The organism is Roseiflexus sp. (assembly GCF_057785375.1).
Genome location: NZ_JBYNRX010000024.1, coordinates 1 through 57,671, shown reverse-complemented (window position 1 = coordinate 57,671; position 57,671 = coordinate 1). Strand labels below are relative to the sequence as shown.

Genomic DNA, 57,671 nt, shown 5'->3' with positions numbered 1-57,671 from the left:
ATCGACCCCAGTACCAGCAGCGCAAACGCAACGGTTGGATCGGCAAGCGCCAGGCGCAGGCTCTCGAAAAGAGTCGGCTCGATCAGCGTCGGCGTGCGCCCGATCGACGAAATGCGCACCGTTCGGCCATCGTCGAGCGTCACAATCCGCCCATCGATCAATGTCAGCAATTCGCGCAGATCGGCGGCAACCAGATCGATGGCCGGCGGCTCGAGGCTAACCGCCTGCTGATTGTTGAGAATGACCCCTTCACGAACCGCACGATCGATCCATTCCGCATTCCGCCCGCGGGTTTCATTCCACTTGCGCATCTGCGCACTGACATTATCGAGGAGGAGGTCGCGTGTTTGCTGGCTGAGCGTTTCGTCCACCTGCGCCAGCGGGAACGGACTGCCAAAGCTGGTATCGGGTGCAAGGGCGCTGATATGCGCTGAAGTGACGAACAGGGCGCCTGCGGGGCCGGCCTGCGTACCGCGAGGGGTGATAAAGACCACCACCGGCACCCGCGCCTGAGCGATTTCCGCTGCGAAGACGCGCACCTCGCGAAGCACGCCGCCGGTGCTGCTATACGAAATAATCAAGGCATCGGCGCTCGACGCTTCCGCAATCTGCACTGCCCGCCGCAGATAATCAAGCGTTGGCGCGGTGACAATACCGCTGACTTCGACCAGATAGAGCGGTCCGCCGCTCTGTTGCGCTCGCGCGCCTCTGGCGGGCCAGATGAGAAGAAGCAGCACTATCGCCAGCGCCGCAATGAGTATGCTGCTGCGCTGATGAGAGGAGCAGTTTGCAGGCATCGTGGTGCGCCTCGTTTCCAGGCTGACAGTTGATACACAGCACGCATACACATGATACCGCGATCCGCCATTGCGTGCCAGTAGCGCCAACCGTCACGATGCACGCTCGACGATACGTTTGACGCGGCGCTCGAAATCGGCTCGCAACAGCATGATATTACGATTGCAGGTCAGGCAACGGATGCCGATCTCCGCGCCGATCCGCACGACTTGCCATGTATCTCCGCCACACGGGTGCGGCTTACGCATCTGAATGACATCGCCAACACGAATGTCGAGCGGTGGTTTCGACATGCTTGTCACCACCCAGGGTCAGCGCCATCGGTCATGTTACGCGCGCGCTCCCACAGAACCAGTTTTTCCTCGACGCTCAGCGTGTTAAGATCGCGCCCATCAAGCAGCGTTTCGAGCCGCGCGAAGCGTTGTCGAAAGCGCGCAACCGCCGCGCGCAGCGCACTCTCCGCATCCACATTGAGCCGCCATCCCAACCGGGCAACCGCCAGCAGCACATCGCCCAATTCCGACTCCGCCTGCGCCGGATCGGTTGCAGCGGCGCGCAATTCGGCGATTTCTTCCTCCAACGACTGCCAGGCGTGGTCAATCTCCAACGCATCGAACCCGGCTCTGGCCGCCTTCGACGTCACTTTCTGCGCCGCCGCCAGCGCGGGCAACGACGGCGGAACACCGTCGAGTGCGCTCTGGCGCGCCACTCCCTTGGCGACATGCTCGGCATGCTTGATCGTCTCCCAGTTGCGCAATACCTCATCGCTTGCCTGCACATCCAGAGCGCCAAAGACGTGGGGATGGCGGCGAATCAGTTTGCGTGCGACCGCACTGAACACGTCGCCAGCATCGAAACGCTCCGCCTGACGCGCCATTTCGCTCAGCATCAGCACGTTGAGCAGCAGATCGCCCAGTTCTTCGAGCAGCGCCTCGTCGTTGCCAGCATCGAGCGCTTCCAATGTCTCGTGCACCTCCTCAAGCAACGCTGCACGCAACGATTGCGGCGTCTGCTCGCGATCCCAGGGGCACCCGCCAGGTCCAAGCAACCGCGCGACGATACATGCCACGCCCTCCGCTCCACGCACGTCGGCGAGCGGCGTCAGCGGCGGAACGAAGAGACTCGTCAGATGGTCGAAGTCGCTGCGATGGTCGAGGGTGTGGAGCGGCAGTTCGACAACGGATTCTTCGCCAGCGACCCCGGCGGCATGCGTGAGCATTACCGGATGGTCAGCCGGATAACGTTCCATCAGCGACAGTTTGACGTGCGACGCAACCGACCGGCTGTAAACCTGGCAGATCAGCGCAGGGCGCGTTGGCGTCAGCGGAAATGGCAGCAGCGGCGGCGTGTAGGTCAAGCCGTGGAGCGACGCCCACGACGGCGTATCATCGGGAACCGCCGCTTCATCGACCACCAGATCGAACGCATCGAGCAGTTGCAGACCGTGTTCCAGCGGATCCACGCCGAGCAGTGCACAGACCGGCTCGACGAAACTGACGCCGGGGATGATCCGCACCGGCGCCCCCTGCGCGCGCGCGCGGCGCAGCAGATGGCGCGACGTGGCTTCCGCCGTCAGCGGGTCGCCCGGCGTTGCATACACCACCGGCTCACCGTCGCGCGCGCGCGCGAGCAGTTCTTCGGCGATCCGCTCATACACCTCGTCGAAACGTTCCGCCCGATCATACAGGTCGTCGAATGCGCGAATGACGACCGACGACGGCAGCGCAGCGACCGTCGGATGCACTGCGGTGCGCAGATAGAGCACGGGCGTTGTGGAAATGACCTCCCACGCCGCGCGCGTGATCATCCCCGGATCGCCGGGACCAAGACCCACAAGCGTGATCATGGCGCTGGAGTCGGCAACGGAGCAATCGTCGGCAACGGTTCAGGCGTCGGCGTCGGGAAGACCGGCTCGACCAGACGCTGCTCCTGGATCGCCTTCTGTTTTTCACTCTGCAACAGACTTTCGAGCGCACTCTGCTGCTCAAACGGCAGCTCCTGCGCCACCCGCTGCTCGATGACCGCCGACGCGTTGGCAGGATCGAGCGCCGGCGCCTCCCCGCGCGAAACCAGACGGATCACGTGCCAGCCAAACTGCGTCTGCACCGGTGTCTTTGTCGTCTCACCCGGTTGCAGGTCCTCGAACATAGCTTTGTCGAATTCGGGAACAAACTGCCCGCGCTGGATATTTTCGTAGACGCCGCCGTTACTCGCCGAACCGGGGTCCTGCGACAGTTCCTTTGCCAGATCGGCAAAATCCTCGCCCTTGTCGAGGCGCTCAATCACCTGCTTCGCCTCGTCTTCCGTTGCTACCAGAATATGCGCCACTGTCGCCACATCGACCATGCGCTGCGTATCTGCCATCACTTCGTCGGAGATGCGCTGGCGAACATCCGCTTCGGAGACCAGCGTCTCGCCAAGTTTCTGGCGCGCCAGAAAGTAGGTGACGAACAGACGAAACTCCGGCGACGACTCGCCTGGCAGTCCGAGTTGCTCCTGGATGGCCTGTTCGAGCGCCATGCCGCTTCCCATCTGGATCTGCTGGCGAAACCGCTCGATCTGCTCATTCACCTCGGCGTCGCTGACGGTAATGCCGCGCTGCCGCGCTAACCCGAGGGTCAACTGCTGATCGATGAATTGCGACACCAGTTCTTGCTCGATCTCAAGACGCGATGGTAACGGGAAACCCATCCCCGCTTGTTGTTGAAACCCTTTTTCGATGCGACTGATACGCTGGTCGAGGTCCTGGCGCGTAAGCGTCACATTATCGACCCTGGCGACAGTCTGCGTTCCGGCGCCGCATGCAACAAGCGCCAGCGCGACCAGGATTGCAGCAATGGCATGTTTGAGGTTCACAAAAGGTCCTTTCACCAATGGTTGCCCAACCGGAGAAAAACGGCTTACGTATCGGCATTCAACGAGAGCACCGCCATAAACGCTTCCTGCGGTATCTCGACGCTACCGACCATTTTCATGCGCTTTTTGCCTTCTTTTTGCTTTTCAAGCAGTTTACGCTTACGGGTTACATCGCCGCCGTAGCACTTGGCGAGCACATCTTTGCGCATTGCCCGAATGGTTTCACGGGCGATCACCTTGCTGCCAATCGCCGCCTGAATCGGCACCTCGAACATCTGGCGCGGGATCAGTTTGCGCAGCCGCTCGACCAGCGCACGCCCCTGTGCATAGGCAAAATCACGGTGGACGATAAGCGAAAGCGCATCAACCGGTTGACCGTTCACCAGAATGTCGAGTTTCACCAGATCGGCGGGCTGATACCCGGCAAGGGTGTAGTCGAGCGATGCATACCCCTGCGTGCGCGACTTGAGCTGGTCGTAGAAATCGACCACAATCTCGGAGAGCGGGATTTTGTACTTGAGCGCTACCCGCTGCGGATCGAGATGTTCCATCGTCTCGAAAACGCCGCGCTTGCCAGTGACCAGTTCCATGATCGCGCCGATATAGCGCGTTGGCGTGATGATCGTGATCAGCATGATCGGCTCTTCGATCGACTCGATCCGCCCGGCGTCCGGCATATCCGCCGGATTATCGACGGTGATCACGTCGCCGTTCGAGAGCAATACCTGATACTCGACGCTTGGCGCAGTAATCAGGAGATCAAGACCATATTCGCGCTCAAGACGTTCGCGCACAATCTCCATGTGGAGCAACCCCAGAAAGCCGCAGCGGAAGCCAAAACCGAGCGCCGCCGATTTTTCGGGCACGAACGACAGCGCCGCATCGTTGAGTTTCAATTTCTCGAGCGCGTCGCGCAAATCAGTGTAGGCATTCGTATCGACCGGATAGAGACCGGCGAAGACCATAGGCTTGGCGGGGCGGTAGCCGGGGAGCGCGATCTCGGCGGGCATGCTGGCAAGGGTGATGGTATCGCCCACCTGGCATTCGCCGATCTGCTTGAGTCCAGTGGCGACATACCCGACCTCGCCGGTGTCGAGGATGTCGAGCGGCGTCATCTGTGGACGAAACGCACCAACTTCGAGGGCGTCCGCCTCGGCGCCGGTGCCGAGCATGCGCACGCGCGCACCGGCGTGAAGCGCCCCATCGACGACGCGCACATAGGCAATGACACCTTTGTACGGATCATAGTGACTGTCGAAGATCAGCGCGCGCAGCGGACGGTCATGCTGGCCGTGCGGCGGCGGAATACGCTCGACAATCGCTTCGAGCAGTTCATCGATCCCGATCCCCTGCTTGGCGGAGACGCGCAGCACATCTTCAGCCGGCAGACCCAGCACCTGCTCGATCTCCATCGCCACGTGGTCGGGATCGGCGCCGGGCAGATCGATTTTGTTGAGCACCGGGATGATCGTCAGGTCATTCTCCAGCGCCAGATAGACGTTCGCCAGCGTTTGCGCCTCGATGCCCTGTGATGCGTCGACCACCAGAATGGCGCCTTCGCCAGCGGCGAGCGCGCGCCCGACTTCAAAACCAAAATCGACGTGACCGGGCGTGTCGATCAGATTGAACTGGTATGTCTGGCCGTCGCGCGCGACGTACTGCATGCGCACGGCTTTGCTCTTGATCGTGATGCCGCGTTCGCGCTCGAGGTCCATTGCATCGAGCAACTGTTCACGGCGCTCCCGTTCGCTGATCGTCCCCGTCATTTCGAGCAGACGGTCGGACAGGGTCGTTTTTCCGTGGTCGATATGGGCAATGATTGAGAAGTTTCGGATATGCTGCTGATCGGCCATGCTGAATTTCCAGGAGACGCTGCGCACTACTCCAACAGGATGGAAGTATAGCAGATGCAGTGGTGTGCCGCAACGAAAGTTGACAGGCGCCGTCATGATCGAGATAATCGGCGCCGATGCGGATTTCGACTCTTAGCGCACCTCCTGGCACGGATGCGACGTTGCTGCTGACAACGCTGCGCGATGGCGCACTCTGGCGCATGCTGGCGCTCTTCGCGCTGCTGCTGACGCTGGCGGCGCAACTGCCGCTGCACTACGCCATCGATGTGGGACGCGAGGACGGACCCGGCAGCGACCTGCCGCTGGTGCGCGGGATGTTCCCCGTCGAAGAGGCGCCCAATGGTCCGTTTCGCTGGACGACTGACCACGCAATCGTGCGGCTTCCCGGTATCGGGCAGCGTCCGCTGGCGCTAACCATGCGCGTGCTGGCAGTAAACGATGAAGTGGCAACCCGTGGTGCGCGCGAACTGGAACTCTGGTCGTCCGGTCAACGTCTGACCTCGCTGCCAGTGCGTCAATCCGGCGCGATCTATCGCCTGCTGATCCCGCCTCCTGCCGATCAGACCGGCGATTACCAGATTGCAATCCGCAGCGCCACTGTAATCCCAACCGGTGATGAGCGCGCCCTGGGCACGCCGCTAACGACCGTAACGCTCTTCGCGCAGGCAGGACCGGCGCTGCCGCCGTGGCGTTCGACCCTCGGCTGGCTCGGCGCGGCGTTGGTGCTGTGGGCAACGCTGCGCCGGGCTGGCTTTGAGCGGGGTGTCATCCAGGCAATCATGCTCCCGCTGCTGGCGCTGGCTGGGATTGGCGCGTGGCTCGATCCGCCGCGTTTCGCCTTCGGCGTGCTACCCGCCCTGATCGCCCTGATCATCGGATGGGCGCTGGTGATGCTGTTGTGCGCCGCGCCGGAGACGCTGCGGCTCGCCGGGCTGGCGCTGATGGTGATCATGGCGGCGTTGTGGTTGATTGACTGGCGCGGACCCGCGGTTGACCTCGGATGGGCAAGCGTCCATCTGCGCGCGGTCGCCGGACTGGCAGGGCTGGCGTTCCTGACTGCCGCTGCGATTCGCCCGGCGCTGGCACGAACCGCGGCGCGCCTGGGCATTGAGGTCCCGGCGGCGCACTGGCGCTGGCTGCTGCTGATCGTGATTATCGTTTTTGCAACTCGCTACGGCGGGAAAATCTACCCCGACTCGATGCCCGGCGATATTGGGTTCCACGCCAACCGCTTCGTCGATGCAACGTTCGGCAGGGTGCTGCTGGTATCGCGCAATCGCGGAGTCGATTTTCCCTATCCGCCTGCTTTCTATCTCGTTCTCGCACCGTTTACGCTGCTCGACATTGATCGGCGCGCGTTGCTCCACCTTGGCGCGGCGCTGCTCGACGCCTTCAGTCCGCTCCTGGTCTATGCGCTGGCGATGGCGCTGCGCCGGAATGCCGGCGCTTCATCACACCGCGCGGTAGACCGCTCGTTCCCGCTGCCGCTGGTCGCAGCGGCGCTCTATGGGCTGGTGCCCGCCGGTTACCTGACGACCTGGTGGAATTTCAGCACCCACATTTTTGCCCAGTTTGCGCATCTGCTGCTGATCACGATCCTGGTCGTCACCTGGAATCTCACTGCCTCCCCGCCAGAAGACGCCGTAGCAAAACCCTTTTCGCTGCAACCCTGGAAACGACGCGCTCTCCTGTTCGTGGCGCTGGTCATGGCACAACTCCTTGTGTACCTGGGGCACTTTGGGTTCTGGATGAACATGTCGCTGCTGGGAGGCTTTGCGCTTGCCACGTTAATCGTCCTGGCGCTGCGTCGACGACGTGCCGCCCTTCAGTCGCTCACGTTCTACGGCGTCGCATTCGTTACGGCGCAAATCGTTGCAGTGCTCTTCTTCTATAGCGCTTACGCGGGCATGTTTGTGCAACAACTGGCAGCGACGACGACCGGCGGATTGACCGGGCTGGCAGGGCGTGAGCCGGCGCCATTCGAGGCGCTATGGCGCACACTGTGGGACGCAGGGTTCCGGCAACACTACGGCTTTTTTCCGCTGGCGCCGCTCCTGGCAGGCATCGCCTGGCTGATGAACGGCGCAGCGGTGCAATCAGACCACTACCGCGCTCCTGCCATCATTCTGGCGGCGGGAACGGTCATCGTCGCCTGCGGGTTCGCGGCGTTGCCATTCTTCAGTGGTTCGACCCTCTCGACGCGCTGGTTGATGTTCTCCGCCTGGCTGGTCGCTGTCTGCGCAGCGGCGGGTGCAGCAGCGCTCTGGCGACAGGGATGGGCAGGGCGGCTCACAACACTGGCTGCGGGCGGCTATGTCGCCTGGGTGACCGCCAGTATGTGGCTGGCTGCGCTGCTGTGGCGCGTGCGCCCGCCGGAGCCGTTTTAGTGCCTATCCGTTGGGCAGGCGAAGGCAATGCCTTCGCCTGCCCGGTCGCACTTCAGTCAGCGATTTTTCGGATAGGCTCTTAGCGCCAATACCCTGTCCCGCTGTCCGGTTTTCCCCCATCCCCCTGCTCCCACCAGGGGAGCAGGGGGATGGGGGCGCAGCAGCGCTGCATTTCAACCGCGTCCCAACTCTTTGCACCCTGGCGTCCTGGCGTTGTTCCAAAAATGCGAAGGCGCAAAGGCGCAGCGGAGCGGGATGCTCGCCGTCAGTCTTCCCCCTCACCCCCCTCTCCCACGAGCAGTGCGTGGGGAGCAGGGGGCGTTGGGCGGGGCTTTCACTTACGGTGCGCACGGTCGAACCGCGTCCTCAGCAAGGGCTTCAGCCCGCCGCACTACGACGTTGCGTGAAGAAGAGCGTCGGCGTCGGAACACTGAAGTAGAAGTAGTGGTATACTGGATCGTACTACTCCGCCCGCTTTCCTGAACGCCGGAATGATCTTCAGCGACAAAGGGGACGCGCATGAAACGAATTGTGAGCATCAGTCTTGGTTCCGCGCGGCGCGATTATCAGTTCGTTGCAACCGTCCTGGGACAACCGATTGAAGTGCGGCGCATTGGCGCCAATGGCGATACGGCGCTTGCCGCATCGCTGGTGCGCGACTTTGATGGCAAAGTAGATGTCATTGGGCTGGGGGGATTGACGCCGGTGTTCCATGTGGGCGCGGCGCGCTACCCTCATCACGAAGCACTAACAATTGCGCGCCAGGCGCGTCGCACGCCGGTCGTCGCCGGCAACCTCATTAAGCAAACCCTCGACCGCTGGTGCGTCCAGCAGGCGAACCAGGCGCGACGCGGCATGTTCAACTACCGCCGCATCCTGGTGACGAGCGGTATCGACCGTTACGCCCTGGCGCAGGCGCTGGCGCAGTACGACGCAGAGTTGCGCTTCGCCGATCCGGTCGTTCACAGCGGATTGCCATTCCTGCCGCTGCCGCGTTCCATCCCGCAACTCGACATGTATGCCGCAACGACGCTGCCGATCGCGGCGCTCCTGCCTTACCGCGTCCTCCACCCGGTGGCGCTGGGCAGCGAAGGGCACGATGCGCGCGCCGAAAAACATTTCGCCTGGGCGGACGTTATCGCCGGCGATTTCGCCTATATCCGGCGTTTCGCGCCGCGCGACCTGAAGCACAAGGTCATCGTCACCGATGATCCGTCGCCTGAGGAGATTGAAGACCTGCGCGCGCGCGGCGTGCGCACGCTCGTCACCCTCTCGCCGCGACTGGCAGGCGGCGACGCCTTGCGCCGCCCCTTCGTCTCCGCCGATGTGCTCGAAGCCATCGTTGTGGCAATCCTGGAGTCGGGTCCGACCCCGACCGAGGGCGAGATTATCAATTTTATCGATGAAGCGGAGTGGGGTCCGGAGGTGATAACGCTGAGCGACGAGGCGGAGAAGCCGCGATTTGCCTTCGTCATCCATCCATTGTCGCCGAAGTACATCGCCAATCACCCGCGGTTCCGCTTCACGCGCTACCTGCCCGAGCGCCTGGTCGAGCGGGTGGCAGCGCACTTCCCGCCGATGTACATCTCGAAGATGCGCGGCATCCGCTCACAGGCGACCGGCGAGGAGATCGAAGGATTGCTGTTCACGCTGGGCGCAACGCCGCGCGAGTTGATGCGTCACGACACATCGTTCACCTATCGTCGTCTGATCAAATGCGCCCGTATGGCAGAACGTATGGGGGCAAAAATCATGGGGCTTGGCGCGTTTACGTCGGTCGTCGGCGATGCAGGCATTACCGTCGCGCAGAAAAGCGACATCGGCATTACGTCGGGCAACTCGCTGACCGTGGCGGCGACGCTCGAAGCCGCCAAACAGGCGGTCATCAAAATGGGCGCAACCGATCTGACACGCGGCAAAGCGATGGTCGTCGGCGCAACCGGTTCGATTGGCTCGGTCTGCGCCCGCCTGCTCGCGCAGGCGATCGGCGATGTGGTGCTGGTGGCGCCGCGGGTCGAACGTTTGCTGACGCTCAAGAAGCAGATCGAGGCGGAAACGCCTGGCGCCCGGGTGACGGCGGCGACCAGCGCCGATCCGTATCTGGCGGAATGCGATCTGATCGTCACCACTACATCAGCCCTGAGCGGCCGGGTGATCAATGTCGATACACTCAAGCCCGGCGCAGTCGTTTGCGATGTGGCTCGCCCGCCCGATGTCAAAAAAGAGGACGCTGCTCGCCGTCCCGACGTGCTGGTGATCGAGTCGGGCGAAATCCTGCTCCCCGGCGAACCCGATTTTGGCTTCGACATTGGATTGCCGCCGGGCACGGCTTATGCCTGCCTCTCCGAGACGGCGCTGCTCACCATGGAGCATATGTATGGCGATTATACCCTTGGCCGGAATATCGACATCGAGAAGGTCAAGGAGATGTATCGCCTGATGAAGAAACACGGTCTTCAGCTTGCCGGTCTGCGTTCGTTCGATGAGTATGTCACCGACGAGATGATCGCAGAAAAACGGCGCCTGGCGGATGAGCGGCGTCGCCAGCTTGGGATGCCGGTCACTGCATCAGTGTGAACCATGCCGCTCGCGCCTGCCATCGAAGCCGATATCGCCGCGCTTGCGGCGCGCTACGGCGCTCCAAGACGCATTACTGCCGCACTCGACGGCAAGCCCTTCAATCCGGTCACGCAGTCCGACCGCTACGGCGAGGTGTGTATGGTCGTGCGGCGGCGCAACGGGCGCTTGCTTACGGCGATCAAGACGTTCTATCCTGCCGGGTGTTTCCGGTTACTGACCGGCGGCGTGGCGCATGGCGAGACGATCGAGGCGGCGTTGAACCGCGAGGTCGAGGAGGAGACCGGATTGCAGACGGTTATCTGGCGTTTCCTGGCGGTTGTCGAGTATCACCCGTATGCGTTCGCCACGTTCGCCTTCCTGCTCGATGAGTGCGGCGGCAAACTCGGATCATGCGACCCGCACGAACGGATCGGCGCATTCCGCAACATCGATGTGAGCGAATTGCCGACGCTGGCGACGACGCTGGAAGCCGCGCCGGATCGGAACGACCACGAGATTGACGGAAACTGGCGCGATTGGGGACGCTTCCGCGCCATCGTCCATCGGGTGGTGTATGACGCCCTGACCGATGGCGCAGCCGACAGTACGCCCGGATAGACGCAGCACGCGCGACGGGCGCCGCCCCGCAGCGGGGCGAATGGTTATTCGCCAGAGGGGAGGGGCGAATGAGTATTCGCCCCCACAGCAGCGCAGCATGCGCTACGTTCTGTTGCGTCCTTGCGCGGATAGCGTTTTGAGCCTGTCAAAGCCAAAGCCGGGTAGATCACTATGAGAACTGCTCTCGAACTCACACCCCACATCCCCTGGCTGCGTCGCGTGGCATTGAGTCTGACCTTCGCCGTTGCGGCTGGGCTGCTCGTCTTTATCGTGGCGCGCGGCGTTTCCGGGGCGTTGCTCTTTATCGAACATCAGGAACTGATCCGTTCGGCGGCAACGACGTTGCGCAACGGCATCGAAGGATTGCCGACCAACGACCTGCGTGCGGTGCGGTTGCGCGCAGAGCAGAGCGAATATGCTCATATGCGCATTGGGTTGATACTGGCATTCGTCACGGCGGCGCTCACAGCAGCCGGCAGCTTTCTGTGGCTCGAACAACGCGCCATGTCGAAAGACCGCTAGCCATGCCCCATACACCTCTCCACGCTGCCAGACGCCTGCACTGCGACGAGACACACGGACACGCGACCTGGACATCGCCGGCAGGTGAGACGCGCGAGATCGCCAGCATCAGTGATACGCTCGACGCCGTTGCCGGACTGGAGCGCGGCTTTGATGCCGACATCGTCGGCTTGGCGCTCCACGCGCTGATCCTGACGCTGCGCACACGGCGCGGCTACCCGCTGGACTTCGCGCGCGGCGCAGTAATCCAGGCGGCTGAAACGCTGCGTGGCGTCATCCCTCCACCACACGCGCCGATCCTCGACCAGGCGCTCGCCATTGCCGATGGCGCCTTGTTGAACGGCGATGACGACGTACCGGCGTTGGTCGCCTTCACCGCCGATGCCATTGCGCGCCTTGATCGCGCTGCGGAACGGTGTGGACGGCGTGCGACGGCGTTGATCGACGAGAACGACCGTCTGCTGATCATCGGCGATGGCGCGGCGCTCCGCTGGATGGTGCAGACTGCCGCTGTCCCGAGGACGAGGGCGAGGATTGCCGGGGAAGCGACCATCTGCATGGTTGCCGACGCATTCGCCGCGATGAACGGCGACATGGCGGGCGTACATCCTGAAGCGGTCGATGTAATTGCTCTTGCGCGCGCGCGAGGCGTGCCGGTCTACGCCCTGGCGCCCAACGGACCGACCGCCGCAGCGCTGACCGGCGCGCGCATCCCGGCGCACCTTCTCAACGCCATCGTGACCGACCGCGGCGTCTACCGACCCGAACGAATTGCCACATACCAGCATCTCTCGACGTGATGCCGCCTGGCGCGCCCAACGCTTCATCTCATCGAAGGTTTCCGCAGGCCGTCGGCGGTCACATCACATCGCCGATACTTCAGCATCGGAACGATCGCGCGACGAGCGCCGCCATACTCTCCCTGCGGCGAAGCCGCATACCTCGGCCCCGCCCCGCGTCAGCGGGGCCTCCCTGTCCATAAGAGAGCAATCAACCACAACCTGGACCATCAAGGACGTAGAGCAGCGGACGTTGGCTTCGACAGGCTCAGCCAACGTCCGCCGCAAGACGGTCCACACGGGCAAGTAGTGGGCAACATCTGGTTGTTCGCTTTATGAGCAAGGGCTTCAGCCCGCAGCCCCTCCCCCGGCGGGTCCGCGCACCTCGCGCCAGACCCGCGTCAGCGGGGCTTTCACGTCTCCAGCCCGCAGCGTTACAGACGACAGACACACGCTCAAAACTTCCCTTGACACCCCGCCACCGACGTGGTATCATTGTAATTCGCAATTTGCAAACGCCGGAGCGGACGAAGGAGGAACTCACCGGCATTCAATGCGTTATTCAGACGCATCTCCAGATCAGACCCATCAGACGCACGAACACAACCCACGGTCTCTGCCTCCAAGGAAGACAATGCCGTGAGTTTGTGTTTGTGTTTTCGGTTTTCTACCGCCCAAACAATCTGGATTCGGCAATCAGGCGCCAGTGATCGATGATCCTTAGCGTCAGGGCCAGGGTGCGTCTACCACTGCCCGTACACGAAAAGGCAACCGAATCTCTGGCGGCTGGCAAGCAAGAGCGAGGTGCCAATGCCCCCGTTGACTGAAAGTGTTGTGCTTCAGCCACTGATCATGCCGCATGATATCGGCGTCGACAGCCTGCATCGCGGCAAGATCGAGCGTTATTCGTTCGCACGTATTTCAGACGCTATCGAGTTGCCCAAACTGATCGAGACGCAGTTGAGCAGTTTCGAATGGTTCCGTAGAGAAGGATTGCGCGAACTGTTCGAAGAAATTTCGCCGATCACCGATTTTACTGGCAAAAATATGGAACTGCGTTTCCTCGATTATCACTTCGGGGAACCGCGTTATAACGAGCACGAGTGCCGCGAACGGGGGATCACCTATTCGGCGCCGATTCGGGTCAATGTACAGTTGCGCATCCTGAGCACCGGCGAATTGAAAGAAAGCGAAATTTTCCTGGGAGATTTTCCATTGATGACGGATAACGGCACGTTCGTCATCAACGGCGCCGAGCGTGTGGTGGTCTCGCAACTGATCCGCTCGCCCGGGGTCTACTTCAAGGAAGAGAAGGATCCCACCTCCGGGCGCAGTCTGCACTCGGCAAAGTTAATCCCGAGCCGCGGCGCATGGCTCGAGTTCGAGACCAACAAGCGCGACGTGATTTCGGTCAAGGTTGATCGCAAACGCAAGATTCCGGTCACAATTCTGCTGCGCGCCATTCTTGGCTGGAAGGCGGAACCCGATGGCAGCGGGCAGTGGGCGCCGGATAACGAACTCGACATGCGCGGGCGCGATGAAGATGTGCTGGAACTGTTCACACATGTGGACACCGGTGAACATCAGTACATCCGCGTGACGCTCGACAAAGAGCCGGCGCGGCACGCCAAAGAGGCGCTCCTGGAGCTGTACAAGCGCCTGCGCCCCGGCGACCCGCCAACGCTCGATAATGCGCGCAATCTGATCGAGGCGCTGCTCTTCAATCCGCGGCGCTATGATCTGTCACGCGTTGGGCGCTACAAACTGAACAAGAACCTGTGGGAGAAGGATACCCGCTCCGAAGTGCGCAGTCAGGCGCCGGATCTGAAAGTGCGCGTGCTTCGCCCCGACGACATTTTCAAGATTGTTGAGCGGATCATTCAACTCAACAACGACACGCCCGGTCTGCGCGCCGATGATATCGATCACCTCGGCAACCGCCGTGTGCGAACCGTCGGCGAATTGATCCAGCAACAGTTCCGCGTCGGACTCCTGCGCATGGAGCGGGTGATCAAGGAGCGTATGTCGCTGCAAGACCCGGAGACGGCAACGCCTAACGCGCTGATTAACATTCGCCCGGTCGTCGCTGCCATGCGCGAGTTCTTCGGCGGCGCGCAACTCTCGCAGTTTATGGATCAGACCAACCCGCTGGCGGAATTGACCCATAAGCGCCGCCTCTCCGCCCTCGGTCCCGGCGGTCTCAGCCGCGACCGCGCCGGCTTTGAGGTGCGCGACGTGCATCACTCGCACTATGGGCGCATCTGCCCGGTGGAAACGCCGGAAGGACCGAACATCGGTCTGATTGGAACAATGTCCACCTATGCGCAGGTCAACGAGATGGGATTCCTGGAGACGCCCTATCGCAAGGTGTACCGCGAGGTGCCGAACGCGAGCGAGTGGGAGCGCCAGGGGCTGCTGCTGCGCGATGTGCGCGACCTGCGCACCGGCGAGTTGATCGCAGTGCGCGGGACGCGCGTCGATGCGGCTGTGGCGCGCCGCATTGCGATCTCGTTGCTGCGCGGGCAGATTCTGCGCGAGGATGTGGTCGATCCGAAGACCGGCGCGATCATAGCCAGCGCCGGACAGGAGATCAACCGCGCCCTCGCGGAACGGATCGTCGAAACACCGTTGCAAACGATCAGGATCCGTCCGGTGGTATCGCAGGAGGTCGATTATCTCTCCGCCGATGAAGAGGATAAATTCGTCATCGTGCAGGCAAATGCGCCGCTCGACGAGCACAATCGCTTCCTGGAAGGCACCGTGTCGGTGCGCCATGCGGGAGACTTCGACGATGTGTCGATTGAGCGCGTCGATTACATGGATGTGTCGCCCAAGCAGGTGGTGAGCGTCTCAACGGCGCTGATCCCCTTCCTGGAGCACGACGACGCCAACCGCGCGTTGATGGGGTCGAATATGCAACGCCAGGCGGTGCCGCTCCTCCGCCCCGATGCGCCCATCGTCGGCACCGGCATGGAGTATGTGGCGGCGCGCGACAGCGGGCAGGTGGTGGTCGCTAAAGCCGATGGCGTGGTGCTCTCGGCGACCGGCGATGAGATTGTCATCCTCGAGGATGATGGCAATGAACGCATCTACCGGCTGCGCAAGTTTATGCGCTCGAACCAGGATACCTGCATTAATCAGCGCCCGAGCGTCTCACGCGGGCAGCGCGTCCGCAAAGGCGAGATTATCGCCGACAGCTCCAGCACCGACAATGGCGAACTGGCGCTGGGGCAGAATGTGCTGGTGGCGTTCATGCCATGGGAAGGCGGCAATTTCGAGGACGCCATCCTGGTCTCGGAACGCCTGGTGCGCGAAGATATCTTTACCTCGATCCATATCGAGAAGTATGAGGTCGAGGCGCGCGATACCAAACTCGGACCGGAAGAGATCACCCGCGATATTCCGAACGTGGGGCAGGAGAGCCTGCGCAACCTCGATGATCGCGGCATTATCTATATCGGCGCCGAGGTGCAGCCGAACGATATTCTGGTCGGCAAAATTACGCCAAAGGGCGAAACTGACCTGACGGCGGAAGAACGTCTGCTGCGCGCGATCTTTGGCGAGAAGGCGCGTGAGGTGAAGGACTCGTCGCTGCGCGTGCCGAACGGGGTGCGCGGCAAGGTGATCGATGTGAAGGTCTTCACCCGCGATGATGATGTGGAACTGCCGGTCGGCGTCAATCAGCGCGTCGATGTGTTGCTCTGCCAGAAGCGCAAGATTTCGGCAGGCGACAAGATGGCGGGACGCCACGGCAACAAGGGTGTGGTTAGCCGCATCCTGCCGATTGAGGATATGCCGTTCCTGCCGGATGGGACGCCGGTCGATATCATTTTGAATCCGATCGGCGTGCCAAGCCGTATGAATATCGGGCAGATCCTTGAAACTCACCTGGGCTGGGCAGCGGCGCGCCTCGGCTATCGCATCGCCACCCCGGTGTTCGATGGCGCCACCGAGACGGAGATCAAGGAATGGCTCAAACGCGCCGATTTGCCGCCCGACGGCAAGATTACGCTCTACGACGGGCGCACCGGTGAGCCGTTTGATCATCCGGTGACCGTCGGATACATCTATATGATGAAACTGGCGCACCTGGTGGAAGATAAGATCCACGCGCGTTCGACCGGACCGTACAGCCTGGTGACGCAGCAACCGCTCGGCGGCAAAGCGCAGTTCGGCGGTCAGCGCTTCGGCGAAATGGAAGTCTGGGCGCTCGAGGCGTATGGCGCTGCCTATACGCTCCAGGAAATGCTCACGGTGAAGTCGGACGATGTGGTGGGGCGCGTGAAGACCTATGAGGCAATTGTGAAGGGTGAGCCGATCCAGGAGGCCGGTGTGCCGGAAAGCTTCAAGGTGTTGATCAAAGAACTACAGTCCCTCGGTCTGTCGGTCGAGGTTCTGAGCGCCGATGAAACGCCGGTGGAACTGACCGACGATGCGGACAGCGACCTGGCAGCGCTCGATGGCATCAATCTGTCGGGAATGGAGCGCGGTGAATTCTAATCGCCTGGCAGACCCATCCGCCCGCAGGCTTGAAGCCTGTGGGCGGATGGGTGTTGTCACCACAGGCGCATCACGTGGAGAAACCAATGCTTGAAATCAATGACTTCAGCGCTATTCGCATCAGTCTCGCGTCGCCTGACGATATTCTGAGCTGGTCGCACGGCGAGGTCACCAAGCCGGAGACGATCAACTATCGCACCCTGAAACCAGAGCGCGACGGTTTGTTCTGCGAACGCATCTTTGGTCCAACCAAAGACTGGGAATGCTACTGCGGCAAATATAAGCGCGTGCGCTATAAAGGCGTTGTCTGCGACAAGTGCGGCGTCGAGGTGACCCGCTCGAAAGTGCGGCGCGAGCGCATGGGGCATATTTCGCTGGCGTCACCGGTATCGCATATCTGGTTCGTTAAGGGCACACCGAGCCGCCTCGGGCTGTTGCTCGATATTTCGCCGCGCAATCTGGAGCGGGTGCTGTATTTCGCATCGTATATCATCGTCCATGTCGATGAGGAGTTGAAAGCGCAGCGACGCGAGGCGCTGCAAGCAGAGTATCGCGAAAAGCGCGAGCGTATCCAGGCGGAAGCCGAGAGCCGGCAGATTGAACTTTCGACACAATTGACGCAGGACCTGGGCGGTATGGAGAGCGCGCAGATCTCGACGCAGCGCCGCATTGAGGAGGAGTACCGGCGGCTGCGCGATGAGATCAGCGCCGAAGCAGAGCGCCTGCGCGCCGATCTTGAGGAGCGACAGGGTGAAACCGCTGAGGAGGATATTATCTTCCGCGGCGCCGTGCTGGTCGAAGAGGGTGAGACCATTGCCGAAACGACCCTCGACGCGCTGGACGAATTGCTCGACCAGGAACTGGAAACGCTCGAACAACGCAAGCAGCGCGACCTCGCGGATGCCGAGCAACTCACCGGCGCCGAACGCGAGCGCAAAGAGTATGAAGCCAGCCAGGAACGCGAGCGCTTGCAGGAACGTCTGCAGAGTGAACTTGATCGGTTGGTGCACGAGGAGAAGGAGCACCTCGAACAGCTCGACTCGATCAAATTGAAGCGCATCCTCAATGAACAGGAGTACCGCGCCCTGCGTGAGATTGCGCGGGACGTGTTCCGCGCCGATATGGGCGCGGGCGCGATCCGTGACCTGATTGTGCGCACCGTTGATCTCGATAAACTGGCGGAAGAGTTGCAGAATGAGGTCTACACCACGCAGGGTCAGCGCCGTAAAAAGGCGACCAAGCGCCTGCGGGTGGTAGAGGCGTTCCGCAAGAGCGGCAATCGCCCCGAGTGGATGATCCTCACCGTGCTGCCGGTCATTCCGCCCGATCTGCGCCCGATGGTGCAACTCGACGGCGGCCGCTTCGCCACCAGCGACCTCAACGACCTGTACCGGCGCGTGATTAACCGCAATAATCGCCTGAAACGCCTGATGGAACTCAATGCGCCGGAGATCATCGTGCGCAATGAAAAGCGCATGCTCCAGGAAGCAGTCGATGCGCTGATCGATAATGGCCGCCGCGGACGCGCGGTGTCTGGCAAGGGGAAGCATCGCCTGAAGAGCTTGAGCGATATGCTCAAAGGCAAGCAGGGTCGTTTCCGCCAAAACCTGCTCGGTAAGCGCGTCGATTACTCCGGTCGCTCGGTGATTGTGGTCGGTCCAGACCTCAAACTGCACCAGTGCGGTCTGCCAAAGAAGATGGCGCTTGAGTTGTTCAAGCCGTTCGTGATGCGTCGCCTGGTGGAGAAAGGCGCTGCGCATAATATCAAGAGCGCCAAGCGTATCGTTGAGCGCGTGCGCCCCGAAGTGTGGGACGTGCTCGAAGAGGTGATCAAGGATTATCTGGTGCTGCTCAACCGCGCACCATCGCTGCACCGCCTCTCGATCCAGGCGTTCGAAGCCAAATTGATCGAGGGATCCGCCATCCAGTTGCACCCGCTCGTCTGTGCCGCGTTCAATGCCGACTTCGACGGCGATCAGATGGCCGTGCACGTGCCGCTGTCGCGCAAGGCGCAGGAAGAAGCGCGTATGCGCATGCTCTCCAAGTATAACCTGTTGTCGCCGGCCACCGGCGACCCGATTATCACCCCGTCACAGGACATCGTGCTTGGGTGCTACTACCTGACAATGGTCAAGGATGGCGCGAAGGGAAGTGGCAAGATGTTCGCCTCGGTCGATGAGGCGCTGCTGGCATACGATAAGGGTTTGGTCGATATCCAGGCGCCAATCCTCGTGCGCATGACCGGGACGCTGCACGGCGACAGCGACCGTCCGGTGCGCTTCCTCAGCCCTGATGAGCACGGCGCGCCACGTATGCTGCTGGAAACGACCATCGGACGGATCATTTTCAACAACGAACTGCTCGAGCCGCTGCGCTTCCGCAATCGCCTGATCGCCAAAAAGGGTCTGCGTGAGATCATCGCCGACTGTTACAAGTATTACACCAACCTCAACAATCTGACGGAAGACGACCTCGACACTATTCGCGACATGTACGGCGATCGCCCGCGCGACGACCTGGCGCGCTACTTTGGTTCGGAGATGACGGCAAGCCAGGCGGACCGGATCAAGACGCTCGGCTTCAAATACGCCACGCGCGGCGGTATGACGATTGGCGTGGACGACATCGAGATCCCGCCGAAGAAACAGGAAATCCTTGCCGAAGCCGAGAAGCGCGTCACCGAGGTGGAGCGGCAGTTCCGCCGCGGTCTGATCACCGAAGAAGAACGCTACCGTGAGATCGTCGAGGTCTGGCAGAATGCGACAAAAGCCACGACTGAAGCCGTCAAACAACACCTGAACCCGTTCGGTCCGGTGGCGATGATGGTCAACTCCGCCGCCCGCGGCAACATCAATCAGTTGAGCCAGATGGCGGGGATGCGCGGGTTGATGTCCGACCCGACTGGACGGATCATCGAATTGCCGATCAAGAGCAACTTCCGCGAAGGGCTGTCGGTGCTCGAGTATTTCGTGTCGACCCACGGCGGGCGCAAGGGTCTGGCGGACACGGCGTTGCGCACGGCGGACGCCGGGTATCTGACGCGCCGCCTGATCGACGTAGCACAGGATAATATCGTCACGATCGATGACTGCGGAACGGACGAGGGGTTGTGGCTCTATCGCGCCGACGACCGTGAGGTGTTACAGGATTTTGAGCAGCGCATCCTGGGACGTTTGCTGGCGGCGCCGCTGATCGATCCGCGTACCGGCGAAATCCTCGCCGATCGTAATGATGAGATTGATGAAACATTGGCGCGCAAGTGCAAAGAACTCGGCATCGATGCCGTGTATGTCCGTTCGCCGCTGGCATGCAAAGCCGATTATGGCATCTGCTGCATGTGCTACGGGCGCAACCTGGCAACCGGCAAACTGGTCGATATCGGCGAGGCAGTCGGCATTATCGCCGCACAGTCGATCGGCGAACCGGGGACGCAGTTGACCCTGCGCACGTTCCACACCGGCGGCGTTGCGTCAGCCGACGACATTACCCAGGGTTTGCCGCGCGTACAGGAGATCTTCGAGGCGCGCACGCCAAAAGGCAAGGCGATCCTGGCGGAGATCGACGGCATCGTCGAGCTGGTGCGCGAGGATGAGGTGCGGAAGATCCGCGTCGTTGCAACCGACCTCTACACCGATGACCATGAACTGCCGCCGCACTACGAGCCGGTGGTGGTTGATGGGGCACAGGTGAATGAGGGGGATGGGCTGGCGCAGAGCAACCGCGCCGATCTCGGCGGTGAACCGATTGTGGCGCGGATGGCGGGTCTTGTGCGCATCGGCGCCGGGCAGATCAGCGTGATCAACGAAGAACGCGAGGTGCGGGAAGTGATCGCGCCGCATACGGCGCGCCTGGCGCCGGGCATCGAGAACGGCGCGCGCGTTGTCGCCGGGCAACATCTGACGGAAGGCTCAGCCGATCCGCAGGAACTCCTGGCGCTCCAGGGACGCGAAGCCGTGCAACGTTACCTGGTTAATGAGGCGCAGAAGGTATATCGCTCGCAGGGCGTCGATATCAACGACAAGCACATCGAGGTCATCGTGCGCCAGATGCTGCGCCGGGTGCGGATCGAGGAGCCTGGCGATACGGATTATCTCCCGGGCGAACTGATCGACTCGACCGAATTTGTGCGTAAGAACGCCGAGATGATCAGTCAGGGGGGTGAACCGGCAACGGCATCGACAATGCTGCTGGGCATCACCAAGGCGTCGCTGACGACCGACAGTTTCCTGGCGGCTGCATCATTCCAGGAAACGACCCGTGTGCTGACCGAAGCGGCGATCACCGGCAAGGTGGATTACCTGCGCGGTCTCAAGGAGAATGTCGTTATCGGCAAGCTGATTCCGGCAGGCACGGGGATCGAGAAGCGACGCCAGCTGGCTGAGGAGATCATCGGTGAACTGGCAAACGTCGTGCCAGCCACTGCCACGGCAGTCAGCGAACAGGAGCAACCTGATCACGAAGCCGATGAGGCGCTGCGACGCAGGCTGCGGGCGCTGATCGGCGGCGATGACAACGACGACGATGGGAAAAACCACGACGGCTTCGACAATCATGAGCCGGTCGAAAGCGATGACGCCTTCCTCGGTGATGAGCTGGCATCGTCAGAATGACTCGCCGTACCGTCCCAAACAGTAGGGGCGCCCCGATGAGGCGCCCCTAAAAAACCCGCCGCGCCGTTTCATCCGGCATGGGCGACCCGCCGCGTCGCCCCTACAAATCGATCCCGATCCGTGCCAGCACCGCAGCCGCCGCCCCGTTGACCCGCATGAGCGCCAATCGCCGCTGCACATAGTCGTAATCGAACGCCTGGCGACGGGCAATGGCTGTCGCGTCGGCAATATCATGCTTCCCTTCCTCGGGACCACGCGCCAGCAGCGCTTTGTGCAATGCGACATCTTCGGGCGATAATACCGGAACCAGCGACCCGAGTAATGGGAGACGCCGCACACGACTGCGCATATCAGCATCGAGCGTAAATGGGTAGATCTCCTGACCGCGCCGGATGGTCAGATCATCAAAAATCTTGATGCCACGCCAGAGAATGCGCTGACCGTCGAATTGCACTACCTTTTGCTGCTGGTTGAGCAAACGAACCACTTCGGACAACTTTCCCGGCTCGATGAGGATATCGATATCCTGAATGGGGCGGCGATTGCCGTAGAGATGTGCAGCAGCGCCAGCACATACCGCCCACGCGAGCTGATACGCATCGAGCGTGCGCTGCACAACGCCGAGATTGCCTGCGATGAGTGACATGAAACACTACTCGCTCACAACACATGTTTCCACTGGTCTCTATCATAACGAAACAACCGCATCTGTTGCAAGAGACCTGATAGTCCTATCTGCATATCACCCACGATGACCGGCGCCAGTAGGGGTGCGGCGTCTGATCCATTCTTCGCGGTGCAGACGCATCTCGAAGAACTCGACCTTCAGACCGCGCGGGTCGTCGCGGAAATGGCGGCGCAACGATGCATACATCGGTTGATCGAGCACCCGCCGATCAAATAAGGCGCCGGCGCTGCGCCAGTCGCTCTCGATGTACTGGAAGCCAAGGCGCGTGTAGCAGCGCACCGCACGAACATTGGGCGCAGCGACATCGAGCGCCATCAGGTGATACCTGAGCGCTTCGAAGTAGTAATCGAGGAACAGAGTGAGCGCTTCGGTGCCAAGCCCACGACCAACATACGGCGCTCCGAACGTAACGCCGAGGCGCGCCTGACCGCGTCGCTCATCGATTTCGCGCAGCGAAATGCGCCCGATCAGCGCGCCGCTGTTATTTTCGACCGCCCAGCTCCGCCGATAAATGCCGTGTTCGAGTAATGCATTCCACATCCCACCGCCGAATGACGCTGGACGCGGCAGGTTCCAAAGGGGATCGAACGGATCGTTATACGGTGGCCAGTCATCAGCCAGTTCATCATCGTGATATTTCCACGGACGAATGAGGACGCGCGGACCGCGCAACTCCATAGCGCCTCCTGCTAGCAGGGTTAGATAGCATCGACGTGCAACTCTTCCAGACCGCCAACATCACCAACGATCAATTGCACGAGTTCTGGCATAACAACGCCTGGTGTGGTATTGAGGACATAATCCGCCATCAGCGTGTAGATCGACTCATCAGGCGCGATGGTCAGCACGAATGCACCATGACGACGCGCCACGAAAGGGAACGAAGCCACCGGCTCAATGGCGCCGACCGTTCCAACACACAGGAACACATCACACTGTTCAACAACCTGCCGTGCCCGGCGCAACTCATGGTGCGGCAATCCCTCACCGAACATGACCACGTCCGGTCGAAGCAGGCTGCCGCACTGTACGCAGCGTGGCGGGATCTCACCATCTTCATCCCAGGCAAAGGCGACATGTCCCGACTCATAGCAACGACAGCGGCGCAGGCTGCCATTCAGCTCGATCAGATCGCGTGAACCGGCTCGCCAGTGCAGTCCATCGATCGACTGCGTGATGAGCGTAAACGCCGGATAGTACTGTTCCAGATCAACGAGCGCATAGTGTGCAGCGCCGGGTTGCGCACGCTCTGCCAGCGCGCGACGATAGGCATACCATTCCCACACCAGACGCGGGTTACGCACGAACGCCTGCGGCGTCGCCAGTTCGCTGACATCATACCGCGCCCAGTCACCGGTGTGCGCTTCACGAAACGACGGAATGCCGCTTTCCGCTGCCACACCGCCGCCAGTCAGCGCCACCACGCGCTGGGCCTGTGAGAGGCGACGGATCACATTGTCGGGAAGTGTCAGAGACATCGCACAGCTCCTTCATCGACATCAGAACGAAGGATGTGGCAGCGATTCATCACGCCGCGTCGCCAAAGGCGGCGCTCATCATCGCAGGAAGCAGTTGTCCCGCTGGTGCATACAGATGCAGGTCCAACTGACCATCGAGCGCACCAGGAGCAATATTGATTTCAACCGTATATGCGCCAGCAGATCGTGCAATCAAGGGGAGATCGGCAGCCGGACGCACGACTCCCGATGTGCCGATACAGAGGAACAGATCACACCGTTCGGCAGCCGCCACGGCAGTACGCCAGGCTTGCAGCGGCAGCCATTCGCCAAACCAAACCACATCAGGACGAACCAGACCGCCGCACCGCGCGCAACGCGGTGGCGCATCCTGAGGCACAGTCACTAACTCAACCGGCTCATCATCATCAAAACAGCGATACCGGAACAGGTTACCATGCAATTCTACCACGTTCCGACTCCCGGCGCGGCGGTGGAGATCGTCGACGTTCTGGGTGATGAGGGTAAAATCGGCGATCCGGCGCTCCAGATCGGCAAGCGCCAGGTGCCCCGGGTTTGGTGCAGCGGCTTCGACCAGCGAGCGGCGATAGGCGTACCACTGCCATACCAGCGTCGGGTTGGCGCGGAATGCCTCGGGTGATGCCAGTTCGGCCGGATCGTAGCGCGCCCACAAGCCGGTTTGCGCATCGCGAAAGGTTGGCACACCGCTCTCGGCGGAGACGCCGGCGCCGGTCAGCACGGCAACTCGCTGTGAACGGCGTAAACGTTCGATCAATGGGTCAGGAATATGCATACAGCAACCCGCACATGAAGAACCTGTTCAGATACCCTCTGTCGGGCGTCGTTGCGATCAGAGCGAAGCACGTTCTCCGCGCCTCTCACCTCTCACCTCTTGCCTCTTACCTCATCAGAGCGAAGCACGCTCTCCGCACCTATGTCTACCCTTCAGACCGCACATAGAGTTGTGAAACCCACCCTTCAACTTGCCGACCGTCGATTTCACCGCGCACTCGCACCCAGGGAACGCCATCGACACTGCGCGGTCCTTCGAGTTTGCGGAGCCGGGTTCCATTCGGCAGCAATGCGATCACCCGAGTGTTCAGCCCCGGTTCGTCGCGGAGGTTCAATCCCTCGACATCACCGATAGTCACGGTCAACACCTCGCCGGAACCATTCGCCACCCCGGTCAGCCAATCCGGCAGAGGAACATTCTCAGGCAACGTTACCTGCGGACGTGGCAGACGAACGTTCGTCAACCCTTCGATGACCAGACTTGTCAGGACATACGCTCCTGAGCCGACCAGAACAAAGAGCGCCACCATGACGATGAGCGCCGCCAGCGAATGCTGGCGCGTTCCGCGCATTGCGCTCTGATGAGCCATAGTCGCCATTGAGTCCAATGGCGGCGCCGAAGCGACCGGCTGCAATTCGGGGCGCACCGGCGCCGGGCGGTCAACCGAAGGCGACGATGCCTCCCGTCCTCGACCATTCATAGCAGCGGGAGACGCTGACGAGACAGCGGCACGAGGCGCCAGGCGATCGGTGGAGTGACTGATAGCGCGGCGCACATCGTCGAGCGCCTGGTTCAGCGCAGGTGCGTCAGGAAAGCGTTGAGACGCATCGGGTGCTGTGGCGCGCGCGATCATGTGCGCCAGCGACGGCAGGTAGATATGAGGGCGCACGTCAGCGAGCGTTGGAAGCGCAACAGTCCGATGCGCCTGGAGCATGGCGTTCAGATCATCGCCCTCGACTACACGACGCCCGGTCAGCATTTCGATCAGTAACAACCCCAGGGAGTACACCACGCTGGCTGCAACGGGAGGATGACCGGCGACACGTTCTGGAGCACGGTAACAGGCAATGTCGGCGCCAAACTCCGCTGGGGTCATGCTCCAGTTTTCGACCAACTTGACACGTCCTTCGTCTACCAGCACGATATTCGCGCTGCTGATCGGCGGGTACGGCGCGCCGGCGGTCTGACACGCCGCGACAGCACCAACGATCTGGCGAAAGTAGAGCAACGCCGCCTCGACGGTCAACGGTCCAAGTTCGCGCAGCGTCCTCCCCGACACATATTCCGTCACCGCAAATGGACGATTGGCAACCTCACCGCTGTCGTACACCTGGAGCAGCGATGGGTGCAGAGAACGAGCGCCGGACTGCGCCTCGGCAATGAAACGGCAGCGCAGCGCTTCCTGCGCCGCCAGTTCCTGGCGGAACAGCGCCATCAACGCCAGACGTTGCAGCCGCTCGTCGTATGCCCGATAGATGACCGCGAGACGTGTCGCGCCAAGCCGCTCTTCGATCCGGTAGCGGTCGTGCAACAGAGGTGCAGCGGGCGCAGGAGACTGAGCCATAGCAGTATCGGATGCGGGTCGCGTATACGAGGGATTATAGCATCTGGCGTGCGTCGTCGCAATGGCATGTCGCCACAGGGTGCAGGCGTGATTTGTCACGAAACGCCACGGGCAAGGGCGGCCCGGATAACAGGCGCTGGTTGCCGGGGGCTAACACTCAATTTCGTTCAGTCAGACAAGATGTTCGCGCGTTCGTTGGGCAAGGCGCAATGGTCAACGCGCAGCGGCAGGCGTGTCGCGGACGCACAACCGCGCATTGGCATCAGTCCGCCCGGCGGCTCGAGCCGCAGGCTACGGCGGCAAAGCCCGCCTGCGCGGGCTTTGCCGGGTGATACCGGATTATGTTCTCAAAATAGTGTACAAGTGACCGCGCATCAGTACATCCTCTGGCCGTTGGGGTCTCTGTGGCAGGCTTCCATTGGGCTAGAACAGCGGCGGTTGAGTCACCACGGGACCTTCTTTTTCTCGCGGGGGCCAGAAGACGCCAAGCGCCACCCAGGAGTTGTAAGGAAACACCGTCTTCCGATAGCCGCGTGAAGGGAGTGGATGCGTCATAACCGTGATAAGAACTTTTGTCCTGATGGATGCACTCATCTCGGCCACTCCAAATGGACGACAGGGTGATCGATCCTATCCGACAGCGCCTGAGCCAGCACGTGACGATGGCAGCAGGCGGGATCCGCTTCCACACACACGAGAGTACTGGGACGAGTTTCGATGATTTCAGCGACCCGCCGGATGGACTCAACACGATCCTTCAGCGTTGTTTGCGCATATTTGGCAAATAATCGGTCATAGTCTTCTTTTTTCGCCAGTTCTATTCTCTCCTGACCCGGAATTCCAAGTTCGGGGAAGTGAACGTACTCGATGTCCAGTAAATTGCACAGGCGTGAAAGCGTACTCTTATGGTAGCCATAGCGCATTGATACGGGATTATTTCGCACATCAATAACGCATTGTATACCAATCCTGAGTAACCTGTTGAGGAAATCATCGACTGAAAGTCGTTCATAGCCAATGGTATAGATAGCAATGTCTGCGACTGGCCGTTGTCGTCGTCGTTTCCCTTCGTCTTTGCAATTAATGGTATACCAGGGATATTTGTCATATACCGTGTCGATAAGTTGTCGGTTGTTCATTGAACCATATCTGTTCATAACATAATACAGACAGGTCTTCACTGGGGCAGGAAGTGAAATGTCAACATCGTTGGCGACTTCTGTCAGCCTCCAAAGATTGCCATGCTCATTGGCGTTCTCAATGATGCCATGGCGGATGAGCGCATCGATTTCCTGGTAGAGCGAAAACGAATATGGACCGTAGTGGTACGGCACAAACTGATAGCAGGCGTTCCTGGGACGTGATTGCGTCTCGACGGATAGGAGAAACGCCCATTTCATCAGTTGAACGCGCGAAGCGCGATTGCGCGCCTCACGCAGCATGGCGACCAGAACCTTTTGGCGCAGAAGCATCGTACTCAACTCCGCCAGGGATTTTGCCCGGATAGATCATCTGTTCTTCTCCAGAGAGTATCGCATATCCCGGTCGGATGCGCAAGATTATGCAGATGCATGTATGAGTCCACTGCAAAAAGGCTTAACCACCAAGGACACGAAGCGCACGAAGGTGAAAATGAAGCGCATTTCCTTTGTGTCCCTTTGTGACCTTCGTGGTTCGCTTTTTGCAGTGAAGTCATGTATCGTTGTAGGCTGCTATTTCGCTCTTCGCTTGCTCGCCTGACGACTAAGGTGGCGGCTATGAGAAGAAGCCAACCTGTGCGGGCTACGATGGTGAACGCCGCGCCTGCGCTGCGGCATATCCCTCGAATACACACGATGCATCGGCATTTCCGCCGCAAATGACAGCAACCGGCGCCGAGCGGCGAGTGACATCCACCGCGCCGCTCTGGAGAGCGGCGATCACGGCGGCGCCAGCCGGTTCGACCAGTTGATTGCACTCGGTCCAGAGCCAGCGCATTGCCTCGACCATCTGCTCATCGGTCACCAGCGCCACTTCATCGACATACCGCAGCGCCAGGTCGAGGGTGCGTTCACTGAGCGCACGTGGCGAGAGGGTGTCGGCGATGCTGTGGACGGCGGGCAATTCCACCAGCCGGCCAGCGTTGAGGCTGACGGTCATCGTCGGCGCGCCGACCGGTTCGACGCCGATGATGCGAATGCCGGGGCGCGCCTGTTTGAGCGCGGCTGCCACGCCGCCGATCAATCCGCCGCCGCCGACGGCGATCAGCACGAGGTCGACGCAGGGCGCGTCGGTGAGCACTTCGAGACCGAGCGTTCCCTGCCCTTCCAGAGTGCGGATATCGTCAAACGGATGAACGTAGTACAACCCTTCACAAGCAGCATGCTCAATGGCGCGTCGGTGGGCATCGTCCCAGGTGTCGCCGTGGCGAACAATACGCGCTCCCCAGGCGGCAATGCGTCGCTCGCGGTCAAGGGAGGCGCGTGCGGGCAGATAGACCGTGGCAGAGACGCCCAATCGCCAGGCGGCGTATGCCAGCGCCAGACCGTGGTTGCCGCCGGATGCGGCGATCACGCCACGCTCACGCTGCTGTGCGTCGAGTTGGAGCAGATGGTTGAAGACGCCACGCGCCTTGAATGAGCCTGCAACCTGCACGTTTTCCAGTTTGAGGCGCAGGTTGGGATGGAAGTCGCCACGCGATGCCGGCAGCGGTATGAGTGGCGTGTGCCGGATGAATGGCGCGATGCGCGTTCTGGCGGCATCAATCGCCTGGAACGGAAGAGGATGCTCCATTGCAGAACCTTCCACGATTAACGTGCCGTAATATCAAGAACATCGCGCAGCATGGCTGCGGCAGTCGGTGTCGGATCCGTTTCCAGCGTTGTCGCGGTCTGTTTGCCGGTGATGTCGGTGTAGTAAACCACCCCCATCTCGTCAGCGCTCATCCGCGCCAGTGGGTGCGCAAGGGGCAGGGGCGTCGGCGCCACGCTCAGACGGAAGTCATCGCCCTGGCGCTCTGCCAGGCAGAGGAGCACCAGGCGTTCACCGCGCTCGAGCGCGGCACACAGTTGCTCTGTGGTCAGACCGGTGATGCCCTGGACGCGCACGTCCGCCAGCGTCGTCGGTCGGTGCAGCACGGCATTGGCAAGAATGGTCAGTTTACTGGCAGCGTCCCATCCTTCGACATCGAGGGAAGGGTCAGTCTCCGCCAGACCGCGCCGCTGCATCTCTGCCAGCGCGTCAGCGTAGGAAACCCCCTTTTCCATGGCTCGCAGGATGCCTTGCGTCGTGCCGTTGAGCACTGCCTCGACGCGCATAATGGTTGCACCGGCCAGGTCGCGCCGTCCAATCGCAATTGTCGGCAGTGCGCCGCCAACGCAGGCGCTGAAACGCAGCACGGGCCAGTTACGCGGATCGCCGCGTTCTTCAGAAGCCTCCCCCATGTCGCTGAGGTCGGCAAGTTCTGCATACGCGAGCGCCAGCGGTCCCTTATTTGCCAGCACTGCATGCATCCCGCGTTGCAGCGCAGCGCGCACCGTATCGAGTCCTGGTTGTCCCGTTATCAGGTTGACGGGGGTGGCTTCGAGCAGTATGTCCGCTTCGATACGCCTGACGGCATCAACGGGGGAGATGCCCGGCACGCCGCTGCCTGAAAGTGCTGCAACGCTCTGCCTGCGCTGTTTGAGCGCCAGAATCGCTGCCGGTTCCAATCCTTCCACGTTGATCGCCACGCCACCCGAATCGGCTGCCGCGACCAGCCGCAGTGCGACGCCGTAGCGTCGCGCGAGGAGCGACGCCTGCGACTGCATGATGGTAAGAAAACTGCGGCCCACATTGCCCAGGCCGCTGAGGAAAATGCGATAGGTGCGCATATCCCGACTGTATTCCTGTCGCTGTGCCAGGCGCATTGTACCACGATCATGCGGGTGGCGAGCGATGAGCGACGAGAGGGGGGAGGGAGGTTTTCACTCCTGCTTAGTGTAAAGATTTCTCCTCTTTGTATTTCGATACTCTTTCTGATCATGCCCATCTTATGTGCTATAGTTAAGCAATCATTAAGTAACATAAACATCTCTTATGAGTCCACTACAAAAAGGCTTAACCACCAAGGACACGAAGCGCACGAAGGTGAAGAACCATGAAGCGCATTCCCTGTGTGTCCCTTCGTGACCTTCGTGGTTAGCTGCACAGAGGCTTAACCACGAAGGACACGAAGCGCACGAAGGTGGATAAAAATGAAGAGCATTTCCTTTGTGTCCCTTCGTGACCTTCGTGGTTACGGCTTTTTGCAGTGAAGTCCTTAATGAAAAAGAAAGGAGAAAGCAATGGCGCTGCTCGAAACTGTTGGTGAAGTTCTGTTCGAGAAAACCATTTTTGGCATTCCCAACATCGTGGTAGGCGTGGCTGCCGTCGCTGCGGCGCCGGTTGTCGTGCCCGCATTGCGCCCGGTGACGAAAGCGATTGTCAAAGGCGGCATCATTGCCGCCGACCGGACGAAGGCGACGCTGGGCTCGGTGGCAGAGCGCACGAAGGGGGCGTTCAGCGAGGCAGGCGAGCGCTGGGGCGACCTGATCGCAGAGGCGCGCGCTGAGGTGTACGGCGCGGCTGCGTCGACTCCGGCGCAGACCATCGCGCCGGAAGTGGCTGAGACGCAGGCAGGCTAGTCCAGGTGACGACCGTCGCCAACGGTTGCGAACTCGACCGAGTACGATTCCTGGTGTGTGAGCGACTATCTGCGCGCCTCCCTGAGTATCCGGGCGACGGTCGTCTGCCCCTAGTGTCCCTCCCTTCCTCACAAGTGCAGATTTTTCCTGTAAGCCCGCACTTCCGCGCTCCTCATTCCTTCTTTTCCCCTCGTGGGAGAGGGAGATGGAAGAGTGAGGGGCGACGAGCACCGTTGAGATGGGGCGCGCGATACCATGGCGCTGCGGGCTGAAGCCCTCGCTGAGCACATGAAAGCCCCCGCTGACGCGGGGCTGCCACGCTCCAACATCCCCTGCGCCCCGTGTGGGAGCAGGGGGACGGGGGGATGAGGAGCGACGAGCGCCGCATTCCAACGCTTCTCGCGCCTGAAAAAGCCCCTCTTGAGGTGACGGGCGTCTTCGCTGTGCTACAATGAGTACGTAAAGCGTTCGCTGTGTGGTCAAATAGGCGCACCGCCTTCAAGCAGCAATAATCCAGGCATGGGGATCATGAGCGCAGCGTTGACCGATCAGGCAAACTCTGCCAGCGCAACGGAAACCGGTCCGTTCTACGGATGGCGGTTCATTCGCCGTGAACTGCCGGACGGCATGATCGAATGGGACCAGGTTCCGTTGACCTACGAAGACGTGTTGCATCCTGAGGAGGGGGATCAGGTGACCCACAGCAGTCTTCATCAGCGACGCTGGCACTATCTGCGCGAAGTGTTCGAGCGACAGGTCGCGCACGACCCTACCGCCGTCGTGCTGGATGATGTGCGGATCGAGTGGGACGTTCCCGATCTCAAGCCGCATGGTCCTGACCTGATGGTGATCTTCGGCGTGAAGGAGCGCAAGGACTGGAGCACCTTCCGGGTTGCTGAGGAAGGGGTGCGCCCCGCGCTGATCGTGGAAATCGCCTCACCAGAGACGCGTGGGCACGATGTCATCACAAAGGTCGATCACTATGAACTGGCAGGCGTGCCGCTCTATGTGATTGTCGATGCGGTCGAGCGTCGCGGACAAGCGGGGGTGCGCTTGATCGGGTATACGCTGACGCCGCAGGGATACCAGGCGCTGGCGCCGGACGAGCAGGGGCGGCTGTGGCTGGCGCCGGTGCGCGTCTGGCTTGGAGTGCGCGACGGCGAGATCATTTGTTATGACGAGGAGGGAAACCCGCTGGGCAATCACCTCGCGCTGGCGCAGGCGTTGCGGGAAGAAGAACGCGCCCGCCGTGACGCCGAAGCCCGCGCCGCCGAAGAAGAACGCGCCCGCCGCGCCGCCGAAATCCGCGCGATAGAAGCCGAGGCGCGCGTGCGGGAACTGGAAGCGGCGCTACGAAAGATGCAGCAGGGAGAGGGGACGTCTTCTGCGGGGCAGGTCTGAAACCTGCCCCGACAGGATGAGCGACACCGTTCACCGCAGCCACGACCGCAGCGCCTCGACCTCGTCGGTCGCCTCCCAGGGCAACTCCAGGTCTGATCGACCGACATGCCCATACACCGCCAGTCGTCGGTAGAGGTTGCCATTGCACATCATGGCAAGTTCGCGCAACCGGAGCCGGCGAATGATTCCACCAGGGCGAAAATCGAAATGCGCGGCGACTTTATCGGTCAGCGTATCGTCATCGATGCGACCGGCGCCAAACGTATCGACCCGCACGCTCACCGGTTCGGCGATGCCGATGGAGTAACTCAGTTGCACCTCGCATTGCTCCGCCAGACCGGCGGCAACAATGTTCTTGGCGGCATGACGCGCGGCATAGGCGCCAACCCGGTCGATGCGCGTGGGATCTTTGCCGCTCAGCGCCGCGCCGCTCTGACGTGAAAATCCGCCGTAGGTATCCACACCGTTCTTGCGCCCGGTCAGACCGGCATGCAACGCCGGGCCGCCTTCGAAGATCGCACCCTCGGGGTTGATCTGAATCCGGGTGCGGTCGTCCGGCGCAAAGGGCTGATCGACAAAAGCCGGACGGATGACCTGTTCCATCAGGTCGTTACGAAGCGTCGCCAGTGACACGCGCGCGTCTTGCTGGCTGGCGAGCAGGGTAATGCTATCAATGCGCCAGGGCATCTGCCTGGTGAATGCAACGCCGACCTGACACTTGGCGTCGGGCGCCAGGTAGCGAAGCGACTCCTGACGCACCCGGTCGTACTGGCGCATGAGACGGTGCGCGCACCAGATCGGCAGCGGGGCAAGGTCAGGGGTGTGGGCGCAAGCGTATCCGAAGAGGGTCACATTCTCCTGCGCCGTCAGTTGTGCGAGACTGTCCGTGTCGTCGAACCGCGGGCGGAAGCCGTTCATTTCGCTCAGGCTGGTCATTACCGTGCATGTGCGCCCGTTGAATGCGCCGCGATCATAGCCAACCTCGAGAATGATCTCGCGCGCCGTGTTGGGAATATCAACGACGGCGTCAGCAGCGACCTTGACCGACACGAACAGAATGCCGGTCGAGACGGCGCATTCAGCGACAACCGATGCAAACGGGTCCTGCCGGAGGTAGTGACCAACCAGCGCATCGCTGATCTGGTCGCATAGTTTGTCTGGGTGCCCGGCGCTGACCGACTCGGACGTGAAGATGTAGTGCGATGCCATCTCCTCACCCCTCCTCGTGTGGCTCCTCCTGGATATGGGAGCGAATGATCTCCTTCTTGATTTCATTGATAACTAACGGCGCAATTGCAGCACCCGCCACAATTGCCCAATCGAGCGGTCCAAGCGGCGTTGTGCCAAGAATGCTGCGCAATCCGGGGAGGAACGTCGTCAACGCCTGAAGACCAATGCCGCCGCCAACCGCCAGGGGTATGTAGGGATTGGGCGGGCATGCTCCACGTTCAAAGATGCTATGGCGTTCCGAACGGCAACTGAGGGCATGGAGCAACTGCGCTGTCGTAATCGCGGAGAACGCCAGCGTACTGGCGCGCGGTCCGGGACCGTAGCGCGACAATCCAATCCCATAGGCGATCAGCGTGCTCACCGAGAGCAATCCGCCCTCGAATCCGATATTCCGTAGATCGGCGCGCGCAAACATCGGCGCGTGCGGATCGCGCGGCGGGCGCGTCATGACATCCGCTTCGGGCAGTTCGACACCCAGCGCCAGTTCGGGGAAAATGTCGGTCACCAGGTTGATCCAGAGCAACTGGATCGGATTGAACGGTTCGCCTACCCCGATGGCGGTCGCTATCAACGTCACCGCGATCTCGCTGGTATTGCTTGCCAGAATGAAATGGACCGCTTTTTTGATGTCGTCGTAGATTGCGCGCCCCTGCTCCACGGCGACGATGATCGTTTGCAGGTTGTCGTCGCGGACGACGATGTCGGCGACTTCCTGCGCCAGCTGGCTGCCATCGCGCCCCATGGCGATGCCAATGTCGGCGGCGCGCAACGCCGGACCGTCGTTGATGCCGTCGCCGGTCATCGCAACGACACGCCCGGCGCGCTGGAGCGCCTGGACGATGCGCAGTTTGTGCGCCGGGCTGACGCGCGAAAAGATGTCGATCCGCTGCGCCAGCGAGCGGAGCACATCAGGCGGCACATGCTCGAGTTGCGCAGCGTCCAGCCCTTCCAGGCGGCCATCGTGGCGTAACCCGATCTGACGGGCAATCGCATGGGCGGTCGCGCTCTGATCACCAGTCACGATAATCGGGTGGAGACCGGCAGCGCGGAAGCGCGCCATCAACTCGCGCATGCCAGGGCGCGGCGGGTCGGCGATGCCTGCCAGCCCCACCCAGATCAGGTTGCGTCGTTCTTCGGGCGGATCAGCGCCATAGGCGTAAGCAACGCCGAGCACGCGCAGCGCCTGGCCCGCCATGCGCTCATTTTCGGTCACAATCCGCACCCGGTCACGTTCGAGCAACGGCTGCACCACACCGTTGCACAGGTGACGATCGCACATTGCCAGCACCTGATCGGGCGTCCCTTTGATCGCCAGCAATTCACCGTCGCCATCGGCATGCCACGTGACCATGTATCCGCGCTGTTCGCTGCGCGGTTGTGTGCGCAGCAACGGATGCCGCTGGCGCAGTGCAACCACGTCGATGCCGGCATCGAGCGCCGCCTGCACCAGTGCAACTTCGGTCGGCGTTCCCTGCAAGCGGGGTTCGCCATTGCTCATCTCGATGTGCACTTCGCTACACAGCGCTGTCAGTTGCAGCAGATAGGTCAGTTCGCCCGTGCGCGCGCCGTTAGCGCTATCCCCGTCGCGCCGGAAGGTCGCCTCTTCGTGGCGGTAAAGGGTCATCCCGGCAAAGACCGCCAGGAGCGTCATCTGGTTTCGCGTGATCGTGCCGGTTTTGTCGAGGCAGACATCCTGCACGGCGCCGAGCGTTTCCACCGCAACCAGACGGCGCACAAGAATGTTCTGGCGCTCCAGCCGCCGCAGACCGAGCGCCAGCGTGGTGGTGGCGACCGTCGGCAATCCTTCGGGAATGGCAGCGACTGCCAGTGACACCGACGTTTTGAGCATCATCAGAAAGCCGTGACCGCGGATCAGACCAATGACGAATACGCCGCCGCAGATGGCGAGCGACAGAAGCGCCAGCTGGCTGCCCAGCACCCTGAGTTGCCGCTGCAATGGCGTTTCGGGCTGTTCCGTCTCAGCGAGCATCCGCTGGATCTGCCCGACTTCGGTGGCGGCGCCGGTTGCAACGACCAGCGCGCGCCCTCCGCCGCCGGTGACGGTAGCGCCGCGATAGACCATGTTGATCCGGCTGCCGAGCGGCATCTCACGTCCCAGCACCACATTGGCGCGCTTGACGACCGGGATGCTCTCGCCGGTCAGCGCCGATTCATCGACCGTCAAATCATCGGTTTCAATCAGGCGCGCATCGGCAGGGACCGATATGCCGCGTTTCAGCACGATCACATCACCCGGCACCAGTTCTTCTCCCGGCAGGTCGTGCTCGATGCCAGCGCGGATCACGCGCGCCACCGGTCTGGCGCCGCGGCTGAGCCCGGCAATGGTTTTTTCCGCCCAATGTTCGGTGAAGAAGCCAATCCCGGCATTGATCAGCACCACACTGAGGATGACAACCCCATCCGCAATACCGCCGGTCGCAATCGAGAGAATCGCCGAAGCCCCCAGCAGCGCCACCGGCAGACTGCTGACCTGTTCGAGCAGCATGCTGAATATCGAACGACGGTGGATATCGGGGAGGGTATTGGCGCCGAGTTCGTGCAGCCGTTGCCGGGCGACTGCCGGATCCAGCCCGTCGTTCAGTGAAGCGCTAAGGATCTGCGCAACGTCTGCAACGGGCATGGTGTGCCAGGGGTGCTGCGGTTGTGGCTGATCGGCTTCATCGGCGCCAACGAGCACGCGGACCAGGCGCGCCTGCACTTCCTCGACGCTCAGTGTTGCGTCGAAGTGAACGAGAACGGCGCCGGTCAGTGTGTTTGCCGAGACACTGCGAATACCAGGTTGACACGCCAGGCGTCGCTCGATGCGCGCTTTCAGCGCCGGGTTCCGATGCAGCCCAGCAGGGCGCAAACGAACCCGTCCCGGCAACTGATGAACGACGATAACCGTGACGGTCATCGGCGGAGCGGCGGGGGCGGGCGGCGGGGGCGGCGCAACCATCTCACGGACAGGCGCTGCCGGAATGGTCAGCAGCGACAGAGGCGTCGTCTGGCTCAACACATGACCGGCAGACACCTGCACCACATCCTGGGCGCCCTGCGGTCCCTCGATGCGGCGCAGGCGCACGAGCAGGGGTTCGGTCATCCCCAGCCAGCGCAGCCGCATATCGCCCGGTTTCAGTGTTGCATCGCCGCGTTCATCGATGGTCAACGTCAGCGTTTGTTCGACATGAACGGTCACCGTGCCGATGGGAGTGCTCTGGGGAATAGCGTGCGGTTGAGCAAAATGGAGTTCGATGGCCGGCCGGTCGTCGATCCGCGTGACATAAACCGCATCGAGCGACTCGACCACCTGTGGATAGGGCAGGAACTCATCGAGCGCCTGCCGGACATTGCAGGCATCAAGCGCTTCACGCAACGCCGCACCAGAGATCAGGCACGATCTGCACGCGCTCAACGCAACCAGCAGATCGCGAAAGGTGCCGCCCCTCGCAAACGCCGTTTCGAGAACAGGCAGGAGATCGGCAACTCCCAGGACGGCTGGAGATGAGGAAGGCTGGATCGCACGGTCTGTCGTTGTCATGAAGATAACACGCACAATGTGCGCATCGGCTAAGCGGCTATCCGAAAATTGCCACGTGACGTGTGGCTGAGTAGGCGAAGGCAATGCCTTCGCCTACCCGACGAACCTGCCATCGGCGATGCTGCGCGGAACGAAGAACATTGGCGCAATCGACAAGACAATGCCTTCGCCTACCCGACGAACCTGACATCTATCGCGTCAACCTGATCGAGAACTGCGGTCATGGTCCAACCGACGGGCGCGGTGCAGCGCCAGAATTGCCAGTGCGTGCGCCATCAGCGTGCTTGCCGGTCCCAGCGCCTGACCACGCAGCGTTTGAATGATACTGGCGCCGACCAGTCCGACGAACGCCACTTCGAGCAGGTCGAACGAGCCATTCGATGTTCGCTGGAGCATGCGATCAAGCTGATCGATACGCGCAGTCGCAGCGCTCAACACCGGATTGGCAGCCAGCGGCATCTCTTCGATCACGAACAATCCGAGAGCGACTGCATCGCGTCGCAGGTCATCATTCGTACCGCTGTAGTGCAACAGAATGCTGGCAGTCAGCGGGTTGGCTTCGACATACCCGACGCGCGCGCATGCAGCCAGTTCCCGTTCGACGCGCGCGAAATAGGCGGTATCGCCCTTGCGCGCCGGGATGCGCAGGCGCACACGCCCCCCGATACGATGCGCCACATAACCGACGGGAAGCATAGGAGCGCCCTTCCTCACGACTCAATACGCACATCCGTCGGCGCCTGCCCGGCAGCGCCCTGGGTTTGCAGTTCGACCTGCACTTCCGCTGCAATGTCACTGAGCGTTTCGACGAGCAGCGCCGCCATTTCGCGGCTGCGCTCATAGCCGAGAATTGCCGCCTTCACTCCTTGCTTGAGTGCAGGGCGGGCAAGCGGCGCCAGCAACGGCAGGACGTCGCGTGCGGCGAGAGTCGCGCCGATGCCAAGCGCCATACCGGTCAGGAGGCTTCGCGTGTCAGCCACGGTGTATTCCTCAATCAGTACGTCAATGCGCGTGTCGATATTATAGCCGTGAATCGGGCATTCCGCCAAACGCAATGACCTATGTGAGTCTGTCGGCAAACTCGCCTCATGATACTAATGTGCGGTTATTCGTACACTACTGCCGGGGCGGACGGCAGGATGCCTGGCGGCTGCGGGCTATAGCCCGCGCTGAGGCGAGTGCAAGCCCCACCGGGGCTGCTGATGCCAGGGCGCGTCAGCGTCCACGACTGCCGGTGCGCATTGCGGGTCGTTGCGCCGTGCGAATCGGGCGCTCGAACATCTTGTCTGACTGACTGCAAGGTAGTATGAGATGCGGTTGGGCGGGCAAGGGCAGCGCCTTCGCCCACCCAATCGACTTTTTCGACGCGCTCTAGCCAAACAACCTGTCGATCACACTCCGGTAGCACTCGTAGCAGATCATATTCACCAGTTGCGGCGGCGGGGCACGTTCAGGCAGACGCAGGAGATCAATCGCTTCCTCGACCTCGAACCACCCCTCGCCGGGGACATGCACCCGTTTGCACCAGCTACAGACCGACACAATATCGGCCGATCGTTCCTGTTTGGCATCCAGCAACGCCACGTACTCGCGCGCCTCTTCATGGGTGATCCGGCTGTTGAAATCGACGCTGCCATCCGGGAGCGGCGCTATCTGCAACTCAATGACCCGACGCGCAGTTGGCGAGTCGCAGCGCATGTGAACAGTAATGGCTTTCCCACGACGGACCCGGCTCAGGATCAGCCGATACAGATGGCGTGTTTCCGGGTCGCTGATGAATTTCCAGAGCGGACGGCTCCAGACATGGGCGGGGGTGAGGTGCGCGCCATCGTTCTCGCGTGCGAAGGCAAGCCACTCGTCGTTGAAGAAAATAATGCGGTCGTGGTCGTCGATGCGGTAGGCGAATGTGCGAGGTGCGGGAAGGAGTTCCATTGAGAGCCTCTGCCGTCTGGCAGTGACGCGCGGCGGAGGCTGATGCGCGATGCGCCTCCGTGGCGCGTATAATTACCACTTTTATTGTACGACCAGCGTCAAGGATCATAACACACTGCGTTACAAATGAAAAGGCTGTCCGACAGGTTTTCGGCGTGGCGCGAAATGGTCGGCGCTTCTTCTGGTATCATGAGAGCGACACTGCCTGACAACGAAGGAGCCATCCATGTCCGCCGCTTCCGCGTCTGCCCTGAGCAACCTGTACGCCACGCGGGCGAAGACGCTTGCCCCTGCTCAGATCTGGCCCGAACACGAGGGCGATCTGATTACGCTGGCGTATGGCTTTGCCGCGCCAGAACTGTTCCCAACCGACGATCTCCTTGCCGCTACTGCCGAGGTGCTGGCGGAAGATGCGGCTGAGGGGTTGAACTACGCGCCAACCTACCCTGGTCTGGTGCAGTTTGTGGCGAATCGTCTGCGCGCTCAGGGAACTCCGGCCGAACCAGGGAATGTGCTGATTTCCTATGGTTCCAGCCAGGTCCTGGCGTTGCTGCCGCAGGTGTTCATCGACCCCGGCGATGCCGTGATTGTCGAGGGACCGACGTTTATGGGCGCGGTGCGGCATTTTGCGCTGGCAGGTGCGCGCCTGATCACCGTCGATGTCGATGATCAGGGCATGAATGTGGACGATCTCGAAGCGACGTTGCGCGATCTGGCACAACGCGGTGAGCGCCCCAAGTTCATTTATACGATCCCGACTTTCCACAATCCGAGCGGTACGCTGATGCCGCTAGAGCGACGGCAGCGATTGGTGGCGCTGGCAAAGGAGTATGGCGTTCTGATCGTCGAAGACGACGCATATGGCGATCTCTACTTCGAGAACCCGCCGCCGCCGCGCCTCTCCGCACTCGATCACGAGGGGTGGGTGTTGCAGGTCGGCACCTTCTCGAAAATCCTGGCGCCAGGGTTGCGTATGGGGTGGGCATGCGGCAACCACGAAATCATCCAGCGTCTGGCAAGTTTCAAAGTCGAAGGGTCGAGCGGTCCGTTCCTGACGCGCATGGTCGAGCGGTACTGCGCCGATGGACGCCTGGAGCGGCATATCGCCGAACTGCGCGCGGCGTATCGGGCGCGGCGCGACCTGATGCTGGCGGCAATTGCACGTGATTGGCCTTCAGAGGTGCGTGTCGCAAAGCCCGCGGGCGGGTTCTTCGTCTGGGTACGATTGCCGCAGGGGCTGAGCGCAACCGCGTTGCTTGCCGAGGCGGAGAAACATGGCGTCACCTTCGTGCCAGGAACGCATTTCTATGCGAATGGCAAGGGTGATGACGCCTTCCGCCTGTCGTTCAGTTTTGTGCCGCATCAGCAGATCGAAGACGGCATCGCGCGCATCGGCGCGGCGTTTCGCACGATCGCCTGAAATCCCGTCCAGGCAGAGACGTTGCACCGTAACCTCTCCGCCAGCAGGAGGAACCACGTGGAATCAACCGCAAGCGATCCATGGGGCGACCGGTTCAGTGACGCGGAGCGCGCGCTGCTGGCGCCGTTCGTCACTGATGTCGATGCGCCGGTCTTTGGTCTGCGCAACCTGCCCGATGTGGTGCGCGGCGCGCTCTTCTCGCGCTACAGCCGTTCCGACAAGAGCCTGCGCCGCATCCTGCTCGATGAGTTCATTCAGGCGCCCGAAGCCGACTTCCAGGCAATCGTGGCGCTCAGCGCCGATGCCGCCGCGCATCAGATCGTCGCCGTGCATCGCGCCGAGGCGTTCTATGAGCGCGTCCTGATCGGCTACGGCGATGACTCGGTCGCGGAGCTGGGCGGCGCGCACGTCGCCTGCGAAGGGGTCAGCAATATTGCCGCCAAGGCGCTCGAAGACAACCGGATCGGCATCAGTCCGCTCGAAAAATCGACTCGCTACGTCGCGTTCAATCGCAAGGTCGAAGGACGGTACCGCTACCTCCGTGAAGCGACGATTATGGCGTCGCGCCATGCCTCCGCCTATGAAACGGCGATGGACCGCCTGTTCGATACCTATTCCGCGCTGATCGAACCGACTCTGGCTGCTGTTCGCGCGCATGCTCCCCGTGACGAAGGCGTTTCGGAACGCGCCTATGCGAGCGCCACCCGCGCCAGGATGTTCGATCTGCTGCGCGGGTTGCTGCCGATGGCGACATTGACCAACGTCGGGTTGTTTGGCAATGGTCGTGCATTTGAGCATCTACTGACAAAGCTGTACGCATCGCCGCTTGCAGAACTGCAATCGCTGGCAGCGGCGTTGCAACGCGCGCTCGATGACCAGATTCCGTCGTTTGTCAAGCGCGCCAAGAGCGAACGCGGCAGAGCGAACCAGGCGTATCTGCGCGACACCCGTCAGCAGACGCAGGCGCTGACAGATATGATTGCCCATCGGCTGCGTGAGGGTATTCCGCTGACGAACGACGCCGCATCGGTGACGCTCGTGTCGTTCGATCCCGACGCCGAGGCGCGGGTTGTCGCCGCCATTCTCTACCCGCATCTCAATGCGCCGCTCGCAGAAGTGCGCGCAGTGGCAGACGCCATGACCGCCGATGAACGCGCCAGCCTGATCCGCGCATATACTGGCATGCGCGGCAGTCGTTTCCACCGTCCGGGGCGCGCATTCGAGGAAGCGCGCTACACGTTCGATCTGCTGGCGGATATTGGCGCCTACCGCGATCTCCAACGCCACCGGATGTTGACCCAGGAGCGACAGCGGTTTGGCGTGCAGCATGGCTATGTTGTGCCGCCGGAAATCGACGAGTACGGGTTGGGCGAGCCGTTTCGCGCGGCGCTGGAACAGGCGGGAGCAGCGGTCGAAGCCATCGCCGCCGATCTGCCGGAGGAGGCGCAGTATGCTGTTCCGTTCGCCTATCGCGTGCGCTGGCGTGTCACGCTCACGCTGCGCGAAGCCTATCATCTGTGCGAACTGCGCAGCGCACCGCAGGGTCACCCCGGTTATCGGCGGATTGCTCAGGAGATGTATCGCCAGATTGCTGCCGTGCATCCGCTGCTGGCGGAAGGCATGCGGTTCGTTGACATGAATGAGTACGCGCTCGAACGTCTCGATGCCGAGCGTCGCCTCGACGAGAAACGGCGGCGACTGGAGCAAGGGTGATGTTCTTACATAAAATCGGCACACCCTGGCTGGCGGTTGAAACCGCGCCTTGGGGCGCGTGCGCGCCGGGCGTCGACCTGCGCCGACGCTTTCCCGCGCGCGCAGGCGGGCGCCGCACCCATAGCCCGCGGCTTCAGCCGCCAGGCGGGGAGACCGCCGGGCGGGGATCGTGGCAGCCCGCGCAGGCGGGCGTCGCACCCATAGCCCGCGGCTTCAGCCGCCAGGCGGAAAGATTCGACCATGCCTATGACCCACACCCCTGATACCCAGCATCCATCCGCTCCGCGCCAATCCGGCGCCGGTTGTCTGCTGGCAGCGCTGGTCGTCATTGTCACGGCAGCGTGCGGCGCGGTAGGGCTGGCGCTGATCGCGGCGCCGTTCGCGAATGCACGCATTGCCGGCGCTATCATCATGCCGACTGCCGCGCTGTTTTTCGGTCTGCTCTTCCTGGGGGCGCTGGCGTTCATGCGCGCGTCGCGGATGTGCGCGGCGCTGCATGCCTGGTTGCTGGCGCTGCCGCTGACGTGGTTGATGATCCCGGCGACCCTGTTGCCATCGTCTGAGGCGCAGATTGCTGCTGCCGCACGTGTGGCGCTGATGGCGGCGTACCTTGGCGCACTCTGGTTCGTGGTGCGCTGGCGTTTCCCGGCGCAGCGAACCAGAACCGGACGGGCTGGCGCATGGCTCGCGGCCGGTGCTGCGGCGCTGCTGGCGCTCCCCTGGCTGGCATGGGGCGCACTCGGATCGCTGCTCGACATCCTGCTCGGGCTTGCCGCCGCCGGATTGTTCGGCGCGGCAGCCAGTCTGCTTGCAACGCGGGTCTATCTGCGTCCGCTCCCCGCCGATCCGGACGGTCCGGGGTTGTTTGTGGGCGGCGTCGTGGTCGGGATGCTCCTCCTGATCCTGGGTTGGAATATCGGCGTCGCCGGGCAGGCGTTGCTGCTGCTGCCGCTGCTGCCAGCGCTGGGGTGGCTGGCGGGTGCGGTTGCCGGCGTCCGGCGCGGATACGCTCCTGGCTCACGGGCGCTGGCGCTGTTCGTTGCGCTGGCGATTGCGCCGCCGCTGCTGTTCGCCGACCCGGATACGCTCCATATTGAATTGCTGACGCAGGGACGCGAAGGGATCGCCTGGGCGATGAGCGCGGCTGGGGTCAGCGCACTGCTGGCGCTGATGCTGTCGGGCGTGATGCCGCTGCTGCGCCGGGCGGCGGAGCGTGCGCCGCAGATCGGCGTCGCTGGCGCTGCGGCGCTCTGGCTGGCGGGCGCCGCGGTGTATGGCGGCGTCGGGCAACCTGGATTGCACGGCGACCGGCTGTTCGTCATTCTGAAGGATCAGGCAGACCTGTCCGCCGTGGCATCCATCGACGATTACCAGGCGCGGCGGCGGGCTGTGTACGAAACCCTCGTGCGCCACGCCGACGCCACACAGGGCCGACTGCGCGACGATCTCTCCCGATTTGGCATCTGGCATCGCCCCTACTACCTGATGAACGCCGTGGAAGTCGAGGGTGGCATGCTGGTGCGCCTGTGGCTGGAAATGCGACCAGAGGTGGATCGGGTCGTCCCTAATCCGGTGCTGCGTCCGCTTCCCATACCACTGGAAGCGAGCAGCGGCGCTATGCCCGCACCCGACGAACCGCCCTGGAACCTGACCATGATCGAAGCCGACCGCGTCTGGAACGAGTTGGGCGTGCGCGGCAAAGGCGTCGTGATCGGGCTGATGGATAGCGGAGTGCAGTGGGATCACCCCGAATTGCGCGACAGTTACCGGGGCGCGCGCGCGGATGGCACAGTTGTGCACGACTACAACTGGTACGATCCGTGGGGCGACACAAAGGAACCGGTGGACTACAGCGGGCACGGCACGTTTACCCTGAGCGCAGCGGTCGGCAATCGCGTTGGGGTCGCGCCCGACGCCGCCTGGATCGCGTGCGTCAACCTGGCGCGCAATGTGGGAAGTGCGGCGCGCTACCTGGATTGCATGCAGTTTATGCTGGCGCCCTTCCCGCCGGATGGCAACCCGTTGCGCGACGGCGATCCGGCGCTTGGCGCCGATGTGACCAACAACTCCTGGGGATGCCCGCAAGACCTGGAAGGGTGTGATCCGAACACGCTCCTGCCTGCCGCCGAGGCGTTGCGCGCTGCGGGCATGGTCACCGTTGCTGCCGCCGGCAACGATGGACCGGCATGCAGCAGTTTGAATGCGCCCCTGGCGCTCTATGACGCGGTCTTGACCGTGGGCGCGGTGCAAAGCAATCGCATCATCGCCCCTTTCAGCAGTATCGGTCCTGTGCTGGCGGATGGCAGCGGGCGGATAAAGCCAGACATTGCCGCACCAGGCGCAGACGTGCTCGCCGCAGCGCCGGGAAGCGGCTACATGACCGGCAGCGGCACCTCGATCGCCGCCCCCCACGTCACCGGTGCGGTTGCACTGATGTGGTCGGCAAACCCGGCGCTGATCGGCGATGTTGAACGCACGGAAGCGACTCTGCGCGCAACTGCGCAACCGGCGCCGCAGGAAGGGGCGGCGCTGGCGCAATGTGCGGTCAACGACCGTTCAACAAACCTGGCGATTCGGTACGGCGCCGGCATCATCAATGCGTATCGGGCGGTGCGCGCCGCCCGCGAGATTTGACAGTCATAGCGCGCAACCTTTACAATTCATATAGCGTAGTAGTGAGGAGAGGACGAGGCGTTCGCCGCTGCGACTGTGCGGCAAACGTGCGACTCTGGGCGCGCGGGCGCGCGCCGCCGCTCCAGTTCCATTGCGCACACGAGGTGTCATGCGTCTGATACTGTATCTTGGCAAGGGTGGCGTCGGCAAAACAACCACCTCGGCGGCGACTGCGGTGCGCGCCGCCGAACTTGGCTACCGCACGCTGGTAGTCAGTACCGATGTTGCGCACAGCCTGGCGGATGCGCTCGATCATCCGCTGGGACCACAGCCGACCCAGTTGACCGACCGACTCTGGGGGCAGGAAATCAACGTACTCGAAGAGGTACGGCAACACTGGGGCGAGTTGCGCAACTACCTGGCAGGGTTGCTCAAACGTCGCGGCGTCAGTGATGTGGCGTCGGAAGAACTGGCGATCATCCCTGGCATGGAGGAAGTCGTCAGCCTGCTTCACATCCGGCGTCAGGCGCGCGACGGCAACTTCGACACCGTGATCGTCGATGCTGCGCCGACCGGTGAAACCATTCGACTGCTGACCATGCCGGAGACGTTCCAGTGGTATGCTGCGCGGGTCATGGATTGGGACCCCGGCACCAAGAGCGTCGCCAAACCGCTGGTGCGCGCCCTGATTCCGGCAACCAATGCATTCGAGACGCTCGACCGGCTGACGAAAGGGGTCGAGGCGCTGCGCCAGATGCTGACCGACCCGGACGTCAGTTCGTACCGCCTGGTGGTCAACCCGGAGCGTATGGTCATCAAAGAAGCGCAGCGCGCAGCGACGTACCTGGCGCTGTTCGGCTATCCCGTCGATGGCGTGGTGCTCAATCGGGTGTTGCCGCGCAACGCGGTCGCCGGCGAGTTCATGGAGCGTCTGTACGAGATGCAGTCGTCGTACCGCAAAATGGTGCACGACCTGTTCGCGCCGTTGCCCATCTGGGAAGCGCCGCACTATCCGCACGACATCCGGGGCATCAAAGACCTTTCGCAGGTCGGGCGCGATATGTTCAAAGACGAAGACCCGACGAAGGTCTTCTTCCGTGGCACGACGCAAGAAATTGTGCGCGACGGCGATGAATACATTATGCGCCTGCCGCTGCCACACGTCGAAATCGGCAAAGTGTCGATCACCAAACGCGGCGACGAATTGTTTGTCGCAATCGGCAATTTCAAGCGTGATATGATCCTGCCGCTGACGCTTGCGGAGCGACCGGCGAAGCGCGCGGTGTTCCGTGAGGGAGTGCTCGAAGTGCGCTTCGGCACACCGGAAGCCGTTGAGCCGACGGCGGCTTCTGCGGGTGGATAGAGACGATAGCATGGAGTGATGGCATATGATTACGGAAGAGCTGGTGCGCAGCGCGCTCAAGAATGTGTATGACCCCGAAATCGGGATGGATATCGTCAACCTGGGCCTGGTGTATAACGTCGATATTCAAAATGGCGGTCGGCGCGTGGTGGTCGATATGACTCTGACGACCCCCGCGTGCCCTGCCGGACCGCAGATCCTCACCCAGGCGAAGCGCGAGATCGAAAGCCTCAATCAGGTGTACAGCAACCTGGAAGATGTGCAGATCAACCTGGTGTGGACGCCGTTCTGGAACCCCTCAATGATGAGCGAAGAAGCGCGCGAGGAGTTGGGGTTCTTCTGATCTCAAACTCATGCGCGGTCATCGGTTCAATATTGCCGGCGTGCGCTGCAGCGCGCCGGTCCGCTGCGGGCGAAAGCCCTCGCTGAAGACGCGATTCGACTATGCTCACCACACGCGGTTCGACCATGCTCACCGCAAGTGAAAGCCCCGCCGGGGCTGCTGATACTCAGGCGCGGTCCTTTGGACCATCATAGTTGTTGAGAACATCATCCGGCATCGCCCGATGAAGCCCACCTGCGCGGGCTTGGCAACCGTAGCCTGCGGCTTCAGCCGCCGGGCGGATTGAGAACGCGGTTCGACCGTGCGCACCGCCAGGGCTGATACCAGGGCGCAGTCTGCATCCACGACATGCCCGCCGGTGCGCGTTGACCGTTGCGCCTTGCCCAACGAATGCGCGAACATCGTGTCTGACCGACCGCCACCTGGTGTCACTCAAAGACGGGTGAGTCTGAGAGCGCGTCGGACAAAGCCAATTGGTTGGGCGAAGGCAATGCCTTCGCCCACCTGACGATACTTCCGAATACGCTCCGCTTCCCCTCCAGTAAACGCCCCCTAACCAGATGTTGCGGGTTCATAACTCCGCAACCGCCTTTCCCGCTCTATACTCTCCATGAACTTTGTGCCATGAAGCACGAAGAACGTTCGTCGCTCTCTAGTACTGTTGAGGCGCGCAATGCATTCTTCACCGCCGCAGGTCAGCGCCACGTCTCTTTCGGGGAGCGTTCGCCCGGTTGCGAGTTCTCCTCCACCGACGCGCTGGATCAGACGAGCACTGTACGGTGTGGCTGCATCCTTCATTGTCCTGGTCATTCTCATCCTCTGGTTTGTCATCGCCCGTCCCATTCAGGTGTTGCCGCGGATCAGCGAAGCGCCCACGTTTATGCTGACTGACCAGGATGGTCGCTGGGTCAGCGATACCGATCTGCGCGGCAGCGTGCTTCTAATCAATTTTGCGCATACGCGCTGCGGTGAGCGGTGCGCGGCAATGGAAAGCCGCCTGTTGACCCTGGCTGACGCCCTGCGCGCTGATGGTCGGTTGGGAACGCAGGTGCGCCTGATGACGATCAGCGTGGACGGCGATCACGATACGCCGCCGGTGCTGCGCGCCTATGCCGCGCGTCTGAATGTTGCGGCGCCGGAGTGGATGTTCCTGACCGGCTCCGCCCGTGAACTCAAACAGTTGATCGGCGGCGAGTACGGCGTCTACTACCGGGTGAACGGCGAGGCCATCGACCTCGTCGATCAGCGTGTCGTGCTGGTGGATGAAACCGGTCTGTTGCGCGCCGAGTACGACGGGACGCGCCTCGATCCTGCGATCGTCCTGCGCGACATCAGGCTGGTCGAACAGGAGGCGAACAGCAGCACTGCAGCGCGACCCATCTATGAAGCGGCGCACATCTTCGTCTGTTATCCGAGGTGAGAGGCGAGAGGTGAGAGAAGCAGAGGCGAACAGGTCGCCTGTTGCGGGCAGGAGGTATGGATGACGGCACGTAGGGGTATTGCACCGCAATGCCCGCAGATACGTTGCACGTCGCTCATATCAGGTGATCATTGCAAACACTAGAAGGGAACCGGGTCTATGACCGAACAGCCAGTCACAGAGCATCGGGAAGAAATGGAAGAACACGAGAACCACGAACTGCCGCGAGGCGCATTGCTGATCACGTTGACGTACCTGGCGATCCTTGCCGGGCTGTGGATCCAGGTGTATCTGCAGCTGCTGGCGAATGGCGGCGTGAGGGGGGGATCATGAACCAGAAATACCTGGGGTATCTTTTCGAGGTCGCGTGGATTCTTCCCAGTGTTGCAGTGCCAATCGCATTTCTGGTTGCGATTGTGATCACGGCATTCGCTGTGGGCATCACAGTGCCGGGAAATGTGGGGCGCGTCGATCCGAAGGCGCTCAGCACGACGGCGCCGTTCGATCAGCCGGGGCTGCGCGAACTGGCGCCAGGGCGCTATGAAGCAGTGGTCATTGCGCAGTTGTTCAATTTCACGCCTGGAGAGATTGAGATTCCCGCCGGCTCAAAGGTGACGTTCATCGTGACCAGCCGTGATGTTATTCACGGCTACAAGATCGAGAAGTCGCCAATCAATATGATGGTCATTCCTGGACAGATTTCACGGATGACAACCACATTTGACACGCCGGGGGAGTATTACATCTACTGCCACGAATACTGCGGCGCGGGGCATCATCTGATGGTAGGCAAGCTGATTGTCACACCGGCGAAGACGGCTTCGGCGAATCGTTAGCATCGACTGTCCGGCGAGCGCCGGCTTCGACCGGCTCGAATACCTCCGGCGAGCGCCGGCTTCGACCGGCTCAGCCAACGATCCCTGTCAGGACAAGCAGAGAAATGGTTCATTGTGTGTCTGCCGCCTGCCACATTTGCGTGCGGCAACCTGGATTGAGGAGCAAGTATGGCTACAGCGCGTGTTTCTGGCGTTTCTGTCGCCGCTGAACGCGCCGAGGTCGGCGTGTTTGCCACCGAGTATCGCCTGACGGGTCTGAACCTGTTGATTGCATTCATTGCCCTGGCGATCGGCGGTCTGTTCGGCGTTATGCAGGCGCTCCAGTACAACGGCATCGACCTGTATAAGCCGATCTCGCCAATCCTGCGCGGCGGGTACTACCAGGGATTGGCGTTGCACGGCGTGCTCAATGTGCTGGTCTTCACCACATTCTTCATTATCGGCTGGCTGACGTTCGTCACCTCGCGGTCGCTCGGCATCCCGCTGGCAAGCCGCGCGCTCGGCTGGACGACGTTCGGCGTCATGACCGGCGGTTTGCTCATTGCGGCGCTGCCGCTGTTGCTCAACAATGCAACCGTTCTGTTCACCTTCTATCCGCCGCTCAAAGCCGATCCGCTGTTCTACATCGGTCTGACGCTGGTGGTCGTCGGCACCTGGTTGTTGCTCATCAACCAGGTGATGATGCTGCGGCGGTGGCGCGCCGCCAATCCTGCGGCACGCATCCCGCTCCCGGCATTCATGGCGATCGTCACGATGACAATGTGGGTGATCTGTACCTTCGGCGTGGCGGCGGAGATGCTGTTCCTGCTGATTCCCTGGTCGCTGGGGTTGGTTCCGGGAACCGACCCGGTGCTGGCGCGCACGCTCTTCTGGTTCACCGGGCACCCGATCGTCTACTTCTGGCTGTTGCCCGCCTATATTTCGTGGTACAACTTCGTGCCGCAGCAGGCGGGGGGGCGGTTGTTCAGCGACCCGATGGCGCGCGTGTCGTTCATTCTGTTTCTGATCCTTTCAACGCCGATCGGGATGCACCATCAGTACACCGACCCCGGCATTAGCGAGATCTGGAAACTGGTGCACGCCATCTTCACCTTCGGCGTCTTCTTCCCCAGTTTGCTGACGTTTTTCAACGTCGTGGCGTCGCTCGAGAACGGCGGGCGGGCGCGCGGCGGCAAGGGGTGGCTGGTGTGGGTCTTCAACCTGCCGTGGCGTGAACCGAGTTTCACCACACAGGTATTGGCGATGATCCTGTTCGCCTTTGGCGGCGCCGGCGGGTTGATCAATGCGTCGTACAATATCAACCTGGTCGTCCATAACACATCATGGATTTCAGGACACTTCCACCTGACGGTCGGTACAGCAGTGACGCTCAGTTTCATGGGCATCACCTACTGGCTGGTGCCGCACCTCACCGGGCGAAAGTTGTGGAGTCCGACAATGGCGCTGGTGCAGGCGTGGACCTGGTTCGTCGGCATGGGTATTTTCTCGCACTGGATGCACACGCTGGGTCTGCTGAGCATGCCGCGGCGCACCGCGATTGGCGCCATGCGCGAACTGCATCCCGAATGGGAACCGCTTCTGCCCATCATTGCGATCGGCGCGCTGATCATGTTCGTCAGCGCCATTCTGTACTACCTCAACATGATGCTGACGATTACTGCCGGGAAGAAAGACGCGGTCCCGATGGTCCCCTTCGCGCGCGCCGTGTCTGGTCCAGAGGACGGTCCGCGAGTACTGGATAACTTCAAGCCCTGGCTGGTAATTGCGTTCGCCCTGATCGTGATCAACTATACGCCGACGTTGATCCGGCTGGTGTCGGAAATGCAGTTTATCCCCGGCTTGCGTTCGTGGTGATAGATACGAACGATGTTCGGAGATGGCACGGGTCGCCTTGATCTGCGCACGAGCGCCAGACGGCCGGCGAAGGCGAAAGAGATCAATGGGAAGTGGCGCAGCGTAAGGGCAGGTCTGAGACCTGCCCTTACGCTGTCCGCATCTTTATTTCTTGACACACGTTTTCCGTATGCTATAATCGCGGTAGTCTCCTCATCCGTGGCGCGGGCTGTATCTTCTCCTGTTCGATCAAGGAAATTGCTGTGATACGTCTGTATCTTCGACCGTTGACCACACTGCTGTTTGTGTTCATCGTCTCGATCTCTGCCATTGCCGCGCCAGCCCGCCTTGCCGCCGCACCACAGGATTTCCGCTGGGAGCCCGCCTCGCGCGCCTATACGGTTACGAATCAGACGCCAAACAACACGGTGCTGGTCGTCAACGATTTTCGTCTGCGCAACGATGATACGGTGGCGGCGACGTTCACGATTTCCTTCCCCGAGCGACCGAACGGCTGGCAGGTCAGTACGACGGTTGCACAGCCGATTGCGGTCAATCAGGCGACGACATCGGCAGTCATTCCCATTCGCATCATTATTCCGCCGAATACCCCTAACGGCGTGCGCACGGTGACGGTGCGCGCTACGCGAACGGACGTGACGCCGAACCTGACGGCAGAGGCGGTGATTCAGGTGACGCTGACCGCGCCAGCGCCGGGAACGCCGCCAATATCTGCATGCCCCGAATTGTCCGATCCGGGAAATGATTTCGATAGCGCCTCGCTGATCCTGGTGGATCGCGCCGAACGACACGGCATCTGCACGATCGGCGACGAAGACTGGTATAAGTTCGGCGCGGTCGCCGGCAAGTATTATTCGATCGATATTCCCGAAATGGATGCCGGGCTCGATCTGTCGCTCGAACTGTATGACTCGAACCGCCGGATTATCGACTCGAACGATGATTTTCCGTTTCGCGGCGGCACCCAAACTCTGACCGACACGCGCCCGCTGATCCAGTCGTTCCGCGCGCCGACCAATGGGTTCTTCTATGTGCGGGTGCGCGATACGCTGGGCATTGGCGGCGCCGATCTCAGCTACACGATTATTGTGCGCGGTGAGAGTTACGGTCCCTTCCCGCCGTTCGTCTCATCGCTCTGCAACGACATCTATGAACAGGACGGGCTGCCGGAACTGGCGCGACAGATCGATCAGAACGAGACGCAGCGCAGCCGACTCCTCTGCCCAAATGGCGATGCGGATTGGGTGAAGTTCTTTGCACTTGCGGGGTATACCTACTATCTTTACACGAATACCAGACCATATGCGCCTGCGGATGCCAATGGCATCCTGCCCGGCGCCGATACGCTGCTCTTCCTGTTTGGACGCGACGCCATCACGTTGATCGACTCGAACAACAATATCGAAGGCGGAACCACGCTCGACTCGCTGGTGCGCTTCACCCCCTCCGCCGATGGCATTTATTATGCTCAGATCAAGAATGTCGGCGACATCGGCGGGATGTTTATCCGCTATGATTTGACATTGAAGGCGTGCCCGGTCGAGCAACCAACATGCGCCCCCCCGCCGGATATCCTGCCGGCGCCGCCACAGGCGGCCATCGAAGTCGTTCCGCTGGCGCAGGACGTTGAGCCGCTGATCGAGGCTGGCATGGCGTCACAGGCGACGCCGGAACTGGTTGCGGACTCAGGCGGCGAAATGATCGTGGCGCTGTCTGGCGCTCAACCGATTGCCCGCCAGATCGATCCGGCATTCATCGCTATCTGGCAACGGGTTGATCTGCCGGTGACGGCAGGACGCGCCCAACGCGCCTGGATCTGGGGCCCGGCGCCGCGCCTGGCGCGCAGTGAACCGTATGCCCAATCCGAAACCGGTCTGCGTCAGGTGCTCTACTTCGACAAAGGGCGCCTGGAAATCAATGATCCGCGCCAGGCGCGCGCAATGCCTGCCTTCGTGACGGCTGGTTTGCTCGTGGTGGAAATGGTTGCAGGGCAGGTGCAGGTTGGCGACAATGAGTATGCGCCGCATCAACCATCCGCCATCCCCGTGGTTGGCGACCTGGATAACACCCACACGCCCGGATATGCGGCATTTACCGGTCTCACGCCGCCAGTTGCCGATCGCACGGGTCTGCCGGCGACCGAGAGGTTGCTGGCGGATGGAAGTGTGCAATCGTCGAACCAGCCTGCCCGCGCAGAGACGCGTATGGTGCGGTTTGTTGGCGAGACCGGGCACAATATTCCGCGCGTGTTCTGGGACTATTTGACAGCGCCGGGGGTTGTGTACGACAATGGGGTGTATCGCAACAGTCGGGTGATGGATTGGGTTGCAGTCGTCGGGCATCCGATCAGCGAAGCGTACTGGGTGCGTGCGCGGATCGGCGGCGTCGAGCGGGATGTGCTTGTGCAGTTGTTCGAGCGCCGGGTGCTGACGTATACGCCTGATGAGCAACCTGCTTGGCGGGTGCAAATGGGGAATGCCGGTCAGCACTACTACCTCTGGCGCTATGGCAGTCCACTGCCCTGACGCTCTCCCGGACGATCCTCCTGCCAGAAACCAGGGGAGAACGCCACGCGATTGCGAAGCATCGAACGTTCTGAGGAGACCCATGCCATCGTTCAACGAACGTGTTGGGGAAGTTATCAAGCGCAAACGCCAGCGTGATCGATTGACCCAGGCGGAATTGGGAGGGCGCATTGGCGTGAGCGGCAGTTATATCAGCAGCATTGAAAATGGTCAGAGCAGCGCCCGGATCGCGGAGATCGAGGCGCTTGCGGCGGTGTTCCGCACGACCGCATTCGAATTGCTGAGCGAAGCCACGGCTGCCGACGGGTATAAGTTCTCGGCGGTTCACCGCGACCGCGAGGCTTTCCTGACCCTGTATGACGCGCTCTCTCCTGACCATCAGCGCATGGCGCGCGCGTTCATGTTGTTCCTGCGTGAGCAGCAGAATCTGCCCCGTGAGTAATTCACAATCGTTGCAAGCGCGTTCCGTTTCACTGTTCCGGTCGCCGTTGCGCCAATGGTTCAGCGCCGGCGTATTCGTCGCCATGGCAATGCTGGCGTTGCTCACCGGCTGCGGGGCGCCAGAACAACCTCCGGCGCCTGCCGACACTCCGATCCTCGCGCCAACCGTAGCGCCGCCAACTGCGACTGCCCTGCCACACGGCGGCAATCTCACGATCCGGCTGGCTGCCGATATTCCTGACCTGCGTCCCTGGCATCCGCGCAATCGTGGCGAGGAACAAATCCTCACACTGCTCTACAGCGGTTTGACGCGCCTCGACGAGACGCTTGCGCCACAGCCGGATCTGGCCACCAACTGGACGGCGTCTCCTGATGGCCGAGTGATTACATTTACGCTGCGGAATGATGCGGTCTGGCATGACGGACAACCGGTGACAGCAGACGATATCGTGTTCACCCTGAATGCGCTGCGCTCCCTCGAACCAGAGACGGCGCTGCTCACCGGATTGCAACGCATTACAGAGGTTACGGCGCCAACCGCCAATACCGTGGTCGTGCGCCTTGATGAACGGTATGCGCCGATCTTCAGCCTGCTGACCGTGCCGGTGCTGCCGCGCCATGCGCTGAGCGGCAGAAGCCTGAAGAGCCTCAATGCCTGGGACGTGCCGGTTGGCAGCGGTCCGTTCCGTCTGGAGCAGCGTGAACCGGGCGTAGCGATCACACTGGCGAGAAATCAGTCCTTTTACCGTGGCGCACCGCTGCTCGACCGGGTGGTGTTCGTGGTGGCGCCCGATGCGCGGGTAGCGGCGTCTGCGCTGCGAGACGGTCAGTTACTGCTGGCGGAACTTCCGTGGAATGAGGGACGCGCCATTACCGAAACGGCGCCCGTGGCGCAAACCGGCGCATATGCCGAAAATGGCTACTATTTTCTCGCATTCAACCTGCGGCCCAACCGCATCTTCAGCGATCCACGGCTACGCGAGGCCCTGGCGCTCACCATCGATCTGCCGCGCGTGGTGCAGGAAGCGACCGATGGACAGGGCATGATCATCGGCAGCAGCGTCGCTCCTGGCGCCTGGGCGGATTTGACGCCGCCGCCAGCCGCAACGGTGGACCTGGAACGGGCGCGCGCGCTGCTCGATGAGGCGGGATGGCAGTTGTCGCCCGACGGGATCGTTCGTCAGAAGGACGGAATCACGTTGACGGCCCAACTCTTTGTGCGCGCCGACGATCCGCGCCGGGTGCGCGCTGCGGAGTTGATCGCCGGCGCCGCCGAACAGATCGGGATGGACATTGTGGTGCAGCCTGCCGACTTTGCAACGGTCATTCGTTCAAAATACGCGCCACCCTACGATTTCGACCTGCTCCTCGGCAGTTGGATCAATGGCGTCGCCGACCCGGATTTTGGCGATTATATGTTCTACGATCCCGACGATTTTGCCCTGTTTCATTCGAGTCAGATCAATCAGGGGACTGCGGATATGCGCCCTGCATTGAACTTTGTCGGGTTCAGCGATCCGGTCTACGACGAGCAGGCCAGCGCTGCACGGCAGTTGTACGACCTGAAGGAACGAGAGCAGGCGATCCGGCGTGCGCAGGAACGGGTGGCGTTCTTGCGTCCCTATCTGTTTCTCTGGGCGGATCGGTTGCCGGTGGCGTGCAGTCCGCGCGTGAAAACGCCAGAAAGTCCGCTCAACCTGACGACGCCGAATTATTTGTGGAACATCGAACGCTGGTATGTGACGGATGAAAGTTGAAGGGGATTGCCGCCTGTCCCGTGTGGCGCCCTGACGGCGAGCAGCAGGCAGTGGGCAGTGGGCAACACATTTCTGTACGGTCATTTGAACAATCATGAGTCCCCTGCACAAAGGCTTCACCACCAAGGACACGAGAAGGGGAAGAACCATGAAGCGCCTTTCCGTTGTGTCCCTTGGTGACCTTCGTGGTTGCTTTTTGCGGTGAAGTAACCACCAAGGACACGAAGTACACGAAGGGGAATAAAAATGAAGCGCCTTTCCGTTGTGTCCCTTGGTGACCTTCGTGGTTGCTTTTTGCGGTGAAGTCAATAATGGTTTTTGAGAACATAACCCGGCATCGCCCGGTCCAGCCCGCACAGGGACAAGTGGATAGCCGATGCCAGGGCGCAGTCTGCCTTCCACGACACGCCTGCCGGTGCGCGTTGACCGTTGCACCTTGCCCAACGAACGCGCGAACATTTTGTCTGCCTGACCGCACGTCAGTATAACCCCTAACCCGAACGCTTCTCGCCGACCGCGTGGCTATGATGCCCATCGTACCCCATGCGGATCCAGCCGCGCTGAATTGCATAGATCACCGCCATCGTCCGGTCGTTGACCTGGAGTTTCGACAGGATGGACGTGATATGGTTCTTGACCGTCTGTCCGCTGATCGACAGTTGGGAAGCAATCTCTTTATTCGACAGACCACGGGCAATACAGTCGAGGATTTCGATTTCGCGCGACGTCAGTGGAGCGAAAAGGGCGCTGGTGCGTTCATCTTCGGTGGCGGCGAGTTCACGGAACTGATGGAGGACGCGCGTGGCGACGTGCGGTTTGGCAATGACGCTATCGTTGATCAGGTACTTGCCGCGGGCGACCTCGCGAATCATGCGCACCAGGTCGCGCGGATGCACATCTTTCGATGAATAGGCGGCAGCGCCGACTTTGATCGCCTGGAACAGTTGTTCATCGTCTTCGTACACACTGATGACAATCAAACCCACCCGCGGTTCGCGCCGCTTGATGACGCGCGCTACTTCCAGACCATTCAAACCGGGCAGATTGATGTCGACCAGAACGACATCCGGTGAAAGGCGTTCTGCCAATTTGATTGCTTCCTGACCATTCTCCGCCTCTCCCACCACTTCCATGTCACCAGCCTCTTCCAGACTCCAGCGGATACCCTGACGGAAGAGAGGGTGATCATCAATAATCAGCACACGAATACGTTGTTCCATACCTTTCACCCCGTTTGTTCTAACGGTAGCGCCACCGTCACTTCTGTTCCATGCCCCGGGCGTGATGCGACAGTCAACCGTGCACCGATCAATTCCGCCCGCTCGCGCATACTCGTCAATCCCCAATTGCTCTTTCCAGTGCGGCGCGCTACTTCGCGCGGATCAAAGCCCGGTCCCTCATCGCGCACCGACAGGATCAGCGCGTCTGGTTGATGGATCAGACGCACCGTGATCGGCGCGCCACGTGCGTATTTGTGAGCATTCTGAAGCGCTTCCTGGACAATCCGGTACAGAACAATCTCGACCTCATCCGCCTGTCGGGGCGCTGCATCGGCTTCAAATGTCACATGAACGTTGTAGGTGTTGCCGTAGGTGCGCAAATAATCACGCAGCGCCTCCACTAACCCACGTTCGGCAACCTGCCCTGGTCGAAGGTTGGCAATGAAACGACGCACCTCACTCAATCCCTCACGGGTTGCATCGCGCAGACGACCGATCATCGTCGCCAGTTTTTCGGCGTGCTCGCCGGTTTGCTGTTGCGCCAGAGAATAGCACGTTTCCAGCAACATGAGCGAGTTGGCGAGCACCTGCGCCGGTCCATCATGGACTTCACGCGCCAGACGCACCCGTTCTTCCTCACGCCCGTGGATCACCTGTGAACGCAAAGCCAGCGCCCATGGGTCCGAGGTCGCACCCGTTCCCGTGTTACTCAATGCGCTACTACTCATTTCGATCTGGCGAATCAGCAACTCGATCTGTCGCAGCCCGCTGCGATGTGTATCCACCTCGCGGCTGAGCGCGTCACCACGCGCGCGCAGTTCCGCCACCCGTCGGCTCAACGCTTCGGCATTTGCACGCCGCCGCTGAACCGCTGTGCGGTACTGGAGCGTCACCTCATCGAGTTCCCGCTCCGCCTGGCGCAATGCAGCGGCGAGCGCTGCTGTTTCCTCGCGCTCACGCTCCGCAAGCGCTCGCAGACGCTCTAACTGTTCGGCAACGATTTCACGCGCCTCGCGGAGAGCAGTTGACCCGTCTGGACCTTCCTGCGAATTCATAGCGCTGCGCCTGCCGGCTGTGCCAATATTTATCGTGTAGCACAAATATACAGCAGATCGAATGACAATTCTAGTCTATTTGTGGTGAATTCTTGTTCAAAATGGAGTCGAATTGGTTGCAATCGACGTTATTGCTACACGCGCAACGTTTCTCCCTTCCTGCCAAGACCCCAAGGGTCGGCTACGTTTTCAACCGCCACGCTTTGCTCGCGACAAGTCGCTCGGAGCAATCCTTCCCACCTTTCACCTATGGCCTTTCACCTATGGCCTTTCACCTATGGCCTTTCACCTATGGCCTTTCACCTATGGCCTTTCACCTATGGCCTTTCACCTATGGCCTTTCACCTATGGCCTTTCAC

General features: G+C 61.5%; 43 protein-coding genes (1 of these 43 running past the window's edge). 22 read left to right on the top strand and 21 right to left on the bottom strand.

Annotated elements, in window-relative coordinates; genetic code table 11:
* The 5 genes from AC3EA7_RS04315 to lepA all read right to left on the bottom strand — a co-directional run.
* A protein-coding gene (locus AC3EA7_RS04315; RefSeq protein WP_488612803.1) for an NfeD family protein crosses the window boundary here: on the bottom strand, positions 1 to 797 show its 5' portion. The gene continues 598 nt to the left of window position 1, outside the view; 797 of the gene's 1,395 nt are visible here — the first part of the coding sequence; its start codon is at positions 795 to 797; its stop codon lies off the left edge, out of view.
* Positions 798 to 890: 93 nt separating this feature from the next.
* Positions 891 to 1,091, bottom strand: a complete 201-nt coding sequence (locus AC3EA7_RS04310) for a DUF951 domain-containing protein (RefSeq protein WP_488612802.1) — start codon at positions 1,089 to 1,091, stop codon at positions 891 to 893.
* 5 nt (positions 1,092 to 1,096) lie between these two features.
* Positions 1,097 to 2,644: a nucleoside triphosphate pyrophosphohydrolase gene (mazG, locus tag AC3EA7_RS04305; protein ID WP_488612801.1), complete on the bottom strand. Its 1,548-nt coding sequence runs from the start codon at positions 2,642 to 2,644 to the stop codon at positions 1,097 to 1,099.
* Positions 2,641 to 3,654: a peptidylprolyl isomerase gene (locus AC3EA7_RS04300; protein ID WP_488612800.1), complete on the bottom strand. Its 1,014-nt coding sequence runs from the start codon at positions 3,652 to 3,654 to the stop codon at positions 2,641 to 2,643. The genes mazG and AC3EA7_RS04300 overlap by 4 nt, the downstream gene beginning before the upstream one ends.
* A gap of 44 nt (positions 3,655 to 3,698) precedes the next feature.
* The gene (gene lepA, locus AC3EA7_RS04295; RefSeq protein WP_488612799.1) at positions 3,699 to 5,507 is read right to left on the bottom strand and encodes a translation elongation factor 4; all 1,809 of its coding nucleotides are present in this window, start codon (positions 5,505 to 5,507) and stop codon (positions 3,699 to 3,701) included.
* Positions 5,508 to 5,623: 116 nt separating this feature from the next.
* Here lepA and AC3EA7_RS04290 point away from each other — a divergent pair, with 116 nt between their 5' ends.
* The 7 genes from AC3EA7_RS04290 to AC3EA7_RS04260 all read left to right on the top strand — a co-directional run bounded on the left by AC3EA7_RS04290 (position 5,624) and on the right by AC3EA7_RS04260 (position 21,482).
* Positions 5,624 to 7,894, top strand: a complete 2,271-nt coding sequence (locus AC3EA7_RS04290) for a hypothetical protein (RefSeq protein WP_488612798.1) — start codon at positions 5,624 to 5,626, stop codon at positions 7,892 to 7,894.
* A 519-nt stretch (positions 7,895 to 8,413) separates the two neighbouring features.
* Positions 8,414 to 10,471 (top strand): serine carboxypeptidase, encoded by a 2,058-nt coding sequence (locus AC3EA7_RS04285; RefSeq protein WP_488612797.1) that lies wholly within the window; start codon positions 8,414 to 8,416, stop codon positions 10,469 to 10,471.
* A gap of 3 nt (positions 10,472 to 10,474) precedes the next feature.
* Positions 10,475 to 11,071 carry an NUDIX hydrolase gene (locus AC3EA7_RS04280; RefSeq protein ID WP_488612796.1) on the top strand — a complete coding sequence of 199 codons (597 nt, stop codon included), beginning with the start codon at positions 10,475 to 10,477 and terminating at the stop codon, positions 11,069 to 11,071.
* A 171-nt stretch (positions 11,072 to 11,242) separates the two neighbouring features.
* Positions 11,243 to 11,593, top strand: coding sequence for a hypothetical protein (locus tag AC3EA7_RS04275; protein ID WP_488612795.1), 351 nt, complete (start codon positions 11,243 to 11,245; stop codon positions 11,591 to 11,593).
* A gap of 2 nt (positions 11,594 to 11,595) precedes the next feature.
* Positions 11,596 to 12,393: a hypothetical protein gene (locus tag AC3EA7_RS04270; protein ID WP_488612794.1), complete on the top strand. Its 798-nt coding sequence runs from the start codon at positions 11,596 to 11,598 to the stop codon at positions 12,391 to 12,393.
* A 789-nt stretch (positions 12,394 to 13,182) separates the two neighbouring features.
* Complete coding sequence (gene rpoB, locus AC3EA7_RS04265) at positions 13,183 to 16,872, top strand: DNA-directed RNA polymerase subunit beta (protein ID WP_488612793.1); 3,690 nt, start codon at positions 13,183 to 13,185, stop codon at positions 16,870 to 16,872.
* Between the two features lie 86 nt (positions 16,873 to 16,958).
* Positions 16,959 to 21,482 carry a DNA-directed RNA polymerase subunit beta' gene (locus tag AC3EA7_RS04260; protein ID WP_488612792.1) on the top strand — a complete coding sequence of 1,508 codons (4,524 nt, stop codon included), beginning with the start codon at positions 16,959 to 16,961 and terminating at the stop codon, positions 21,480 to 21,482.
* Positions 21,483 to 21,582: 100 nt separating this feature from the next.
* Here the strand turns inward: AC3EA7_RS04260 and AC3EA7_RS04255 are convergent, their stop codons facing one another.
* From AC3EA7_RS04255 to AC3EA7_RS04215, 9 genes are all read right to left on the bottom strand, one after another.
* A complete protein-coding gene (locus tag AC3EA7_RS04255) occupies positions 21,583 to 22,128 on the bottom strand; it encodes a nucleotidyltransferase family protein (protein ID WP_488612791.1) in 546 nt (181 codons plus the stop codon).
* Between the two features lie 96 nt (positions 22,129 to 22,224).
* Positions 22,225 to 22,848: a GNAT family N-acetyltransferase gene (locus tag AC3EA7_RS04250; RefSeq protein WP_488612790.1), complete on the bottom strand. Its 624-nt coding sequence runs from the start codon at positions 22,846 to 22,848 to the stop codon at positions 22,225 to 22,227.
* 20 nt (positions 22,849 to 22,868) lie between these two features.
* On the bottom strand, positions 22,869 to 23,648 hold the full coding sequence (locus AC3EA7_RS04245; protein ID WP_488612789.1) for an SIR2 family NAD-dependent protein deacylase: 780 nt from the start codon (positions 23,646 to 23,648) through the stop codon (positions 22,869 to 22,871).
* A 49-nt stretch (positions 23,649 to 23,697) separates the two neighbouring features.
* Positions 23,698 to 24,441 (bottom strand): SIR2 family NAD-dependent protein deacylase, encoded by a 744-nt coding sequence (locus AC3EA7_RS04240; RefSeq protein WP_488612788.1) that lies wholly within the window; start codon positions 24,439 to 24,441, stop codon positions 23,698 to 23,700.
* A 145-nt stretch (positions 24,442 to 24,586) separates the two neighbouring features.
* The gene (locus AC3EA7_RS04235) at positions 24,587 to 26,005 is read right to left on the bottom strand and encodes a serine/threonine protein kinase (RefSeq protein WP_488612787.1); all 1,419 of its coding nucleotides are present in this window, start codon (positions 26,003 to 26,005) and stop codon (positions 24,587 to 24,589) included.
* A 423-nt stretch (positions 26,006 to 26,428) separates the two neighbouring features.
* A complete protein-coding gene (locus tag AC3EA7_RS04230; RefSeq protein WP_488612786.1) occupies positions 26,429 to 26,599 on the bottom strand; it encodes a hypothetical protein in 171 nt (56 codons plus the stop codon).
* Complete coding sequence (locus AC3EA7_RS04225; protein WP_488612785.1) at positions 26,596 to 27,477, bottom strand: DUF488 domain-containing protein; 882 nt, start codon at positions 27,475 to 27,477, stop codon at positions 26,596 to 26,598. The genes AC3EA7_RS04230 and AC3EA7_RS04225 overlap by 4 nt, the downstream gene beginning before the upstream one ends.
* A 310-nt stretch (positions 27,478 to 27,787) precedes the next feature.
* Positions 27,788 to 28,777 carry a threonine ammonia-lyase gene (locus tag AC3EA7_RS04220; protein ID WP_488612784.1) on the bottom strand — a complete coding sequence of 330 codons (990 nt, stop codon included), beginning with the start codon at positions 28,775 to 28,777 and terminating at the stop codon, positions 27,788 to 27,790.
* A 17-nt stretch (positions 28,778 to 28,794) separates the two neighbouring features.
* The gene (locus tag AC3EA7_RS04215; protein WP_488612783.1) at positions 28,795 to 29,856 is read right to left on the bottom strand and encodes a homoserine dehydrogenase; all 1,062 of its coding nucleotides are present in this window, start codon (positions 29,854 to 29,856) and stop codon (positions 28,795 to 28,797) included.
* 453 nt (positions 29,857 to 30,309) lie between these two features.
* Between AC3EA7_RS04215 and AC3EA7_RS04210 the strand changes: the two genes are divergently transcribed.
* Entirely contained in the window at positions 30,310 to 30,648 is a 339-nt protein-coding gene (locus AC3EA7_RS04210; protein ID WP_488612782.1) for a DUF5132 domain-containing protein, read from the top strand.
* A gap of 528 nt (positions 30,649 to 31,176) precedes the next feature.
* On the top strand, positions 31,177 to 32,049 hold the full coding sequence (locus AC3EA7_RS04205) for a Uma2 family endonuclease (RefSeq protein WP_488612781.1): 873 nt from the start codon (positions 31,177 to 31,179) through the stop codon (positions 32,047 to 32,049).
* Between the two features lie 30 nt (positions 32,050 to 32,079).
* Here the strand turns inward: AC3EA7_RS04205 and metK are convergent, their stop codons facing one another.
* The 5 genes from metK to AC3EA7_RS04180 all read right to left on the bottom strand — a co-directional run bounded on the left by metK (position 32,080) and on the right by AC3EA7_RS04180 (position 38,752).
* On the bottom strand, positions 32,080 to 33,258 hold the full coding sequence (gene metK / locus AC3EA7_RS04200) for a methionine adenosyltransferase (RefSeq protein ID WP_488612780.1): 1,179 nt from the start codon (positions 33,256 to 33,258) through the stop codon (positions 32,080 to 32,082).
* 4 nt (positions 33,259 to 33,262) lie between these two features.
* A complete protein-coding gene (locus tag AC3EA7_RS04195) occupies positions 33,263 to 36,820 on the bottom strand; it encodes a cation-translocating P-type ATPase (RefSeq protein WP_488612779.1) in 3,558 nt (1,185 codons plus the stop codon).
* Positions 36,821 to 37,018: 198 nt separating this feature from the next.
* Complete coding sequence (locus AC3EA7_RS04190; protein WP_488612778.1) at positions 37,019 to 37,516, bottom strand: HMA2 domain-containing protein; 498 nt, start codon at positions 37,514 to 37,516, stop codon at positions 37,019 to 37,021.
* A 14-nt stretch (positions 37,517 to 37,530) separates the two neighbouring features.
* The gene (locus AC3EA7_RS04185; protein ID WP_488612777.1) at positions 37,531 to 37,800 is read right to left on the bottom strand and encodes a DUF5132 domain-containing protein; all 270 of its coding nucleotides are present in this window, start codon (positions 37,798 to 37,800) and stop codon (positions 37,531 to 37,533) included.
* A gap of 391 nt (positions 37,801 to 38,191) precedes the next feature.
* Positions 38,192 to 38,752: a hypothetical protein gene (locus AC3EA7_RS04180; protein ID WP_488612776.1), complete on the bottom strand. Its 561-nt coding sequence runs from the start codon at positions 38,750 to 38,752 to the stop codon at positions 38,192 to 38,194.
* Positions 38,753 to 38,978: 226 nt separating this feature from the next.
* On the opposite strand from AC3EA7_RS04180, the gene AC3EA7_RS04175 reads away from it, so the two are divergent.
* From AC3EA7_RS04175 to AC3EA7_RS04115, 13 genes are all read left to right on the top strand, one after another.
* Positions 38,979 to 40,172, top strand: a complete 1,194-nt coding sequence (locus AC3EA7_RS04175) for an aminotransferase-like domain-containing protein (protein ID WP_488612775.1) — start codon at positions 38,979 to 38,981, stop codon at positions 40,170 to 40,172.
* Between the two features lie 57 nt (positions 40,173 to 40,229).
* Positions 40,230 to 41,885 carry an FAD-dependent thymidylate synthase gene (locus AC3EA7_RS04170; RefSeq protein ID WP_488612774.1) on the top strand — a complete coding sequence of 552 codons (1,656 nt, stop codon included), beginning with the start codon at positions 40,230 to 40,232 and terminating at the stop codon, positions 41,883 to 41,885.
* Positions 41,885 to 42,148, top strand: coding sequence for a hypothetical protein (locus AC3EA7_RS04165; RefSeq protein ID WP_488612773.1), 264 nt, complete (start codon positions 41,885 to 41,887; stop codon positions 42,146 to 42,148). The genes AC3EA7_RS04170 and AC3EA7_RS04165 overlap by 1 nt, the downstream gene beginning before the upstream one ends.
* Positions 42,126 to 44,519, top strand: a complete 2,394-nt coding sequence (locus AC3EA7_RS04160) for a S8 family serine peptidase (RefSeq protein ID WP_488612772.1) — start codon at positions 42,126 to 42,128, stop codon at positions 44,517 to 44,519. The genes AC3EA7_RS04165 and AC3EA7_RS04160 overlap by 23 nt, the downstream gene beginning before the upstream one ends.
* A gap of 148 nt (positions 44,520 to 44,667) precedes the next feature.
* On the top strand, positions 44,668 to 45,861 hold the full coding sequence (locus AC3EA7_RS04155; protein ID WP_488612771.1) for an ArsA family ATPase: 1,194 nt from the start codon (positions 44,668 to 44,670) through the stop codon (positions 45,859 to 45,861).
* Between the two features lie 25 nt (positions 45,862 to 45,886).
* Positions 45,887 to 46,204, top strand: coding sequence for a metal-sulfur cluster assembly factor (locus AC3EA7_RS04150; RefSeq protein WP_488612770.1), 318 nt, complete (start codon positions 45,887 to 45,889; stop codon positions 46,202 to 46,204).
* 781 nt (positions 46,205 to 46,985) lie between these two features.
* Positions 46,986 to 47,624, top strand: a complete 639-nt coding sequence (locus AC3EA7_RS04145) for an SCO family protein (protein WP_488612769.1) — start codon at positions 46,986 to 46,988, stop codon at positions 47,622 to 47,624.
* Between the two features lie 159 nt (positions 47,625 to 47,783).
* Complete coding sequence (locus AC3EA7_RS04140; RefSeq protein ID WP_488612768.1) at positions 47,784 to 47,957, top strand: hypothetical protein; 174 nt, start codon at positions 47,784 to 47,786, stop codon at positions 47,955 to 47,957.
* Entirely contained in the window at positions 47,954 to 48,460 is a 507-nt protein-coding gene (locus AC3EA7_RS04135) for a cytochrome c oxidase subunit II (RefSeq protein WP_488612767.1), read from the top strand. The genes AC3EA7_RS04140 and AC3EA7_RS04135 overlap by 4 nt, the downstream gene beginning before the upstream one ends.
* A gap of 168 nt (positions 48,461 to 48,628) precedes the next feature.
* Positions 48,629 to 50,314: a cbb3-type cytochrome c oxidase subunit I gene (locus AC3EA7_RS04130; RefSeq protein ID WP_488612766.1), complete on the top strand. Its 1,686-nt coding sequence runs from the start codon at positions 48,629 to 48,631 to the stop codon at positions 50,312 to 50,314.
* 242 nt (positions 50,315 to 50,556) lie between these two features.
* The gene (locus tag AC3EA7_RS04125; RefSeq protein ID WP_488612765.1) at positions 50,557 to 52,839 is read left to right on the top strand and encodes a PPC domain-containing protein; all 2,283 of its coding nucleotides are present in this window, start codon (positions 50,557 to 50,559) and stop codon (positions 52,837 to 52,839) included.
* An 82-nt stretch (positions 52,840 to 52,921) separates the two neighbouring features.
* Positions 52,922 to 53,281, top strand: a complete 360-nt coding sequence (locus AC3EA7_RS04120) for a helix-turn-helix domain-containing protein (protein ID WP_488612764.1) — start codon at positions 52,922 to 52,924, stop codon at positions 53,279 to 53,281.
* A complete protein-coding gene (locus tag AC3EA7_RS04115; protein ID WP_488612763.1) occupies positions 53,274 to 55,037 on the top strand; it encodes a peptide ABC transporter substrate-binding protein in 1,764 nt (587 codons plus the stop codon). Before AC3EA7_RS04120 ends, AC3EA7_RS04115 begins: the two co-directional genes overlap by 8 nt.
* Positions 55,038 to 55,528: 491 nt before the next feature.
* Here the strand turns inward: AC3EA7_RS04115 and AC3EA7_RS04110 are convergent, their stop codons facing one another.
* The gene (locus AC3EA7_RS04110; protein ID WP_488612762.1) at positions 55,529 to 56,257 is read right to left on the bottom strand and encodes a response regulator; all 729 of its coding nucleotides are present in this window, start codon (positions 56,255 to 56,257) and stop codon (positions 55,529 to 55,531) included.
* A gap of 5 nt (positions 56,258 to 56,262) precedes the next feature.
* The gene (locus AC3EA7_RS04105) at positions 56,263 to 57,312 is read right to left on the bottom strand and encodes a sensor histidine kinase (RefSeq protein WP_488612761.1); all 1,050 of its coding nucleotides are present in this window, start codon (positions 57,310 to 57,312) and stop codon (positions 56,263 to 56,265) included.
* Positions 57,313 to 57,671 lie beyond the last annotated feature (359 nt).

Coding starts and splice junctions, on each gene's coding strand:
- AC3EA7_RS04190 (WP_488612778.1), bottom strand. CDS start 37,516: ATGCTTCCCGTCGGTTATGTGGCGCATCGTATCGGGGGGCGTGTGCGC.
- AC3EA7_RS04175 (WP_488612775.1), top strand. CDS start 38,979: ATGTCCGCCGCTTCCGCGTCTGCCCTGAGCAACCTGTACGCCACGCGG.
- AC3EA7_RS04240 (WP_488612788.1), bottom strand. CDS start 24,441: ATGCATATTCCTGACCCATTGATCGAACGTTTACGCCGTTCACAGCGA.
- AC3EA7_RS04180 (WP_488612776.1), bottom strand. CDS start 38,752: ATGGAACTCCTTCCCGCACCTCGCACATTCGCCTACCGCATCGACGAC.
- AC3EA7_RS04235 (WP_488612787.1), bottom strand. CDS start 26,005: ATGGCTCAGTCTCCTGCGCCCGCTGCACCTCTGTTGCACGACCGCTAC.
- rpoB (WP_488612793.1), top strand. CDS start 13,183: ATGCCCCCGTTGACTGAAAGTGTTGTGCTTCAGCCACTGATCATGCCG.
- AC3EA7_RS04270 (WP_488612794.1), top strand. CDS start 11,596: ATGCCCCATACACCTCTCCACGCTGCCAGACGCCTGCACTGCGACGAG.
- AC3EA7_RS04140 (WP_488612768.1), top strand. CDS start 47,784: ATGACCGAACAGCCAGTCACAGAGCATCGGGAAGAAATGGAAGAACAC.
- AC3EA7_RS04225 (WP_488612785.1), bottom strand. CDS start 27,477: ATGCTTCTGCGCCAAAAGGTTCTGGTCGCCATGCTGCGTGAGGCGCGC.
- AC3EA7_RS04105 (WP_488612761.1), bottom strand. CDS start 57,312: ATGAATTCGCAGGAAGGTCCAGACGGGTCAACTGCTCTCCGCGAGGCG.
- AC3EA7_RS04245 (WP_488612789.1), bottom strand. CDS start 23,648: ATGTCTCTGACACTTCCCGACAATGTGATCCGTCGCCTCTCACAGGCC.
- AC3EA7_RS04310 (WP_488612802.1), bottom strand. CDS start 1,091: ATGTCGAAACCACCGCTCGACATTCGTGTTGGCGATGTCATTCAGATG.
- AC3EA7_RS04205 (WP_488612781.1), top strand. CDS start 31,177: ATGAGCGCAGCGTTGACCGATCAGGCAAACTCTGCCAGCGCAACGGAA.
- AC3EA7_RS04160 (WP_488612772.1), top strand. CDS start 42,126: ATGCCTATGACCCACACCCCTGATACCCAGCATCCATCCGCTCCGCGC.
- AC3EA7_RS04150 (WP_488612770.1), top strand. CDS start 45,887: ATGATTACGGAAGAGCTGGTGCGCAGCGCGCTCAAGAATGTGTATGAC.
- AC3EA7_RS04130 (WP_488612766.1), top strand. CDS start 48,629: ATGGCTACAGCGCGTGTTTCTGGCGTTTCTGTCGCCGCTGAACGCGCC.
- AC3EA7_RS04275 (WP_488612795.1), top strand. CDS start 11,243: ATGAGAACTGCTCTCGAACTCACACCCCACATCCCCTGGCTGCGTCGC.
- AC3EA7_RS04255 (WP_488612791.1), bottom strand. CDS start 22,128: ATGTCACTCATCGCAGGCAATCTCGGCGTTGTGCAGCGCACGCTCGAT.
- AC3EA7_RS04220 (WP_488612784.1), bottom strand. CDS start 28,777: ATGGAGCATCCTCTTCCGTTCCAGGCGATTGATGCCGCCAGAACGCGC.
- lepA (WP_488612799.1), bottom strand. CDS start 5,507: ATGGCCGATCAGCAGCATATCCGAAACTTCTCAATCATTGCCCATATC.
- AC3EA7_RS04135 (WP_488612767.1), top strand. CDS start 47,954: ATGAACCAGAAATACCTGGGGTATCTTTTCGAGGTCGCGTGGATTCTT.
- AC3EA7_RS04285 (WP_488612797.1), top strand. CDS start 8,414: ATGAAACGAATTGTGAGCATCAGTCTTGGTTCCGCGCGGCGCGATTAT.
- AC3EA7_RS04210 (WP_488612782.1), top strand. CDS start 30,310: ATGGCGCTGCTCGAAACTGTTGGTGAAGTTCTGTTCGAGAAAACCATT.
- AC3EA7_RS04290 (WP_488612798.1), top strand. CDS start 5,624: ATGCGGATTTCGACTCTTAGCGCACCTCCTGGCACGGATGCGACGTTG.
- mazG (WP_488612801.1), bottom strand. CDS start 2,644: ATGATCACGCTTGTGGGTCTTGGTCCCGGCGATCCGGGGATGATCACG.
- AC3EA7_RS04260 (WP_488612792.1), top strand. CDS start 16,959: ATGCTTGAAATCAATGACTTCAGCGCTATTCGCATCAGTCTCGCGTCG.
- AC3EA7_RS04195 (WP_488612779.1), bottom strand. CDS start 36,820: ATGACAACGACAGACCGTGCGATCCAGCCTTCCTCATCTCCAGCCGTC.
- AC3EA7_RS04110 (WP_488612762.1), bottom strand. CDS start 56,257: ATGGAACAACGTATTCGTGTGCTGATTATTGATGATCACCCTCTCTTC.
- AC3EA7_RS04215 (WP_488612783.1), bottom strand. CDS start 29,856: ATGCGCACCTATCGCATTTTCCTCAGCGGCCTGGGCAATGTGGGCCGC.
- metK (WP_488612780.1), bottom strand. CDS start 33,258: ATGGCATCGCACTACATCTTCACGTCCGAGTCGGTCAGCGCCGGGCAC.
- AC3EA7_RS04230 (WP_488612786.1), bottom strand. CDS start 26,599: ATGAGTGCATCCATCAGGACAAAAGTTCTTATCACGGTTATGACGCAT.
- AC3EA7_RS04280 (WP_488612796.1), top strand. CDS start 10,475: ATGCCGCTCGCGCCTGCCATCGAAGCCGATATCGCCGCGCTTGCGGCG.
- AC3EA7_RS04165 (WP_488612773.1), top strand. CDS start 41,885: ATGTTCTTACATAAAATCGGCACACCCTGGCTGGCGGTTGAAACCGCG.
- AC3EA7_RS04120 (WP_488612764.1), top strand. CDS start 52,922: ATGCCATCGTTCAACGAACGTGTTGGGGAAGTTATCAAGCGCAAACGC.
- AC3EA7_RS04250 (WP_488612790.1), bottom strand. CDS start 22,848: ATGGAGTTGCGCGGTCCGCGCGTCCTCATTCGTCCGTGGAAATATCAC.
- AC3EA7_RS04155 (WP_488612771.1), top strand. CDS start 44,668: ATGCGTCTGATACTGTATCTTGGCAAGGGTGGCGTCGGCAAAACAACC.